This window comes from Arsenicicoccus piscis (assembly GCF_022568835.1).
Taxonomy (GTDB): domain Bacteria; phylum Actinomycetota; class Actinomycetes; order Actinomycetales; family Dermatophilaceae; genus Arsenicicoccus; species Arsenicicoccus piscis.
This window is the reverse complement of record NZ_JAKZHV010000004.1, coordinates 284913-342583: the sequence shown is the minus strand read 5'-3', so window position 1 is coordinate 342583 and position 57671 is coordinate 284913. Positions and strand designations below refer to the sequence as shown.

Here is a 57671-nt window from a genome sequence, read left to right as displayed (position 1 = left end):
AGGCGCTCGAGGGCGTCGTCATGGAGCTCGACGACCTCGCCGCGTTCCCGACGCTCGCCGGTGTCGCAGATCGGTGACGACCCCAACGTGATCTTCGACGGCGCCAACCTGGGGCCCCGCACCAAGGGCATGGAGCGCGGCGACCTGCTCTCCGCCAACGGCGCGATCTTCACCGGCCAGGGCAAGGCGCTCAACGACCACGCCGCCGACGACATCCGCATCGGCGTCACCGGCAACCCGGCCAACACCAACGCGCTGATCGCGATGTCGAACGCCCCCGACATCCCCAAGGAGCGCTTCTCGGCGCTGACCCGCCTGGACCACAACCGCGCGATCTCCCAGCTCGCCGCCAAGCTGCAGGTGCCGGTCACCGAGATCACCAAGATGACGATCTGGGGCAACCACTCGGCCACGCAGTACCCCGACCTGTTCCACGCCGAGGTCTCCGGCAAGAACGCCGCCGAGGCCGTGGGCGACCAGGACTGGCTCGAGAACACCTTCATCCCGACCGTCGCCAAGCGTGGCGCCGCGATCATCGAGGCGCGCGGCTCGTCCTCCGCAGCGTCGGCCGCCTCCGCGACCATCGACGCCGCCCGCGACTGGCTGAACGGCTCCGCCAAGGACGACTGGGTGTCGATGGCGGTCGTGTCCGACGGGTCCTACGGCGTGCCGGAGGGGCTCATCTCCTCCTTCCCCGTCACCACCAAGAACGGCGACTGGGAGATCGTCCAGGGCCTCGACATCGACGACTTCTCGCGCGGCAAGATCGACGCGTCCGTCGCCGAGCTCGCCGAGGAGCGCGACGCCGTCAAGGAGCTCGGGCTGATCTCCTAGCCTCACCGGTTTGACTGCACGAAGACCGGCCGGGTGCACCGCACCCGGCCGGTCTTCGCGTGTCCTGGGCGGGGCCCCGTCAGCGGACCTGGGTGACCTCGAACTGCATGCGCGGGTGGGCGATGGCCTCCTGCGACTGCACGAGCTGCAGCTCGCGGCGGCCGGAGCGCACGGTGGTCTCGATCAGGTCGAACACGCTGGAGGCCGTGCGACCGAGCGCGAGCGCCGGGTCGGAGGTCTGCAGCAGGTGGGCGGTGAACAGCGCAGCGGTGACGTCGCCGGAGCCGTTGCACTTGATCGGCAGCCGCGGGGTCTGCACGATCCAGGCGCCGGCGGGCGTGACGGCGAGCATCTCGAGGGTGTCGGCGGGAGCGTCCGGTCGCTCGACGCTCGTGACGAGGACGGTCTGCGGCCCCATGGCCTGGGCGCGCTCGACGGCGTCCAGGGTGTCCTCGAGCGTGCGGGGCTCGGTGCCGGTGAGGTAGCCCAGCTCGAACTGGTTGGGCGTGATGAGGTCGGCCGCCGGGACGACCTGCTCGCGCAGCAGCACCGGGATCTGCGGGGCGACGAAACACCCGCTCTTGGCGTTGCCCATGACCGGGTCGCACGCGTAGATCGCGGCCGGGTTGGCGGCCTTGACCTCGGCGACGGCCGCGAGGATGACCTCGGCGATGTCCGCCCCACCCTGGTAGCCCGAGAGCACCGCGTCGATCTCGGCGAACGCGTCGCGCTCCCCCACGCCGGTGATGACCTCGCGCACGTCCGCGGCGGGGATCAGCGGCCCGCGCCAGGCGCCGTAGCCCGTGTGGTTGGAGAAGTTCACGGTCGGGACGGGCCAGACCTCGACGCCGATCCGCTGGAGCGGGAAGACGGAGGCGCTGTTGCCGACGTGCCCGTAGGCGACGTGGGACTGGATCGACAAGATGGTGGTCACGCCACGATGGTGCCCCCTCGCGCGGGTGCCGCTCAACCGGGTCTCAGCGCCGTCGCCGCTTGCGGACCGCGACGAGCACGGTCTACGCCTGCGGGATCTTGAGCAGGAAGGTGGCCACGAGCACCGCCGTCCCCGCGCCGACGTAGAGCACGAGGTCCAGCCAGCGCGGCCGGATCACGAGGCCGGCAGCGGCCTCGCGCGGGAGCACGGTGCGCAGGGCACCGGCGAGCAGCAGCGCAGCGGCGAAGACGTAGCCGCCCGAGCGCAGTTGCCCGGTCAGCATCGTCACCAGGGCGATCGCGAGACCGGCACCGAGGACCCACCAGGCCCCGAGCCGGGTCTGCGCGATCGACGGGTGCTGCATCTACGCTCTCCTGGTCGGGTCAGTCGGCGGCCTGGAGGGAGCGCTCGGCCGCCTCGACGATGTTGGTGAGCAGCAGGGCGCGGGTCATCGGACCGACCCCACCGGGGTTGGGGGTCATCGCGCCGGCGACCTCCCACACGCCGGGGTCGATGTCGCCGGCGACGACCGACTTGCCGTCCGGGCCGGCGACGCGGGACACGCCCACGTCGAAGACTGCCGCTCCGGGCTTGACCATGTCGGGCTTGAGGATGCCCGGCACGCCGGCCGCGGCGACGACGATGTCGGCCCGTCGGGTGTGCTCCGCCAGGTCACGAGTCCCGGTGTGGCACAACGTGACCGTGGAGTTCTCCGAGCGACGGGTGAGGATCAGGCCGAGCGGGCGGCCGACCGTGAGGCCGCGCCCGATGACGACCACCTCGGCGCCGTTGAGCGGGATGTCGTAGCGCCGGCACAGCTCGATGATGCCCATCGGCGTGCACGGCAGCGGCGCGGGGATGCCGAGGACGAGCCGGCCGAGGTTGACCGGCGTGAGGCCGTCGACGTCTTTGTCCGGGTCGACCCGCGCGAGGATCGCGTTGTCGTCGAGACCGGTCGGCTGCTGCACGAGGAAGCCGGTGCAGTCGGGGTCGGCGTTCAGCTCGTCGACGACGGCCTCGACCTCGGCCTGGGTCGCCGTGGCGGGCAGGGTGCGCTGGATGCTCGCGATGCCGATCTCCTGGCAGTCGCGGTGCTTGGCCCGGACGTACCACGAGCTGGCGGGGTCGTCGCCGACCAGGACGGTCCCGAGACCGGGCACGACGCCTCGGTCGGCGAGCGCGGCGACGCGGTCCTTGAGCTCGGCCTTGATGGTGGCGAGCGTGGCCTTGCCGTCCATGAGGGTTGCGGTCACGGTGATCATCCTCCCACGGTGGGTGACTGGGGTGCGGGTGCCGCGGCCCGGCTGGTCCGGGACGCGGCGATTCCTGCGCCGACGGCGGCCACGAGGGTGATCGCGACGCCGAGGAGCAGCTGGGGTCCCACGTGGGACCGGGTGGTGGCGGAGGCCAGGTCGAGCACGAGACCCATGACGATCTGGCCGGCGATGGTGAGCAGGGCGGTCAGCAGCACGCCGAGGTGGTGGACGACGACCGCGCCGACGGCGACGAAGACGATGCCGAGAACGCCGCCCGCGTAGGCCCACCACGGGGCGTCGAGGCTGCGCGGCGCGTGCAGGCCACCCTGCAGGCGCAGCACGAGCGCCCAGCCGAGCAGGGCGAGCGAGCCCCAGGTGAAGTTGATCCACGACGTCGCCGTGACGTGCCCGCTCGCCCGGTTGACCCGGCCGTTGAGGGCGCCGCTCACGGCGATGGCGGCGCCACCGGCGACCGCGCAGAGCACCGCGCCGACGGGCACCGAGCCGGTCGTGCCACCCCGGGCGGTGGCGGCCACCACGACTCCGATCACGGTGGCCACCGCGCTGAGCACGCGCCCGAGCGTGACGGGGGCGACCCCGCCCGGGCCGAGGCCGACACGGTCTACGAGCAGGGCCGTGACGGTCTGACCACCCACGACACCGATGGTGAACAGCGTGACGCCGGCCAGCGGCACCGCGAAGGCCTGCGCACCGACGAAGAGCGCGCCGCCGAGGCCGCCGAGGAACTGCCACCAGCGCAGCCGGTTGGCGCGGTAGGCCGCGCGGGCCTCGCGCAACCCGCGCCGCGGCCCGGGCAGCAGCAGCCCGAGGGTGAGGATCAGCCAGCCGGAGCCGAAGCTCCACAGGGCTGCGTCCACCGCTGCGTCGAAGACCTGGCCGAGCTGGCCGTTGGCCTTCGCCTGCAGCGAGCTGAGGGCTCCCGCGCCGAGCGCCGCCGCCACGCTGAGCGAGACGACGGCCGACGGCTCGTGGCGGCCCGGCTCGGTGGGCAGGCGTGCCGGCTCAGTGGGCAAAGTGGCGGGTGCCGGTGAAGTAGAGCGTGACCCCGGCCCGCTGGCACGCCTCGATCGTCTCGGCGTCGCGCAGCGAGCCACCGGGCGCCACGATCGCGCGGACGCCCGCGTCGAGCAGGATCTGCGGGCCGTCGGCGAACGGGAAGAAGGCGTCCGAGGACGCGACCGCGCCCCGCGCCCGCTCGGCTCCGGCGCGCGACACGGCGAGCCGGCACGAGTCGACCCGGTTGACCTGCCCCATGCCGATGCCGACCGAGGCCGCGTCCTTGGCGAGCAGGATGGCGTTGGACTTGGTGGCCCGCACCGCCTTCCACGCGAAGTCCAGGTCGCGCAGGGTCGCGTCGTCGGCGGGCTCGCCGGCGACCAGGGTCCAGTGCAGCGGCGCGTCGCCGTGGCCGGCGGTCGGCTTGTCCGACTCGGTCGGCTCGATCACCGCGTCGATCTGGTCGCGCTGCTGCACGAGCAGCCCCCCGCTGATCGGCCGGAACTCGATCGCGTCGGCCTGCGCCACCGCCTCCTCGGGGAGACGCAGCAGCCGAATGTTCTTCTTGCCCTTGAGGATCTCGAGCGCCTCCGGCTCGAAGTCCGGAGCCACGACGACCTCGGTGAAGATGTCCTTCACCGCGTCCGCCATCGCCACGGTGACGGGCCGGTTGGTGGCGATCACGCCGCCGAACGCCGACAGGGAGTCGCAGGCGTGCGCGCGGGCGTGGACGGCCGCGATGTCCTCGTCGGCCGAACCGACAGCGATGCCACAAGGATTCGCGTGCTTGATGATGGCGACCGTGGGCTGGTCGCCGTGATCGTGCGCCGCCCGGACCGCCGCGTCGGTGTCGACGTAGTTGTTGTAGGACATCTCCTTGCCGTGCAGCTGCTCGGCGCTCGCGACGCCCGGGCGCCAGTGTCGGTAGAGCGCGGCCTGCTGGTGCGGGTTCTCGCCGTAGCGCAGGGTGGCCGCCTTGGTCCACGTCGCACCCGTCCAGGCCGGGAACCCGGTGCCCTCGGAGGTGTCGACGTAGGCGTTGCCCATCCAGGAGGCCACGGCCACGTCGTAGCTTGCGGTGTGCACGAAAGCCTTGGCGGCCAACGCCTTTCGCTGCTCGAGGGTGAACCCACCCGCCTGCACGGCCGCCAGCGTCTCGGCGTAGTCCGCCGGCGAGGTGACCACCGCGACGCTCGGGTGGTTCTTGGCCGCGGCGCGCACCATCGACGGGCCCCCGATGTCGATCTGCTCGATGCACTCGTCGGGGCTGGCCCCCGACGCGACGGTCTCGGTGAAGGGGTAGAGGTTGACCACGACCAGCTCGAACGGCGCGACCTCGAGCTCCTCCAGCTGGGCCAGGTGGTCCGGCTTGCGGGTGTCCGCGAGGATCCCCGCGTGCACCCGCGGGTGCAGCGTCTTGACCCGGCCCTCGAGGCACTCGGGGAAGCCGGTGAGGTCCTCCACGCGGGTCACCGGCAGACCCAGCCCCGCGATCAGGGAGGCGGACCCGCCGGTCGACACGAGCACTACACCGTCCGCGGCGAGGCCGCGCACGAGGTCCTCGAGCCCGGTCTTGTCGTAGACCGACACGAGCGCCCGGCGCACCGGGCGGCGGCCGTCGGTGGTCTGGTTGCGCTGGTCGGAGGCGTGCGAGGGGGAAGGATTCGTCGTCATGGGCACTCCTGCGGCTTGGTCTGTCCAGATGCGGGCACCCAGGCGGGCGATGCCCACGAACGTCACTCCCTGGTGGTTGACCCACCTGCGCCAGTCGTGTGCCCCCACTCTACCCGGCGGCCGTTGACGCGGAAGCCGTCCGCGGCGAGGCGGCCCACGACGTCGACCAGCATCGCGCGCTCCTGGACCTTGATCCGCTCGTGCAGGGACTCCTCGGTGTCGTCCGGCCGGACATCCACCGTGCGCTGGGCGATGATCGGCCCGGTGTCGACCCCCGCATCGACCAGGTGGCAGGTCGTGCCGGTGACGCTGACGCCGTAGGCGAGCGCGTCCCGCACCCCGTGGGCGCCGGGGAAGCTGGGCAGCAGAGCCGGGTGGGTGTTGATGACGGGCACCGTGCCTAGCACGGCCGGGCCGAGGATCTTCATGAACCCGGCGCTCACGACGAATCGCGGCTTGTGGCGGGCGATCTCGGCCGCCAGGGCGCGATCCCAGGCCGCCCGGTCGGGATGGTCGCCCACCCTCGCCACGAACGTGTCGACCCCGGCGCGGGCCGCCCGCTCCTCGCCCAGCGTGCCTGGCCGGTCCGCCCCCACCGCGGCCACCCGCACGCCGTAACCGGGGTCGGCACTCGCGTCGAGCAGCGCCTGCAGCAGCGTGCCGGACCCGGACACGAGGACGACCACGTCGACGGGCTGAGGTGCGTTCACGCCGACCACCCTAGTGGTCACGGCCTGTGGACGATCGCCGCTGCCACCGTGCAGACCCCAGGGGTCGGTGGCAGGCGTGAGACGCTTAAGTTGGCGTGACACGCGCAGGGTCGGGAGGGCGGCGCCTCACGGGTTCCTGCGCATCTCCCGGGTTCGTGCGCACGATCGTTGAGCAGGTCGTGGTGCAGGACCGCCCGGGCTGCTACTCGCCGAACAGGCCGAGCAGGCCGCTGCCGGCGCCGTCGCCGAGCTGCTTGCGGCAGTCAGCCTCGGCGACGCGGGTGTTGGCGCCCTTGAGGCACTCCTCGACCTGGGACCACTGGCCGGTGAAGACGGTCTGGATGCCGGTCACCACGATCAGCCAGGCCGCCAGCATGACCCCGAGTCCCGTCCACGCCGCCGAGAAGGACTGCTTGGTCCGGATCTGGGCGGTCATCGCCCGGATCCCGAAGAAGATCGCTGCGAGCCCGGCCACCACGGCCAGCGCCCGCCACGGCAGCGGCAGGTAGGTCAGCACCAGCCCTACGAGCACCAGCAAGGCGCAGCGCGAGGAGTCGCGCGCCCCGGCGGGCGGCGTGGGCACGGGCTTGTCAGGCATCAGGACGGCCCCTCGTGGTGGGCGGGTACCCCATCATCGCGCATCCGGCCGACCCCTCCGGTCCATGACCGCCCGGCGCAGGCTCAGCGGTGGTAGCGCCGCCAGGACCAGGCCAGGGTGAGGGCGGCGCCGAGAGCGAGCTCGGCCGCCAGGGCGGGGGCGGCCAGCAGGACCGGGCCGATGTCGGAGAGCGAGCGGGTGCCGAGGCTGCCGGCGCTGAGCAGCAGCAGGGCCGCGGCGACGAGCGATGTGGCGAGCCAGGCCGAGCCGACCGCAATCGCCTTGGTGGCGAGGCTCGTGAGCGCGGAGAGCCGGCGCAGGGCGAGCACACCGAGGACGACGCCGGCTGCGACCGGGAGCAGCCCGACGAGCATGACGAACGGGCTCATCGTGGCGGTGTCGGGCAGAGCACCGAACGCCGGGATCATCGGCAGCGGCGGGGTCGACACGTGCGTCCAGGTGAGCGACGACCCCTCCCCCAGGCTGAATCCGGGACCGGCGAGCCAGGACAGTCCCCACAGCGCCGCGGTCGGCAGGTAGGCCAGCTCGACCAGCCCCAGCACGCTGCCACCGACGACGCCGGGGGCCAGGTCCTGGGTGAGCTCCACGACCCGCGGCGCGTGCCACACCAGGGACGCCACGACCGGCAGCGCGCCGAGCGCGATCAGCGCCGGGCCGAGGCGCAGTCCGAGCCCGAGCCCCCGGCGCACCGCGAGCGGCACCAGGGCGTGCACCTGCTCGTGCCAGGCCGGCGCAAAGGTCGCGCGGGAGAGGTGCGTGCGCAGCCCCACCCCGAGTCCGACGAGCGCTACCCCGAGCGTGCCGACGAGGGCGGAGACAGGGTCTACGGACACCGGCATCGCGGCGGTCGCGAGCCAACTGAGGAGCGAGAAGCCGAGGTAGCCCCCCACGAACCCGCCGAGGAGACCGAGCGTCCCGGCGCGGACCCCTCCGAGCAGGTCCAGCCGGGGACTGCGGTCGGCGTCCAGGTCGGTGTCCAGCCAGCGGGTGGCGAGCACCGCCGCGAGCACGGCCAGCAGGGTGAAGCCGACGGGGAGCAGGCCGACCTCGACGGCGCCCGCGCGGATCGTCGCGCCGTGACCGACCAACCACCCGACGGTGGCGGCACCGACCGTGCCCAGCCAGGACACGTCACCGGGGGTGGCTACCCAGGCGACCAGGGCGAGCAGTGCGACCAGGAGCCAGGAGACGGCCGCCGCGGACGCGCCCACGACGACGGCACGCCCGATCGCCGCCAGTCCGAGGACGCGCGGTGGCGTCCGGTGCGCGGTGGTCGAGTGGTCGTGGGGTCGGTCCAAGATCGTCATGACGAGTCCATGGTCGCCGACCCGGGTCGCCGGGCCGGGGACCAACGCGCCGCCGCCCCTCGCTTTTCGGCGAGGGGCGGCGGCGGATGTGGCGGCCGGGAGGGCCGGCAGCGCTCAGGTCAGAGCTTCTCGATGATCTCGCGCATGAGGGCGGCGGTCTCCGAGGGGGTCTTGCCGACCTTGACGCCGGCGGCCTCGAGGGCCTCCTTCTTGGCGGCAGCGGTGCCGGACGAGCCGGACACGATGGCGCCGGCGTGGCCCATCGTCTTGCCCTCGGGGGCGGTGAAGCCGGCGACGTAGCCGACGACCGGCTTGGTCACGTGCTCCTTGATGTAGGCCGCGGCCCGCTCCTCGGCGTCGCCACCGATCTCGCCGATCATCACGATCGCCTTGGTGTCGGGGTCGGCCTCGAAGGCCTCGAGGCAGTCGATGTGCGTGGTGCCGATGACGGGGTCGCCACCGATGCCGACGGCCGTGGTGAAGCCGAAGTCACGCAGCTCATACATCATCTGGTAGGTCAGCGTGCCCGACTTGGACACCAGGCCGATCGGGCCGGGGCCGGCGATGTCGGCGGGGATGATGCCGGCGTTGGACTGGTCCGGGCTGATGATGCCGGGGCAGTTCGGGCCGATGATGCGGCTCGTGCCCTTGTCCTTGGCATAGTTGTAGAACTCCGCGGAGTCCTTGACCGCGATGCCCTCGGTGATGACCACGATGAGCGGCATGCCCGCGTCGATGGCCTCGACGACGGCGCTCTTGGCGAAGGCCGGCGGCACGAAGACGACGGACACGTTGGCGCCCGTCTCCTTCATGGCCTCGGCCACGGTGCCGTAGACCGGGACCTGCTTGCCGTCAGGGAAGTCGACGGTCGTGCCCGCCTTGCGCGGGTTGACGCCACCGACGATGTCGGTGCCGGAGGCGAGCATGCGCGTGGTGTGCTTCATGCCCTCCGAGCCGGTCATGCCCTGGACGATGACCTTGGAGTCGGCGTTGAGGAAGATCGCCATGGTGTGTTGAGTCCTCTTTCCTTTTCGATCTGTCCTGAACGCTTACTTGGCAGCCAGCTCGGCGGCCTTGCGGGCCGCGCCGTCCATGGTCTCCTCGACCGTGACGAGGGGGTGGGCGAAGTCGGCGAGGATCTGGCGGCCCTCCACGACGTTGTTGCCGTCCAGCCGCACGACGAGGGGCTTGGACGCGGCGTCACCGAGCGACTTGAGCGCGCCGACGATGCCGTTGGCGACCGCGTCGCACGCGGTGATGCCACCGAAGACGTTCACGAAGACGGCCTTGACCTGCTCGTCGCCGAGGATGACGTCCAGGCCGTTGGCCATGACCTCGGCCGAGGCGCCACCACCGATGTCGAGGAAGTTCGCCGGCTTGGCCTTGCCGCCGGTGAAGTCCTCGCCGGCGTAGGCGACCACGTCGAGGGTGCTCATGACCAGACCCGCGCCGTTGCCGATGATGCCGACGTTGCCGTCGAGCTTGACGTAGTTGAGGTCCATCGCCTTGGCCTTGGCCTCCAGCGGGTCCTCGGCACGCTCGTCGACCAGCGCGGCGTGGTCGGCCTGACGGAAGGAGGCGTTGTCGTCGAGGGTGACCTTGCCGTCGAGCGCGACCACGGAGCCGTCCTTGGTCTTGACCAGCGGGTTGACCTCGACCAACGTCGCGTCCTCCTCGCGGTAGACGTCCCACAGCTTCTTCAGGACCTCGGCCACCTTGGGGGCGGTGTCGGCGTCGAACCCGGCGGCCGCGACGATCTCGTCGGCCTTGGCCTGGTCGATGCCGACGTTGGGGTCGACCGCGATGCGGGCGAGGGCCTCCGGACGCTCTACGGCGAGCTGCTCGATCTCCATGCCGCCCTCCTTGGAGCACATGGCGAGGTAGGTGCGGTTGGCGCGGTCGAGCAGGATGGAGAAGTAGTACTCCTCGTCGATCTGGGCGCCCTGGGCGATCATCACGCGGTGGACCGTGTGGCCCTTGATGTCCATGCCCAGGATCTGGCCCGCCAGCTGCTCGGCCTCCTCGGCGGACTTGGCGACCTTGACACCGCCCGCCTTGCCGCGGCCACCGGTCTTGACCTGGGCCTTGACGACGGTCACGCCGCCGCTGTTCTTGCCGACCGCCTCAGCGGCCGCACGGGCCTCCTGCGGGGTCTCGGCGACCTGACCGGCCAGCACCGGGACACCGTGCTTCTCGAACATGTCTCGGGCCTGGTACTCAAAAAGGTCCACGCTTGGATCCGTCCTCGTCGTCGGGAGTGAGAGTGCCTCTGTCAACCGGCCACCCAGCGGGCGGCCGTCCCTCGGAGGATATCGTCACCGGGCGCGGCGACGGCACGCGAGTGTGACCCGTTGAACAGACCCGGTCGCCGACCGGACCTACCGATGCGACCACCGGCGCGACCTACCGATGCGACCACCGGCGCGCCACAGCGGGCAGGAGCGTCAGTGCGCCTCGACGTTGGCGTTGACCCACTCGACGATCTCGGTGGTCGTGGCGCCGGGGGTGAACACCTTGGCCACGCCGAGCGCCTGCAGCTGGGGGATGTCGTCGTCAGGGATGATACCGCCGCCGAACACCGTGATGTCGCTCGCATCCTTGGCCTTGAGCAGCTCCATCACCTTGGCGAAGAGCGTCATGTGGGCACCGGAGAGCACGGACAGGCCCACGCCGTCGGCGTCCTCCTGGATCGCCGCCTCGACGATCTGCTCCGGGGTCTGGTGCAACCCGGTGTAGACCACCTCCATGCCCGCGTCGCGCAGGGCCCGGGCCACCACCTTGGCACCGCGGTCATGCCCGTCCAGGCCGGGCTTGGCCACCACAATTCGCAACCGTGACTCGCTCATGGCGTCACGATAGCGTCCGCGCGCTCGGCCGGCGCGGGCGGGGTCGTCCCCCGCGCTGCAAGTGATTTCAGGCACAAGCACCCTTGCGTCACGAAATGATCACTCGTTATTCTGAAAAGAGCCCCCACCCCGACCCTGATGAGGTATGACACGTGCGCCACCTGCCCCTGACCGGTCGTGCGCACCGCCCCCTCGACGCAGGGTCGTCGTCCTCCGTCACGCCAGGCCGGCACCGCACGCCCGTCCAGCACGCCCGGTTGCGCGCCGCCACCCGCCCGATGCTGACGCTCTCCCTGGCCGCCGCCATCAGCGGCTCGGCCGTGTCCGTGCAGCAGCTCGCACCGGAGCAGACCCCCGTGGCACGCGCCGCCGTGCAGGGCACGAGCACCAACGACCACTCTGCTCCCGAGGTCGGTGACGGCAACGGCTACTCCCGCGCCGACGCAACTGAAGCCACCTCCGTGGAGTCGGTGGCGTTCGACCTGCGCGACGGGTCTACCGGTCTCGCCAGCTCGCGCAGCGGCGGCCGCACCCCGACCTGGACCAGCTGGTCGGACCTCGCCGCGCGCCAGGTGGCCCGAGAGCAGCAGGCCGCCGCCGCACAGGCCGCAGCCGCCGCGCAGGCCAAGGCCGCCCAAGCCGCCCGCGCCAAGGCGCTCGCCGAGGCGCCGCTGTGGGTCCTGCCGGTCGGCGGCTACCGCCTGACCTCGGCCTTCGCACCACGCTGGGGCGGCTTCCACCACGGCCAGGACTTCGCGGTCCCGGTCGGGACGGCCGTCCACGCCGTGCACAACGGCACCGTGCTCACCACCGGGTGGAACGGGGTCTACGGCAACTGCATCGACCTCAAGCTGGACGACGGCCAGCTCGTGCGCTACGGCCACCTGTCGGCGTTCGAGGTCAAGGCCGGCCAGCGCGTCACCAAGGCGCAGGAGATCGCCAAGTCCGGCGACACCGGCCGCTCGACCGGCCCGCACGTGCACTTCGAGGTGCACCCGCACGGCGACCCGAAGCTCACCGACGCCATCGACCCCATGCCGGTGCTGCGTGCCAAGGGCGCCAAGCCCTGACCTGACCTGGCTGGCGTGCGGCCTTGTGGACGCTGACCTGGCTGGGCCTCGCCGACCGCCACGCCCGCATCACGGTGGCCATGACCGAGCGCCGACCGCTCGACGCGCCGCACCCCGTACCGTTCGGGCTGATTCATGGCCGAAACCAGGCGATTTGAACGTTCTACCCGGCGTGAATCAGTCCGAAGCGCACGGGCACGAGCCCCGTGCGAGCCGAGCGGGGGGCGTGGGGCCCGGCCCGAAGGGCCGTGGCGGGCCTGGCGGGAGGCGCGAGCTGGCGAGTGCCGGATGGTAGGCCCGTAGGGCCGGGCCCCACGCACCCCGCGGACCCGACCACGACCGACCGCACGAGAGCCCACCAGCGCGAACCGACCGCAAAGACAAAACAGCCGAACGGCATACGGGGTCAGAGCTTTTCGAGGGGGGCGTAGCGCAGCAGCAGGCGCTTGACCGGACCGTCGCCGAAGTCGACGTGGGCCATCGCGCGGTCGCCGTCGCCCTCGACGCGCACGACCGAGCCCAGCCCGAAGGTGTCGTGGCTGACCCGGTCTCCGGCCTTGAGCGAGATGATCGGGCGGTTGCCGGAGGTGCGCTGCGGCATCCGACCGGCGAGCCGGGCGACGGCCGGGGTGGAGGACGGACGGGTGCGCGTCGTCTCGGAGCGCGCCCAGTCGACCAGCTCGTCGGGGATCTCGGCGAGGAAGCGCGACGGCGGGTTGTAGGACGGGGCACCCCAGGCTGCGCGTGCCGCCGCCCGGGACAGGTAGAGCCGCTCGCGGGCGCGGGTGATGCCGACGTAGGCCAGCCGCCGCTCCTCCTCCAGCTCCTTGTCGTCGGCGAGCGCCCGCATGTGCGGGAAGCAGCCGTCCTCGAGGCCGGTGAGAAAGACGACGGGGAACTCCAGGCCCTTGGCCGTGTGCAACGTCATCAAGGTGACGACGCCGCTGCCCTGGCCCTGCTCGTCCTCGTCGGGGATGTCGTCCGCGTCGGCCACCAGGGACACCTGCTCGAGGAAGTCCTCGAGGGCGCCCTCGGGGTAGTTCTCGTCGAACTCCCTTGCGACAGAGAGCAGCTCGTTGAGGTTCTCGATGCGGGTCTCGTCCTGCGGGTCGTGGCTGGCGCGCAGCTCGTCGAGGTAGCCGCTGCGCGCGAGGATCGCCTCGAGCAGGTCGCCGACGCCCCCACCGCCGGAGCGCACCTCGCCGAGGCCCTCGAGCAGGTGGGTGAACGACCGGATCGCGGTGACCGACCGGGTCGCGATGCCCGGGGCGTCCTCGGGCATCGCGAGGGCGGCGACGAAGCTGATCCGCTCGCGCTCGGCGAGGGCGGCGATGCACGCCTCGGCGCGGTCGCCGATGCCCCGCTTGGGGACGTTGAGGATGCGGCGCAGGTTGACGGTGTCCTCGGGGTTGGAGACCACCCGCAGGTAGGCGAGCGCGTCCTTGACCTCGCGCCGCTCGTAGAACCGGGTGCCGCCGACGACCTTGTAGGGGATGCCGACCCGGACGAACACCTCCTCGATCGGCCGGGACTGCGCGTTGGTGCGGTAGAACACGGCGACGTCGCCGGGGCGCACCTGGTGCTCGTCGCCCAGCTCGTCGACGGTCTGGGCGATGAAGGACGCCTCGTCGTGCTCGTTGTCGGCGACGTAGCCGATGATCGGGTCGCCGTCGCCCGACTCGGTCCACAGGTTCTTGGGGCGCCGGTCGGGGTTGCGCGCGATGACGGCGTTGGCTGCCTGCAGGATCGTCTGGGTGGAGCGGTAGTTCTGCTCCAGCACGATGGTGCGGGCCTGCGGGTAGTCCTCCTCGAACTCGACGATGTTGCGGATCGTCGCCCCACGGAACGCGTAGATCGACTGGTCGGCGTCGCCCACCACGACCAGCTCGGCGGCCGGCAGGTCGTCGGTCGCCGAGCTCGCGGGACCGCCGGTGAGCTCCTTGACCAGCTGGTACTGCGCGTGGTTCGTGTCTTGGTACTCGTCGACCATGATGTGCCGGAACCGCCGGTGGTAGTGCTCGGCGATGGCCGGGAAGGCCTGCAGCATGGACACCGTGGTCATGATCAGGTCGTCGAAGTCCATCGCGTTGGCCTGGCGCAGCCGCTGCTGGTAGAGCCGGTAGGCGTCGGCGAGCAAGCGGTCGGTCGGCGGCGACTCCTCGGTGATGCGGGCCGCGAACGTGTCGACGTCGACGAGGTCGTTCTTGAGGTTGGACACCTGGTGGGAGAACGAGCGGGGCGGGTAGCGCTTGGGGTCCAGGTCGAGGTCGCGCAGCACCATCGCCATGAGCCGCTGGGAGTCCGCCGCGTCGTAGATGGAGAACGAGCTGCGCAGCCCGACGTGGGCCGCCTCGCGGCGCAGGATCCGCACGCACGCCGAGTGGAAGGTCGACACGAGCATCGCCTTGGCCCGGGGGCCGACGAGCTGCTCGACCCGCTCGCGCATCTCGGCGGCGGCCTTGTTGGTGAAGGTGATCGCCATGATCTGCCCCGGCTGGACGCCGCGCGCGGCCAGCAGGTAGGCGATGCGGTGGGTCAGCACCCGGGTCTTGCCGGAGCCTGCGCCGGCGACGATGAGCAGGGGGTCGTGCTCGTGGGTCACGGCCTCGCGCTGCTGGGGGTTGAGCCCGGCGAGGATCTGCTCGGGGCTGCCGCTGCCGCCCCAGCCGGGGCCGGTCGCGGGTCGGTCCGCGGCTGGCGTCCCCGGTGGCGGCACAGCACCTGGGCTCGCGACCGGCCCGGCCGGGTCGGCGAGGGCCCACGTGGGGACCCCCGAGGCGTCGACGTCGGCGGACGGGCTCGGTGCGGCGAGGTGGTCGAAGAGGGAGTCCATGTCGGGTCCAAGCCTAAGGCTGATCGCTGACAGACCCCTCCCGCCGGGGGCGCCCACCTGGCGCGCCGGCAGCATGAGCAGCCCGGCACCGACGAGCAGGACACAGGAGAAGGCCAGGGCGTTCGAGCGCCTGGTCCACTCCTGCGACCCCGGCTCCAGGGCCGCGGCGAGCGAGGCGAGGTCCTTCTCGGCGACAGTCACGGCCGGGTCGTCGAGCAGGTAGCGGACCACGAGCGGGCAGGCGTAGCGGTCACCCGCCGGCACGGTCGCCCACTCCCCGCGGCGGTCGGCATCGCTCCCTGGCTGCCCGGTGGCGTCGGCGGCGCGTCGATCGCTCACCACGTCGGTGAACCGGAGCACGACCTGCCCGCCGACGCCCGTCGCGGTGCGGTAGTGCACCCGCACCGTCTCCTGGTCGCCTTGGCCGCTGCGCGGCATGATCTTGGTCTCGCAGCGATCGGCCGTCGCGAGCGCCGCGCGCGGGGACGTCAGCGCCTGGGCGTCGCGCCAGTCGACATAGAGCATCCCGGTCCACAGCCAGGCGAGCGCGGCGACGATCGTCGCGGCGATGGACGCGACGATCGCTGCTGAGGTCAGGTCGAGGCGGCGACGGGAGGGACGCACCCTACCGTCGCCGGACGAGATCGGTTCGAGCGAGACCGCCCGGGCCAGGGTTCCTCCAGGTAGCGCGGTTACGGTCGATCCGTGCGCTCGCGATCGGGTAGACCCCCCGCCGGCTCGCCGCTGCCCCGCCTGCTGTCCGTGATCGCCGTCACCTCGGCGCTCGTGGCGGGGTGCAGCGGTGCCTCCAGCCCCGGCGACACGGGCTCCAGCCCCGCCGGCTCTACGCCATCCGCCCCGGCCGCGAGCCCCACGACCACACCGGCGGCCAGCCCGACGACCGGAGCGACCGAGACCCAGACCGCCTCCCCCGCCGCGACACCGACGACCTCACCGACAGCGGCAGCCACCACCGCGCCCGCCCCCACGCCGACCGGACCCCCGGTGCTGACCACGTCGGCCTTCACCGTCAACGCGCTGGAGGCCTACGACGAGCCGTGGGCGGCAACCTTCCTCGGCAGCACGGGCTACCTCGCCGTGACGGAGCGACCCGGCCGGCTGCTGCTGCGCGCGCCGGACGGGCAGCGGATCACCGTCTCCGGCGTCCCCGAGGTGGCGGCGGCGGGCCAGGGCGGGCTCGGCGATGTCATCACGGCTCCGGGCTACGACGGCACGAGCAACCGCACGATCTACCTCAGCTGGGCCGAGCGCGGGGACGGTGGCACCGGGGCCGCGGTGGGACGGGCCACGCTCGCCATCGCCGCCGACGGGGGCTCGGCGCGGCTGCAGGATCTGCGCGTCATCTGGCGACAGACCCCGAAGACCAGCGGGTCCGGGCACTACGGGCACCGGCTCGCGTTCGACCCCTCCGGCGAGCACCTGTTCGTCACTTCGGGCGAGCGGCAGAAGATGGACCCCGCCCAGGACCTCGGCACCACGCTCGGCAAGATCGTGCGGCTCACCCCCGACGGCCAGGCGGCCCCGGGCAACCCGTTCGCGAACCGTGGCGGGGTCGCGGCGCAGATCTGGAGCTACGGTCACCGCAACCCGCTCGGCATCGCGTTCGACGAGCAGGGACGCCTGTGGAGCTCGGAGATGGGGCCCCGAGGGGGCGACGAGCTCAACCTGATCACGCGGGGCAGCAACTACGGCTGGCCGCGCGCCTCCGACGGCAGCCACTACGACGGCCGGGACATCCCCGACCACCGCTCCGGCGACGGGTTCGTGGCCCCGACGGCCTTCTGGACGCCGAGCATCTCGCCGGCCGGGCTGATGATCTACACCGGCTCGACGTTCCTCTGGCGCGGCGACGCCTTCCTGCCCGCGCTCTCCGGCCGCGGCCTCGCCCGCGTCGCGCTGGACGGCACGACGGTCACCGCGCGTGACTTCTGGGACCTCGAGGCCCGCATCCGGGACGTGGTGCAGGGCCCGGACGGTCTGATCTACCTGCTGGAGGACGGTCCGAACGGCCGGCTCCTGCAGCTCGCGCCGCGCTGAGCGGGGCCGGCGGGGTCGGCGACGACCCGAACCCGCCCTGAGCGACCGCGTCCTCCCGGGAGATTCCGTCGGTACGCTGAGTCGCATGCCGACCGATCAGACCACTCCCCCTGCTTCGTCCGACGTCACGCCCCAGACGGCGCGCGCCCTGGTCGTGCCCCGGCACGGCGGCTCCGACGCGCTGTCCGTGACCGACCGTGAGATCCCGGCGCCCGGCCCGGGCGAGGTGCGGGTGCAGGTAGCCGCGAGCGGCGTCAACTTCATCGACGTCTACCAGCGCGAAGGGGTCTACCCGATCCCCACGCCGTTCACGCTCGGCGTCGAGATGGCCGGCACCGTCGAGGCGGTCGGCGAGGGCGTCGACGACGTCCAGGTCGGCGACCGGGTGGCCCAGGCGATGAACCTCGGCAGCCACGCCGAGCTCGCCGTCTTCGCTGCGGACCGGCTCGTGCCCGTCCCCGACGACGTAGACCTCGAGGTGGCTGCCGCGGCCATGCTCCAGGGCTGCACGGCCCACTTCCTCGTCACCGACACCTTCCCCGTCGGTCCCGACACGACCGCGCTGGTGCACGCGGCGGCCGGCGGGGTCGGCCAGCTGCTGGTCCAACTGATCAAGGCCCAGGGCGGCACCGTCGTCGCCACGGCCGGCTCCCCCGACAAGCTCGAGACCGCCCGCTCCCGCGGTGCGGACCACCTGATCGACTACTCGACGACCGACGACCTTGCTGCAGCCGTGCGCGAGGCGACCGGCGGGCGCGGGGTCGACGTGGTCTACGACGGGGTGGGTCAGGCAACCTTCGACGCGTCGCTGGCGTCGCTGCGGCCCCGGGGCATGCTGGTCCTCTTCGGCGCGGCGAGCGGTGCGGTGCCGCCGGTCGACCCGCAGCGGCTCAACGCGGCCGGCTCGGTCTTCCTCACCCGCCCGAGCCTCGCGCACTACGTCAGCACGACCGAGGAGCTGCGCGACCGGGCCGCCGCCGTGTTCGCCGCCATCGGTGCGGGGCAGCTGGACATCGCCGTGTCGCACCGCTACCCGCTCAGCGACGCCAAGGCCGCCTACGACGCGCTCGAGGGGCGGGGGACGACCGGCAAGGTCGTCCTGCTGCCATGAGCCTGGTGCTGTCGGCCGCGACGCCGACGCTCGCGCTGCTGCCGCAGAGCCTGGACTCATTCCTGCAGTCCATCCCGCCGGTGCTCGTCTACCTGCTGGCCGGGCTGGTCGTCGGGGTCGAGTCGATCGGTGTGCCCGTGCCGGGTGAGATCACCCTGGTCACGGCCGCGCTGCTGTCGGCGCACCACGAGCTGGACGTGTCGCCGTTCTGGGTCGCGTTCTCCGGCGCCGTGGGCGCCATCGTCGGCGACTCGATCGGTTACGGCGTGGGCCACCACTACGGACGACGCCTGCTGGTCGTGCTGGCTCGGCGCTTCCCGAAGCACTTCTCGCCCGAGATCATCGCCTTCGCCGAGCACGTCTTCCACCGCTACGGGATGTTCGCGGTGTTCTTCGGCCGGTTCGTGGCGCTGCTGCGCATCTTCGCCGGGCCCATCTCGGGGGTGCTGCGGATGCCCTACCACCGGTTCCTTCCGGCGAACGCGCTCGGCGGGATCACCTGGTCGTTCGGCATGGCCTACCTGGTGTTCTACCTCGGCAAGGCGGCCGAGGCGGCGATGAAGGACGTCGCGTGGATCGGGCTGGGGATCTTCGCGGCGGTCGCGCTCATCGGCTCGACGTCGCTGCGTCACCGGATCGACGCGATGGTCCGCGCGCACGCCGCCGCCCACCCCGAGCGGGTCAAGGAGGCGGCGGCGCAGCTGGGCTGAGCGTGGTGCTGCTCGGTTCGGTGCGGTTGGTGGGGCTGGTCAGTGCCGGTCGGTGCCGGTGTCGGGGCCGGTCGGTGCCGATCAGTGCGGCAGGGCGTACGCCACGACGACGTTGACGAGCGCGAGCACGCCGGCGGCGTAGAGCAGGGCGGCGCTCTGCTCGTCGCGCTTGCCCTTGGCGGCGGACACCTCGACGAGACCGACGACGACGAGCATGATGATCAGCTTGACGCCGATGAACATCCCGCCGACCTTCTGGTCGCCGGTCGCCATGGAGCCGGCAGCTGCCAGGGCGAGACCGCTGAGCAGCTGCAGCCGGGCACCCCAGACGAGCACGGGGAGCGCCTTCTTCACCGGGAGGCTCTGCAGGAAGCCGAAGAGCAGCAGCGCGAGGGTGACGTAGTGGACCATGACAAGGGCAACGATCATGAGGTCAGTCTAGGAGAGCACCACCCCCGCCAACGCACCCGCGAGCAGTGCCGGGCCGAACGCCAGCCGGGTGCTGCGGCCGGCCCGTCGGCGCAGCAGCAGCACGGCCGCGACCAGGCCGCCGACGACGAACGCGAGGTAGAACCCCACGCCCGCCTCGGTCCACCCGAGCCGGCCGAGGGCGATGCCGAGCAGGCCCGCGAGCTTGACGTCGCCGAGCCCCACTCCCCCGCCCGGGGCCACCAGCGCGAGCGTCAGGAAGGCCGCGAGCGCCACGGTCCCGACGAGGACGGCGCGCCCGAGCGCCGCCCACTGACCCGACACCAGGCACTCGGCGGCGAGCGCCGCGAGGAGCATGGGGTAGGCGGGCAGCTGGATCGCGTCGGGCAGTCGGTGGACGTCGAGGTCGACGCCCGCGAGCGCGACCGCCACCGGCACCGCGAGGGTGTAGACCGTGCCCAGCCCGGGCCCGTGCGCGGGGGTCACGGCCGCCCACATCACCACGGCCGCCAGGACCGTGACCGGCACGACCCACCCGGTCGGCCGACGCACCCGCCCGACCTCGTCGGCCCGGCGGTAGCCCAGCGCGTCCAGCCAGCGGCGCACGCCGACCCCTGCGGGCAGGGCGAGCAGCGCCACGAGGAGGCTGGGGGCGAGGACACGATCCATCCGCCCAGCCTGCCCGGTCCGGCGCACCCGCGTCGGCGGTTGTCCACAGGCCCCGAGCGAGCGGCGACGGGCACGCGCTACGCGCGCCGACCCCGCGGCCTACCGGAGCGGGACGGTCTACAGCAGGTGGCGGTTCATCGCCCAGGCGGTGAGCTCGTGCCGCGAGGAGAGCTGGAGCTTGCGCAGCACCGACGAGACGTGCGTCTCGACCGTCTTGACGGAGATGAACAGCTCCTTGGCGACCTCCTTGTACTGGTAGCCGCGCGCGATGAGCCGCATGACCTCCCGCTCGCGCGCCGAGAGCCGGTCGAGCTCGGAGTCGACCTCGGCGATCTCGCCGGCCGCGGCGCCGAACGCGTCGAGCACGAAGCCGGCGAGCCGCGGCGAGAACACCGCGTCCCCGTCCGCCACCCGGTGGATGGCCGTGACCAGGTCCTCGCCCACGATGGTCTTGGTGACGTAGCCCCGGGCGCCGGCGCGGATCACCGAGATGACGTCCTCGGCGGCGTCCGAGACCGACAGCGCGAGGAAGCGCACGGGCGCGCCCGACTCGGTGGTCGTGCCGGCGCAGCCGAGGATCACGTCGGTGCCACCGCGGCCGTTGCCGCCGGGCAGGTGCACGTCGAGCAGCACCACGTCCGGGCGCTCGCGGCGGATCACCTCGACCGCGGTGTCGACATCGCCGGCCTCGCCGACGACCGGCAGCGAGTCGTCCAGCTCGGTCCGGACGCCGGCGCGGAACATGCGGTGGTCGTCCACCAGCACCAGCCGGATCGGGCCGTGGGTCGTGGCACGTGGCTCAGGCATCGTGCGCCTCCTTCAGGGGCAGGGTCTGCTGGTTCACAGGCTGGTTCAGCGACTGGTTCACAGGCCGGTGCACAGGCAGGGTCAGGGCGACCTCGGTGCCGTCGCTGAGCCGGCGGATGCGGGCGGTGCCGCCGTGGCGCTCGATGCGCTCGACGATCGAGCCGCGGACGCCGAGCCGGTCGGCGGGCACCGCGTCGAGGTCGAAGCCGTCGCCATGGTCACGCACGAACGCCTCGATGCCGCTCGCCCCGCACTCGACGTAGGCGGAGACCGGCGGACGCGCGTGCCGGACGGCGTTGGACATGGCCTCGGTGAGCGCGCGCACCAGCGCCTGGGTGTCCGGGTCGAGCGGGTGGTCGCCGGTGACGACGACCTCGACGGGCACGCCGTAGCGGTCCTCCAGGTCGTCCGCCGCGGCCTTCGCGGCGGCGGCCAGGGTCGTCTCCGCCGACTGACCGCCGCCGTAGAGCCAGGCCCGCAGCTCGCGCTCCTGGGCCCGGGCCAGCCGCTGCACCTGGGCGGGGTCGTCGGCCTTGCGCTGGATCAGGGCGAGCGTCTGCAGCACCGAGTCGTGCAGGTGCGCTGCGATGTCGGCGCGCTCGGTGGCCCGGATGGCCTGGGCCTGCTCGCGCTTGACCTTCTCCCACAGCCGCAGACCCCACGGCGTGAGGATGACGACCGCGCCGGTGAGCACGGCGAGGGCCGACAGGGCGGCGTCCCCCATCCCGGCCCAGCCCCGCTCCTGGGTGGCGAGCAGCAGCACCCCGATGATGGTGAGGACCAGGCCGACGCCGACGCGCAGCACGCCCCGGCGGCCCGAGAAGGAGGACTCGTTCAGCCAGCTCGACCGCTCGGCGCGGTCCAGCTGGGACCAGCCGATCACGGCACCGACGACGATCACCCCGAGCGGCAGGACCAGGCCGAGCCGCAGGTTGACGCCATGCCGCTCGAGCAGCAGCGCCGCCCCGAGCACGACCAGCGCCAGCCCCCCGAGGACGTTGCCGAAGGCCTCGTCACGCCCGCTCGTGCGCAGCGCGCGGATCGCCCGGTCCAGCCGCGGCAGGCTCGTCGGAGCGGGCCTGGGCGCGTCCGCGTGCTCGCCGTCGAGCGCCTGCGGAGTCAGGGCCCAGATCACCAGGTAGGCCAGCAGACCGAGGCCGTTGAGCAGGATGGTCCCCAGGACGAACGTGGCGCGGACCACGCGGACGTCGAACCCGAGGTGGTGGGCGAGGCCCGCGCAGACGCCGGCGATCCAGCCGTCCTCGACCGAGCGCCGGAGCCGCGGACGCGGCTGGGGCGACTCCTTGGAAGCGTTCTCGTAGGCCGGCACGCTCCCATCTTGGCCCATCCGCGCGGCTCGGGAGCGCGCTCTCGGCCCTGCTCGGGGTAGAGCCGGGGTCGGCTCAGGGGCGTCCCTCATGACCCTCGGTCGTCCCCGGGCAGCAGGATGAAGCCATGAGCCAGCCCACCTCCGCCCCCACCCCGGGGCCTCGCCCACCGCTCGAGCCGTTCGACCGCTTCCTCGCCGCGATGCGAGCAACCGGCATTCGTCGTCGCCTGTCCGACCGCTGGGTCGCCGGCGTCTGCGGCGGTCTCGCCGACAAGCTGGGCGTAGACCCCATCGTCGTCCGCCTCGCGTGGATCGTGCTGCTGCTGATGGGTGGGTTCGGCTTCGCGGCCTACTTCGTGCTGTTCGCCATCCTGGCGGACACCGAGGGCCAGATCCCGCTCGAGAAGGCCGTGCGCCACGGCGACGCCAGCTCGGTCGTGCTGCTCATCTTCGCCGGCCTCTGCCTGGTCTCCTCGATCAGCGACCTGGGCGGCGCGGGTGGCTGGGGCGGCGGCCTGCGCATCGGCGACGTCAACGTCGGCGGCATCCTGACCGTCGTCGCCCTGGTGGCGCTCGGGTTCTACGCCGTGCAGCGCAGCCGGTCCGGTGGTGGGGGTGCCGGCGATGCGGGTGGACCTGTCTCCGGTGCACCTGTCGCCGGCGAAACCGCCTCTCCCGCAGCACCTCCCACCCGTGGCGCCACCGCCTCGCGCGTCCTGGCGGCCCGGCGGGACGGGCTCGCCCCCCTCAGCTCGACCACGACCACCAGTGAGGAGCACACCATGGCCACACCGACCACATCCGCCACACCGGCCACACAGTCCGCACCCACCGTCCCCCTCGACGTCGCCTCCGAGGGTGCGCCGCCCGCCGCACCCCCCACCCCGCCGTGGTCGCAGAGCCGACCGCCGCAGCCCCCGCCGCCACCGCGACCGCGCCGTCCCCGGCCCGGGGCGTTCAACCTGGTGACGATCGGACTCGCGGCCATCGCCTTCGGCGCCACCTGGGCGGCGTACAGCCAGTGGACCCTGCCCGGTCACGCGTGGCCCATGTCCTTGGCGGCAGCGCTCGCCGTGCTCGGCATCGGCTGCCTCGCCCTCGGTGGCGTCGGGCGCCGGGTCGGGATGGCCGGAGTGGCAACGGTTTTCGTCGGGCTGCTGGCCCTCGGCGCGATCAGCAACGGTCCCGGGCACATGTCAGGGCGCTGGGGTGACCAGACCTGGGCACCCACCTCGGTCACGAACGGCCAGAGCTTCGACCATGGTGTCGGCGACGCCACCCTCGACCTGACCAAGCTCCCGGCGAGCTCCCTGACGGGACAGCGCATCTCGACCTCGCTGAACCTCGGTCAGCTGACCGTCAAGATCCCGAAGGGTGGCGACATCCAGGTCACCGGCGACGTGTCGCGCGGCGAGCTCAGCATCAACGACGACGCCAGCGGCAACAACACCCAGACCGTCGGCAGCGGCAGCACCGCGCTGCTTGTCGACGCCCACGTCGGCACCGGCCAGCTCAACATCGAGGAGGTCCAGCGATGAGCACGTCCAGCTCGCAGCCCACCAACCCGTCCAGCTCCCAGCCCACCAACCCGTCCGGCTACCAGGCGCCCTACCCGTCCGGCTACCAGCCCGGTGAGCAGTCGCCCTACCGCGCCGGCGAGCAGCCGGTCTACGACCATCGGGACGCGCCGCCCGGGCCCAACGTCCCGGCACTGGTCATCGGGAGTCTCGCGGTCCTGGTGGCGGTCGCCGTCGCCCTCGCCCAATGGGGTTGGTACACCGTGGATCTCGAGGCCTCCGGGCCCTGGATCATCGTCGGCGCGGGTGTCGTCCTGCTCGCCGCCGGCATCTTCAGTCTCGTGCGCGGAGGCAACCAGCGGTAGCGCTACCTCGGCCCGCGGCGCGCGAGGTCGCCGCTGTGTCGGGCGAGACTAGGGGGAGGTCGGTGCGCCCAGCACCGGCCTCCCCACCCGTGCGACACCCGAGGAGCGACGACCCGTGGACACGACTGCAGCACCCTGGGAAGGGCGGATCTGGGCCGGCGACTGGACGACCGGCTCCGGCGAGTCCAGCCCGGTGATCGAGAAGGCCACCGGTGACACGCTCGGCGAGGTCGGCGCGGCCACCAAGGCCGACCTCGACCGGTCCGTGACGCAGGCACGCGAGGCGCAACGGCGCTGGGCCGCCGAGCCCTACCCGGCCCGAGCAGCGGTGCTGCTCAAGGCTGCTCAGCTCCTCCAGGCCGAGCCGCAGCGCCTGCAGGACTGGCTGGTGCGCGAGGCCGGGTCGGGCCAGGGCAAGGCCGCCTTCGAGGTCGGGCTCGTGGTCTCCGAGCTGCAGGAGGCCGCGGCCACCGCGGCCGCACCGTTCGGCGAGGTCCTGCGCTCGGCGAAGCCGCGGCTGTCGTTCGCCCGCTACGTCCCCTACGGCGTGGTGGGTGTTATCTCGCCGTTCAACTTCCCGGCGATCCTGTCGATGCGCTCGGTCGCACCGGCTCTCGCCCTCGGCAACGCCGTCGTGCTCAAGCCCGACCCGCGCACCAGCGTCGCCGGCGGGATGGCGCTCGCCGAGCTGCTCGCCGAGGCGGGGCTGCCCGAGGGGCTGCTGCACGTCCTACCAGGTGGGGCGGAGCTCGGGGAGGCGCTCGTCGCGCACCCGCACGTGCCGTGCCTGTCCTTCACTGGGTCCACCGCCGCCGGCCGCCGGATCGGTGCGACCGCGGCGGAGCTGCTCAAGCAGGTCCACCTGGAGCTCGGCGGCAACAACGCGCTGCTGGTGCTGCCCGATGCCGATGTCGAGGCGGCGGCCTCGGCCGGCGCGTGGGGATCGTTCCTGCACCAGGGGCAGATCTGCATGACCGCGGGGCGCCACCTGGTGCCCGCGTCCCTCGCGGACGCCTATGTCGCGGCCTTGGCCCAGAAGGCCGACCGGCTGACCGTCGGCGACCCGACGGACGAGACCAACGCGCTCGGCCCGATCATCGACGAGCGGCAGCGCGACCGGGTCCACGGCATCGTCACCAAGGCCGTCGACGCAGGAGCCGAGCTGCGCGCCGGCGGCACCTACGACGGCCTGTTCTACCGACCGACCGTGCTGTCGGGGGTGGGCCAGGACAGCGTGGCGTTCACCGAGGAGATCTTCGGGCCGGTGGCGCCCATCACGGTCTACGAGACGGTGGACGAGGCGATCGACCTGATCAACGCGAGCGAGTACGGGCTGTCCGTCGGGGTGCTCACCGGCGACGCGATGGCGGCTTACGAGCTCGCCGACCGGATCGAGACCGGCATGCTGCACATCAACGACCAGACCGTCGACGACGAGGCCGTCATCCCGTTCGGCGGGATCAAGGCCTCCGGCAGCGGCGGCCACTTCGGCGGCGCGAAGGCCAACCTGGAGACCTTCTGCCACCTGCAGTGGGTCAGCATGCAGAGCCGGATCGCGACCTACCCGTTCTGAGCCGGTGACGGGGTCGGGCGCGCTCGCTCGGCCCCGTCTGCGCGCCCGAACCCGACCGGGGCGGGCTACAGCGCCTCGACGAGCGCCGCGAAGCTCTGCACCACCGGGACCGCGCCGGCGCGGGCGGCGTCCAGGGGCACCCAGGCGGCCGAGGCGGTGGTGCCGCCGACGTCGTGCACGACCGGGTCCGTGGGGTGCTCGCAGCCAGCCTCGTAGATCACCCGGATCGCCTGGAAGTCCTCCACGTGGCCGCCGGGTGCCCGGCCGATCCAGTGCGCGGCGCCGACGCCCCGCAGCCGCCGGACCTGCACCCGCTGCCCGGTCTCCTCCCAGACCTCGCGGCGCACGCCGTCCTCGGGTGCCTCGCCCGGGTCGAGACCGCCGCCGGGCAGGTTCCACCAGCCGGGGGCGCTCGTGCGGTCGGACAGCTCGGTCAGCAGCACCCCGCGGTCGCTCACGACCAGGGCGTAGGCCGCAACCCGGCGATACCGCACCGCCCCGGCGACGTCCTGCGCGGTCAACCCCTCGTCGAGCCGCGGCTCGGGCTGCGCCAGCGGCACCGGCGTCACCGGCTGCGCCGCCACCAGGTAGTCCAGCCGCAGGCTCCCGGCGTCGGTGCGGGTGGCGGCGACCGGCCCCTCCGGCGACCACCCGCGCGCCAGCAGCAGGGCGGCGGGGTCCGCTCCGTGCGGGAGCTCGGCCTCGACGACGACACCGCCGGACTCACCGGCGGCCGGGGCAACCACGCCGCGGACCTGCACCTCGGCCGACATCAGCTCTCCTTCGCAGCTCGGTCGTACTCCCGCATCGCGGCTTCGGTGAGCGCCGAGATCGTTTGCGAGACAGGGGTGTTGCGGTTGTGCTGCCGGATCCGGTCGCGCGCCGCATGGTCGGCGACCAGCTCGGCCAGCCTGGTGGCGAGCTCCCCGTCGGACCCCTCGAGATGCCCCGACTCCCCCGGCACCACGAAGTCACGCAGCCCCGTGCCCTCCCGTCCGAGGACCGGCAGACCGCACGACCGCGCCTCGAGCGCGGCGATGCCGAACGCCTCCATCTCGACCGACGACACGAAAAGGTCTGCGTTGCTGTAGATCTCGGGCAAACGTTCTCGAGCCACTCTGCCGCACAGGCGGACTCGGTCTGTGAGGCCGTGCCTGGCGACCGCGTGCTCGACCGCCGACCGCTCCCGCCCCTCGCCGTAGACCTCGACCTCCGCCGCCTGCCCGGGCGGCAGCTGCTCGAGCGCCTGGGCCACGATCTCGACGAACGCGACGGGCCGCTTGCGACCTGCCAGCCGGGTCGCCGTGACCACCCGCACGGGTCGCTCGGGGTGTGCGGCCAGCTCGCCGGCACCGGGCCGTGGGTCGGGGTCGACGGGTCGCCACAGGGCGGTGTCCACGGCGTTGGGCAGCAGCGCCACCGGGGCGCCACCGGCGAGCCGCCCGACGGGGACGGCGGCTGCGCTGGAGACGGCCGAGAGGGCTACGCCGGCCTTGGCCCAGCGACCCACCCGACCGGAGACGCTCAGCGCCCGGGCAGCCGCCGGGCCGACGAGCGAATGGAAGGTCGCCGCCACCGGCACACCCACGGCCAGCGCCGAGCGCACGGCATCGACGGCGAACGGGCTCACCACGCCGAGCTGGGCGTGCACGACGTCCACGTCGGCGAGCAGCGCCCGGACCGACCGCGTCGCCAACGGGTTGACCGGGAGCCGACCCACCGGCGGTGGCAGCCGCACGACGAGCACCGCCCCGTCGTCCGTGCCTCGCACCGTGCCGCGCTCCGCACCGGCCTCCGTAGCACCTGGCGCGCCAGCAGCCTCGCCAGCCTCGCCAGCGCCATCCGCGCGGGTGGCGGTCACCACGACCACCTCGTGCCCTCGGGCGGCGAGCGCACCGGCGAGGGAGTGCACCGCGACCTCGATCCCGCCGAGGCGCGGCAGGTAGCAGTCCGAGACCAGGGCGACCTTCACAGGGCACAGCCTGCCATGCGCAAAGATGGAGGCGATGTCGACACTTCTCGCCTTCCACGCCCACCCCGACGACGAGGCCCTGCTCACCTCGGGCACCATGGCCCGGGCCGCCGCCGAAGGCCACCGGGTCGTGCTCGTCGTCGCGACCGACGGCGACCTCGGCCTCACCGGCGCGGAGTTCGCCGGCGCCGAGGGTGAGCTCGGCCGCCGCCGGCTCGCCGAGCTGCAGGCCAGCGCCGACGCCCTCGGGGTCGCGCGCGTCGAGTACCTCGGCTACGCCGACTCCGGCATGGGCCCCGAGCTCTACCCCGACCCGCCGGGTCGCCAGCGGTTCGTCCGAGCGCCGGTCGACGAGGCCGCCGAGCGGCTCGCCGCGATCCTGCGCGAGGAGCAGGCCGACGTGCTGCTCACCTACGACGCCAACGGGGGCTACGGGCACCGCGACCACGTGCGGGTGCACGAGGTCGGCGCTCGGGCCGCCGAGCTCGCCGGCACCGCGCGCGTCCTGCAGGCCACGGTCCCGCGCGACACGATCTGTCGAGCACTGGACCTCGTCGCCAAGGTCTACCGGTTCCCGGCCGATTTCGACCGGGATTCGTTCGATCGCGCCTACTCCGCGAGATCGCAGATCACGCACCGCATCTCGGTGATCCGCCACATCACGGCCAAGCGCGCCTCGATGCGCGCCCACGCCTCCCAGGCCGCCGCACCCGGGGACGCCGACCGCACGCTCGCCGCCTTCCTGCGGATCCCGCGGCCGCTCTACGACGTGGTCTTCGGGCGCGAGTGGTTCGTCGATCCCGCTGCGGCGCCGGGCAGCCCGGTGCGACGGTCGATCTTCGACGAGCCGACGTGACCGAGTCGACACCGCGCCGCTGGTCCACCGGCTCGGTGCTGCGCGCGGTCGTCGGGATCGCCCTGGCCGTGGCGCTGCTCGTGTGGGGCCTGCCGATCGCGGCCCAGACCACCTGGGGCGCGGTGTGGGACACCCTGTCTCGCGTAGGGCTAGGCCGCGCAACGCTTTTCGCACTGATCGCGGTGGTGGCCCTGTGGAGCTACACGTTCACGATGACCGGGTCGCTGCCGGGGCTGAGGCACCGAGATGCGTTGGCCACCAACCTGGCCGGCTCGGCCGCCGGCAACCTGCTGCCCGGCGGTGGGGCGGTCGGAGCGGCGGCGACCTACGCGATGTATCGCTCCTTCGGCTTCGACGCCCGCCAGATCTCCACCTCGCTGGTCGTGACGGGGATCTGGAACGTCGTCGGGCGAATGTTGTTGCCCATCATCGGGATCGGCGCGGTCCTGGGCTCCGGTGAGCACCTGCCGGACGGGGTGCTGGCCGGTGCCGCGTCCGGCGTCGCGGTGGGTCTGCTGCTCGTCGTGGTGGTCGTCGGGACGTTGGCGTCCGAGCGCTTCGGGCAGGCCGTCGCCCACGCGCTGGACCGGTCCGTCGGCGCGCTGCTGCGCCGCCTGCGCCACGACCCCGACCTCTCGCTGACGGGGGCCGTGCACACCGTGCGCGTCCAGATCGGTGACGTCGTGCGGCAGCGCTGGCTCACCATGTCGCTCGGTCTCGCCGGCTTCTTCGCGGTGCAGCTCGTCCTCTTCTGCGTCTGCCTGCGCACGACCGGGGTAGACCTCCCCCTCGGTCCGCTGTTCGCGGCCTTCGCGCTGGGCCGGTTGCTCACCTCGGTCGGCATCACGCCCGGCGGGGTCGGCGTGACCGAGACCGGCACGGCCGCAGCGCTGGTCGCATTCGGTGCGACCCCGGCGCCGGCAGCGGCAGGCGTGGTGCTGTTCTCGATCTACACCCACGTGATGGAGATCCCGCTCGGGGCACTGGCCGCCGCGTGGTGGGCGACGTCGACCGGGCGGGCACCTGGACGGCGGCGCCCGAGTCCATCATCGAGATGACCTTGTCGGTGTTGTGCCAGTCGACGATCAGCCACCGCCCGGTCGCCCGGGACAGCACGAACGACGACTGCCGCTCGGTCGTGCAGGTCAGGGTCCGCCCACCCAGCACGAAGTGGTAGTCCACCGTCGTCGGGAAGCTGATGCGCACCTGGTCGCCGTGCCCGGCCACGGTGGCGACCCGGGCCGACCCGAGGGACCGGTCGGTCACGAAGCTCTTGGCCCGCGGCCGCATGCCCATGCCGTACTCCGCCGGCACGTTGGCGCTCACGATCGGGAAGAGCCGACCGCGCGCGCCGGACGCGCCGGCGTTGTAGCTCGCCACCAGCCGATGCAGCTTGGCCTCGGCCGCGGGCGTCATCACGCTCGTCCACGGCGCGAGGTCGTCGGGCGAGATCGCCACGGCGTCCGCGACGTGGCTGCCGGCCATGCCCTCGTCCCACGTCAGCCTCGTGAGCAACTGCACGGCGAGCCGTGCCTGATAGGCCCCGTAGACCGCGATGCTGGGGCCGTTGACCTGGTTGGTGGCGGAGTCGGTCTCGAGGACGTCGTCGGTCGGCGCGTCGGACGCGGCCTGACGTGGCATCAACCTTCCCAGCGACAGCGGAGCGTGACTACTACGCGCTGTCGCCGCCCACTCTAATCACTCACAGTGACGGTTGGTGCACTTTCGTCGCATTTCGCACCCCGGCCGTCGCCGCGCAGCGGGCCGACGCTGCGGCGCGCCACACCGACACCGCGGCGGGCCACCCCGAGACGCCCACGCGAGGACCGCTTGGCCGCGGCCAGGAGTCGAGCGACCTGGCGGGTGCGGGCCTGGTCGGCGAGGCTGTCGTCGATGGGCTCGGGCTCGAACGCCCGACCCGTGGCACGTTCTACGGCGAAGCGCAGCAGTCCGTCCGCGAGGGCGGGGTTGGCGGGCAGCACCGGGCCGTGCAGGTAGGTGCCGTAGACCCGGTTGGTCACCGCGCCCTCGGTGCCGTCGTTGCCGTTGTTGCCGAGGCCCGCGCGCACCCGCCCGAACGGCTGCTGCCCCGGGCCGAGAATCGTCGATCCCGAGTGGTTCTCGTAGCCGACGACGTCACCGAACTCGGTGGTGAGGGCGACGCCGCCGATCATCCGCTTGTCGTTGCCCTGCGTGGTGACATCGAGGATGCCGAGGCCCGGCAGCCGCTGGCCCTCGACGGTGAGGAAGGCGTTGCCGAAGAGCTGGTACATCCCGCAGATCATCAGCATCGGCACCCCGTCGGCGGCGAGCTCCTTGAGTCGGTCGCCGATCACGGCGAGGTCGTCCTCCACGCGCGCCTGCCCCGAGTCCTGACCACCGCCACCGAGCACCAGGTGCGGGTCGTCGGGGAAGCGGTCGCCAGGGCCGTGGTTGACGAGGTCGACCTCGTAACCGTGCCAGCGCAGCCGTGACACCAGGGCACGCGTGTTGCCGAGGTCGCCGTAGATGCTCATCTCGCGCGGATACAGGTGGACCACCCGCACCGTGCCCTTGCCCCTGCCCTGTCCGGCCCCGTGTCCCGTGCCCAACTCCGTGCTGATCCCCGTGCCCGTGCTCACGCCGTCGCCTCCTCGCCGAAGTCCGGCAGGTCGTAGCGGGCGGCGAGGACGCGCCGCAGCCGCATCATCGCCGTGTAGGTGCAGAAGATCCGCTTGGGCTCGGCCCAGTGGTCGGCGAGGAAGGTGTCCAGCGCCTGCTCGAGGTCCGGCACCACCGCGTCCGTCACCACGTCGTCGTAGCGCAGCCGCAGCGCCATGTCGTAGGCCCGGACTCCCGAGGTGAGGGCTACTCCGCGCTCGCGTAGCGACTCGAAGCTCACGTCGTAGAGCCAGGACACGTCCTGCCCGTCCGCGTAGTTGTCGTTGATCGCGATCATCGTGGCCACCGGCGTGCTGCCGTAGGTGCCGAGGGCCACGGTGAAGCCGGCGGGGTTCTTGACGAGCACCAGCTCGAGCGGCTGACCCTCCACGTCGATGACCTCACCGCGACCGAACGGCGGCGTGACCCGGGCCAGCGCGGCGGTCGCGAGCGCCGGCCGGAAGGCCTCTCCGAGGAGCATCCGCGCCATCGACGTCGCGGCCGTCGCGTTGATCATGGCCGCCAGACCGCGCTGCTGGAGCGTCACCGGTCCGACGTCCTCGCCGTCGGCGAAGGTGACCAGGAACTCGCGGTCGTCGAGCGGCTTCAGCAGCCCGTCGCTCGGGCCGGCGGCGGGCAGCTCCTGCTCGTCGCTGAACCGGACGTCGGCCTCCTGCAGCTCGGGCAGCCGGTCCGCGATCGAGGGGTCGACGCCGAACCAGCGCACGGTCGCGCCCGGCTGGACGTGCGTCTGGATCCGGGACACGAACGAGTCGTCGCGGTTGAGCACGACGCCGGTAGAGGTCTGCTCGGCGAGGCTGGTGAGCAGCCTTGCGGTGTGGTCGATCTCGGCGAACCGGTCGAGCTGGTCGCGGGCCACGTTGAGCAGCAACGAGTGCGTGGGTGGCACGACCTTGGCGAAACGCAGCGCGTGCGCCTCGTCGAGCTCGAGGATCGCGAGGTCGGCGGTCAGCCGTCCGTTCGGCCCGATCTCGGCGAGCATCGCGGAGATCACCCCGCGAGTGAAGTTGGACCCGGTCGGGTTCGTGAAGACCGCCTTGCCGTGCTCGCGCACGATCGCGACCAGCATCTTGGTCGTGGTGGTCTTGCCGTTGGTCCCGCTGACCACGACCACCCCGTCCGGCAGCCGGCCGATCGTCGCGGCCAGCAGCTGCGGGTCGACCTTCTCGGCGACCAGCCCGGGGAGAGCCGAGCCACCGCCGCGCAGCCGTGAGGCCGCGCGCACGACCTTGCCTGCCGCGATCGCGGCCTGGGTCCGAAGCACGAGCGACAGCCTAGTCACTGGCCGCGACGATGCCCGGCTCCGGCCCGCGGGTGGGCAGGTCGATGCTGGCGGCCCGCCACGGCTCGCCCTCTGGGCGGAGGAAACCGATCACCTGCACGGCAGCCCGGCCGCGCCACGAGTCGACCCACGTGCGCCACTCGGCGGTCAGCAACGGCACCTGCAGAACCATGAGCGATCACTCTCGAGTCGCGCCGGTGGCGATGATCTCGTCGTCCAACGCGTGGGGGATGCTGTCGTAGACCGAGTTCCGGGTGCCGGAGTCAACACGATCCCCGATCGGCGGCCCGTCGGGCTCGCGCACCACCGGACGCCACGAGTGGACGTCGATGTCATCGCCCGTCCAAACCCCCGAGACCTCGATGAGATCGATCGACGCCTCGGGAAGGCCCAGATGTCGCCCGCCGTCATCAAGATGGACTGCACCACGCGTCAACGCTCCCCCAGCCTGGACGTGATGCCGGACCACACGCCACGGAACGCCGTGATTCAGCCAGGCCTCGGCAGCATCGTCTGGATAAGTGACCCCGCGGGCCGTGACGTGCACCCCGCGCGGCAGTCGGCCATAGACGGAGTCTGAATCCACCGCTCTACCCTATGGGGACGTTGGCGGCTTCGGTCTTGGCGTTGGTGGCGCGGGTCGTGGACGAGCTCACGCCGATCCCCAGTGCATCGGGACCAACGAGGGGACAACGTAGATCCCACAGCCGCCGCCATGGCCAGGGCACAGCCTGGCCACAGCGCCGGGCCGAACCCTCGACATCATGAGTGCCACGACCCAGCTCGCCGCTCCTGCCACGGTGCCCGGCGACACCACCCGCCCCCCGTCCACCAGCGCCACGCCGCCGGAGCGCCGCGCGTCCACCGACCCGCGCTGGGCGCGTCCCGCGCTGATCGCGCTGCTGGTGGTGAGCGCCGTGCTCTACCTGTGGGACCTCTCCGCCAGTGGCTACGGCAACGACTTCTACGCCGCCGCGGTGAAGTCGGGCACCGAGTCGTGGAAGGCCCTGCTCTTCGGGTCGATCGACTCCGCCAACGCCATCACGGTCGACAAGCCGCCGGCCGCGCTGTGGGTGATGGCGCTCTCGGGACGGATCTTCGGCTTCTCGAGCTGGTCGATGCTCGTGCCGCAGGCGCTGATGGGGGTCGGGACGGTCGCACTGGTCCACGCCGCCGTGAAGCGCTGGGCCGGGCCGGTCTACGGGCTGCTGGCGGGGCTGCTCGTGCTGGTCACGCCGGTGGCGGCGCTGATGTTCCGGTTCAACAACCCGGACGCGCTGCTCACCGTGTCGATGGCCGCCGCGGGCTACTGCGTCGTCCGCGCCATCGACAGCGGCCGGCGCCCGGTGCGCTGGCTGGTCGGTGCCGGCCTGCTGATCGGCCTCGCCTTCCTCGCCAAGCTCATGCAGGGCCTGCTGGTGCTGCCGGCGTTCGCCCTGGTCTACCTCGTCGTGGCGCCACACACCCTGTGGACGCGGGTGCGGCACCTGTTGGTCGCGCTGGCAGCGTTCGTGGTGGGTGGCGGCTGGTTCGTCGCGCTGGTGTCGCTGTGGCCCGCGGACTCGCGGCCCTACATCGGCGGGTCCACGAACAATTCGCTGTGGGAGCTCGCGCTCGGCTACAACGGCCTCGGCCGGATCTTCGGCGGCGAGGGCAACGGTGGCGGCGCGGGCAGCTCGGCCGGTGGCGGTGGTGGCGGCAGCATGTTCGGCGGCGCCACCGGCATCACCCGCATGTTCGGTAGCGCGTTCGGCACCGAGATCTCCTGGCTGCTCCCCAGCGCGCTGATCCTGCTGGTCGCGGGGCTGGTCGCGATCGGTCGCGCACCGCGCACCGACCGCGTGCGCGGCGGGCTGATCCTCTGGGGCACCTGGACCGTGGTGACCGCGCTGGTCTTCTCCTTCATGGAGGGCACCATCCACCCCTACTACGCGATCGCCCTCGCCCCCGGCATCGCCGGCACGATCGCCTTCGGTGCGGCGGCGCTCGTCGCCCGACGCCAGTCCGTGGTCTGGCGCCTGGTGCTCGGCGTGGCCGTGATCGCGGCCGCCGTCTGGAGCCTGGTCCTGCTGCGCACGTACGCCTCCGGCTGGGCGCCGTGGCTCGGCTGGACCGGTCTGGTCCTGGCCATCGCCGGCGCGTGCACCTACGTGGCGCTGCTCGCCGACGGGTTCTCGGTGAGGCTGCAGCGCCTCGGCGTCGTCGCCCTGGTGGTCGCGATGCTGGGCGGCCTGCTCGGCACCACCGGCTGGACGCTCGCCACCGTGGGCCAGGCCCACACCGGCTCGACCCCCTCGGCCGGCCCCGCCGGCGTCAGCACCGACCGCGGCTTTGGTGCCATGGGTGCTGCTCCGGGGGCTGCGGGCGCAGCCGGGGCTGGTGGCGGGACCGCGCCGGGGGCCGCCACCTCGGGCAGCGCGCCGAGCGGCTCGACCGCGCCGACCCAGGGCGGCTCGACCCAGGGCGGCTCGACCCAGGGCGGCTCGACCCAGACCGGCTCGACCCAGACCGGTCCGCAGGGCGGGCCGGGCGGTGGCGACTCGACCTCGAGCAACACGGCACTGATTGCGCTGCTCGACGGCGCCGGCACCCGCTGGTCGGCGGCGACCATCGGGTCGCAGACGGCCGCGCCGCTCATCTTGTCGACCAGCACCGCGGTGATGTCGATCGGTGGCTTCAACGGCTCGGACGACAGCCCGACGCTGGCGCAGTTCCAGCAGTACGTCGACCAGGGGTTGATCCACTACTTCATCGCCGGTGGCGGCATGGGGGGTGGCAGAGGCGGCGGGAGCGAGGGCGGTTCGTCGCAGATCACCAGCTGGGTGGAGTCCCACTTCACCGCGACCACCGTCGGTGGCACCACGGTCTACGACCTGACGGCGCCGACCACCTCCAGCACGACCGGGTCTACGGCGAGCGGGTCGAGCACGACCTCCTGACCCCCGGCACGCTCCGAGCGCCCCTCCCCTCGATCCCTGCGACCCAGTGCGATCGGGCGGGAGGGGCGCTCGCGTGCCACGGTCCACCACGACTCGTCACGGTTTGGACACGTGCGGTTATCCGAACACGGCCGTTCACGAGGCAGACTGCCTGGCATCGGCCTCACACGTGAAGGGACTTCCCCCGCCATGTCCGCAACGCCCGCTCAGTCCTCATCTGCACCATCTGCACCATCAGCGGCCCAGCCGCCCTCGCTCGAGCCGCCCGCGCACCCGACCGTCCGTCGGCGCTCCCTCGCCATCGCCGTCGCGAGCGTCCTCGTCGGCACCGGCGCCCTGCCCTTCGCGCTTAGCGGCACCGCCCAGGCGGTCGACCAGACCAGCCCCGTCGTCCTGTCCGAGGTCTTCGGTGGGGGCGGCAACACCGGCGCGCCCTACCGCAACGACTTCATCGAGCTCTACAACAGCTCCGACCAGCCCGTAGACCTCTCCAGCTGGTCCGTGCAGTACGCCAGCACCAGCGGCACCACGTGGCAGCGCACCCCGCTGACCGGCAGCATCGCGCCGCGCAGCACCTACGTCATCCAGCAGGCCGCCGGGGCCAACACGGCCGCCGCGCCGCTGCCCAAGGTCGACGCCACGGGCACCATCGCGATGTCCGGGACGGGGGCGAAGGTCGCCCTGGTCAACAACCAGACCGCGCTGACCTGCGGGGCGTCCTGCGCGTCGGTCCCGGGTGTGGTCGACCTGGTCGGCTGGGGTGGCGCCACCGACTCGGTGGGCGCCCCGGCTGCGGCGACCACCAACACCACGTCGCTCGCCCGGCGCCTCCCGACGGCGCCGACCGGCTGGGACAACGCCACGGACTACCAGACCGGTGCGCCGACGCCCGGCACGGTGACCGTCGGCACCGGCACCCCCACGCCTACCCCCAGCACCCCGACACCCACCCCGACCGCCGGCTCGACGACGATCCAGGACATCCAGGGCCCCGGCTTCGTCTCGCCGCTCAAGGGCGAGACGGTGTCCGGCGTGGCCGGCATCGTGACGGGGCTGCGCACCACCGGCACCACGAAGGGCTTCTGGATCCAGCAGCCCACCAAGGATCCCGCGAAGGCCAACGCCTCGACCGCGGTGTTCGTCTACACCGCGAGCGCCCCCATCACGGCCAATGTCGGCGACTCGGTGCTGGTGAGCGGCACGGTGAGCGACTACTACCCGCTGTCGTCGGGAGAGACGGTCGCCACGACGTCGAACCTGTCGATGACCGAGATCACCAAGCCGGTCGTCAACGTCCTCTCCAGCGGCAACCCGGTGCCCGCGGCGCTCGTGCTCGGCCCGCAGAACATCCCCTCGACCTACGCGGCCACCCCGCCGGCGGGCACGAAGAACATCGAGGCCATCACCTCGGTGGACCCCACCCGCTCGGCGCAGGAGTTCTATGAGTCCCACGAGGGCGAGCTCGTGCGGGTCGACGACGCGCGCGTGGTCGGGCCGGGTAAGACTCAGTACGGCGAGATCTACGTGACCGCGAAGCCGGACGAGCTGCGCACCCCGCGCGGCGGGACCTACCTCAAGAGCTACGCGGAGACGCCCACCGGGCGCCTGCTGGTGATGCCGACGGACGGCAAGGTGCCGCCGGCCAACGTCGGGGACGTGCTCTCCGGCACCACCAGCGGTCCGCTGGACTGGTCGACCTACGGCGGCTACACCATCGCCGCGACCACGCTCGGCGCGCGCGTCGACAACGGTCTGCAGCACACCGTCGTGGACCCGGCCGCGGCCGACCAGCTGACGGTGGCGACCTACAACGTCGAGAACCTCGCGCCCTCCGACCCGGCCACGAAGTACGCCGCCCTCGCCCAGGGCATCGTCACCAACCTGCGCTCCCCCGACGTCGTCACCGTCGAGGAGATCCAGGACGACACCGGTGCCACCAACGACGGCACCGTGAGCTCGCGGGCGACCGAGGCCAAGCTGCTCGCGGCCATCGCCGCCGCCGGCGGACCGGCCTACAAGTTCGCGGTCATCGACCCCGTCGACGGCCAGGACGGTGGCCAGCCCGGCGGCAACATCCGCGTCGGCCTGATGTACAACCCAGCGCGGGTCACGTTCGTGGCCAAGCCCGGCGGGAACGCCACGACCGCGGTCACGGTGTCCGCCGACACCACGCCCGGTCTCGAGGGCACCCCGACCCTCTCGACCTCCCCCGGTCGCGTAGACCCCACCAACCCGGCGTGGACGTCCTCGCGCAAGCCGCTGGCCGGCGAGTTCGTCTTCCGCGGGGCCAAGGTGATCGTCGTGGCCAACCACTTCGCGTCCAAGGGTGGCGACCAGTCGGCCGACGGCCGCTTCCAGCCCCCGACCCGCGCGTCGGAGGTCCAGCGCATGGAGCAGGCCACCGCGCTGCGCGCGTTCGTCGAGCAGGTCAAGGCCGTCGACCCGCAGGCCAACGTGGTGCTCGGCGGTGACTTCAACGACTACCAGTTCTCCCCGTCGATGACGACGCTCACCCGCGACGGCGCGCTGCTCACCGACCTGATGAACACCCTCCCGGAGAACCAGCGCTACTCCTACGTGTTCAACGGGATCAGCCAGACGCTCGACCACATGATGACGTCGACCAACCTCACCGCCGCCGGGCGGGCGAGCTACCAGGTCGCGCACATCAACGCCGAGTTCGCGGTGCAGAACTCCGACCACGACCCGCAGGTCGCCCGGATCCGGCCGCTGCTGCACCTCTACGCCCCCGGCAGCGCCACGCCCGCGCAGACCACGCGCAAGCCCGGTCAGCAGCTGGTGATCAACCTGGCCGGCTGGAAGCCCGGTGACACCATCACGGTGCGCCTGGACGACGCGGTCGTGGCCACCACCACCATCGCCGCCGACGGCACCGGCGTGGCCAAGTTCCGCATCCCGACCGGCGCCGCTCTCGGCACCCACCAGGTGTCGGTCTCCGGCGTCCAGACGCTGCCCGTCCGCAGCACGGTGGTCGTCCGGCGGTAAGCGGGCCCGGGGCTTGGCCGCCTCGCCGCGCAAGACAGTGGCAGTCTGCACGTCAGATGTGACGTGCAGACTGCCACTGTCGTTGGGGAGGGACCCGGCGATCTACGGGAGGTACTTCTCGGCCGCGCGGGAGGTGATGGCGATCGAGAGGGCGAGCAGGCCGAGCAGGAGGGCCGCGCAGAAGGTCATGCCGACGCCGGCCCAGGACAGGCTGACGTCGACACCGCCGGAGACGAACAGCACGAACGCCATCAGGGAGCCGCTGGCCGTCGCGAGGACGCTCATCGTCAGGCCGAGGTTGCCGAGCACCGTCTCGTGCAGGGACGGGAAGCGCTCGAGGACCGAGCCGCGCTCGAGCCGGTCCGAGCCGAGGCCCTGGTTGCGGCGTCCCGGCCGCCCGTAGACCAGGCCCGCTGCGGCCATGCCGATGGCGCTCCACACCAGGCAGACCGCCACGGCGGCGAGGGTGTCACCCGGGCGGTGCGCACCGAGGACGACCAGGCCGAGGGCCACCCAGCTGGTGCCCAAGGACAGGATCGCGAGGGTCCAGAAGCGGGCGACGACCGGGGCGACCATCGCCAGGCCCATCGCCACCGACACCGCGGCGGTGGTGTGGCCGCTCGGCGTGATGTTGTCGGTCCCGAAGCCGTAGTCCGGCCGGACGATCAGGTAGTACTTGAGCACGTGGGTGGTCAGGTTGGCGCCCACGATGGTGACCACGGCCCCCACCGCGAGGTCGAGCCGGCGCCGGGCCAGGCCGATCAGCGCGGCGACGGCAGCCATCACGGCGAGTGTCTGCTCGCGGATCAGCCAGGTCACGAGCCACGTCGGGTAGAACGACCACGAGTGCGTCTGGATCGACCGCTGCGCCTGGAAGTCGGCGCGCTGACCGAACGGCGTCCAGACGAAGAACGCCACGAAGACGACCAGCAGCACCGCCCCGAACACGGCTACGGCGAGGCACCAGCGGCGCAGGTGGCCCCGCAGCGGAGGCTGGGGGTCCTTCGCCTTGGTGGGGTTGGCCGGGGTCTTGGTGGCGGTTGTTGTGCTGGCGGTGCTGGTCGCCGTACCGGTGCTGGAGGTGGCGGCGGTCGCGGCGCCTGTGGCGCCGGTCGCGGACTGCGCCGCCGACTCACCGGCAGAGGTGGACCATGAGGGATCGGGGGTCTGGTCGCGGGGACCTGCGGTGCTGGACATCGTGTCTCAGGATGCCAGGCTTCCGGCCGTCCGAGCGGGCAAACAGCCGTCCTCCTCGGGAGTTCGCCCAGAGTTCTCGGGGTGCGGCTCGTGGGCCGGCGCGTCGCCGGCACTGCCGGGGCACCCCGGCGGCGGCGCACGACCAGCGCTGTCCTAGGGTGAGGATCATGACGTCGCTCCCGCCGCCCCCCAACGTCCTCGTCGTCGGGGCCGGGGTCAGCGGGCTCACCGCGGCACGGCGCCTCGCCGCGGCCGGTGCGGTCGTGACCGTGGTCGACGCCGGTGACCGGGTCGGCGGCCAGATCCGCACCGTAGACCTCGCCGACCGCCGCCTCGAGGTCGGCGCCGAGGCCGTGCACCTCGCCTCCCCCGCCGTCCGCGCCCTCCTGGCCGAGCTCGGTCTGGCGGACGACGCCGTCGCGTCCGGCCCGGGCGCCACCTGGCTGGTCACCCGCCGAGGCCTGCGCCGACTGCCCGCGGGCGTCGGCCCGTCGGGTCCCACCCAGCTCGGCCCGGTCGTGCGCTCGGGGATCCTCGGCCCGCTCGGCCTCGCCCGCGCCGCGCTCGAGCCGTCCATCGCTCGCCGCCGGGTGCTCGGCCCCGACGAGGACGTCGACGTGCGTCAGTTCGTGGCCGGGCGGTTCGGCAGCCAGGTCGCCGACCGCTTCGTCGACCCGATGCTGGGCGGCCTGCACAGCGGCGACATCAACCGCCTGTCGCTGCAGAGCGCCGCCCCTCGCCTGCTCGAGGTCGCGCGCTCCGGCCGGTCGCTCACCCTGTCCCGTAGCGCCCGCCGCTCCGGCCCGTCCGTCGCCCCGGCCGCCTTCGTCACCTGGCGGGAAGGCCTCGAGCGGCTCCCGCTGGCCCTCGCCACAGGGCTGGACGTGCGGCTGCGGACCCGGGCACACGGTCTACAGGGGGTGCCGGGGGGTTATCAGGTGACCCTGCAGACGGCGGCTTCCGGAGAGGCCGGGGAGGGTGAGGAGCAGGTCGAGCGCTTCGACGCGGTCGTGCTCGCGTGCCCCGCGACCGCGGCCGCAGACCTGGTAGCCCCGCTGGTCGCCGACGCGGACCGCGCGGCTCTGGCAGGGCAACGGTTCGCGAGCGTGGCGACCGTCCTGCTCGCCTTCCCCCGATCGGTCGTCGACATGCGACCGGCGTTGCGCGGCACCGGGATCATGCTGTCGTCGACCAGCGGGCGGCTGTTGAAGTCGGCGACCTTCGTCTCGACGAAGTGGCCCCACCAGCGCCACTCCGACCTGTACTTCGCTCGCTTGTCGGCCGGTCGCGCTGGCCAGGACGCGGCGCTCGACGCCCTCGACGACGACACACTTGCCGGGATGCTGCTCGCTGACCTGGCCGACCTGACGGGCGTGACCACGCGTCCGGTCGAGCGGCTGGTGACCCGCTGGCCGCACACGATGCCGCAGCTCGAGGTCGGCCACGCCGGTCGCCTGGCACGGGTGCGCGCCGCGCTCGACGGGGCCGGGTCGAACCTGGGGGCTCATCCGATCTTGCTGGCCGGTTCGTCCTACGACGGCGTCGGGCTGGCTGCGGCACTGGCCTCCGGGGAGGCCGCAGCGGCGTCCTTGCTCGGCGAGCGACTCACCACTTCCCCCACCTCTGCGAGCCACCGATGACCACGAATTCCGTTGCCCCAGCAGCCAGCCCAGCACGCTCGGCCGGCCCAGCCCAGTCGGCACAGTCTGGTCGTCCGACGCAGTCAGGTCGACCGGCGCGGCGTAGCCAGCCGATCCGCCAGCTGCGTCACGACGTGGACGAGCAGCCGTTCATGGTCATCTGGGAGACCACCCGGGCCTGCCAGCTGGCCTGTCGACACTGCCGCGCCGACTCGATCCACCACCGCAACCCGGGCGAGCTCGACACCGACGAGGCCAAGCGGCTGCTCGACGAGCTGGCGTCGTTCGCGCACCCGCGACCCATCGTGGTGCTCACCGGCGGCGACCCGTTCGAGCGTCCCGACCTCGCCGAGCTCACGGCCTACGGCACGTCGCTCGGGCTGCACCTCGCGCTGTCCCCGTCGGCGACGCCCAACGTCACGCGCGAGCGACTCGACGAGATGCGCGCAGCGGGAGCGACGGCCATGTCACTGTCCCTGGACGGCGCCCGCCCCGAGACGCACGACGCCTTCCGCGGCTTCGCCGGCACCTACGACCGCACCCTCGCGTCGGCCGCGCTGATCAACGAGGTCGGCTTCCGCCTTCAGGTCAACACGACCGTGACGCGAGCGACCGTGCACGAGCTCCCCGAGCTCTACACCCAGCTGCTCGACCTGCACGCCCACCTGTGGAGTCTGTTCTTTCTGGTGCCGACCGGACGCGGCCAGCAGCTGCAGGCGCTCGACCCCGACGAGGTCGAGGACGTCTTCCACTGGATGGTCGACATCGGCACGCATCTGGCGGTGAAAACCACTGAGGCGCAACACTTCCGACGCGTCTGTGTGCAGCGTGCGCAGGCTGCCGAGCTGGGGCTCGGGGTCGAGTCGTTCAGGACCGGACCGCTCTACGACGAGCTGACCGCCCGCACCCGCGAGCTGGTCGAGGGCCGCACCCTCCCCCAGCGTCCGGCGCGACCGCCCATCGACACCAACGCCGGTCGCGGCTTCGCGTTCGTGGATCACCTCGGATTCGTCTACCCCTCCGGCTTCCTCCCGCAGCGCGCGGGCAACGTGCGCGATGACAGCTTCGTCCAGCTCTACCGCGAGGCACCGATCATGCGCGCGCTGCGCCGCCCCGACGAGTTCAGCGGCAAGTGCGGTGTGTGCGAGTTCAACCGCGTCTGCGGCGGATCCCGTTCGCACGCCTACGCCGTCACCGGTGACCCGCTCGCCTCCGACCCCACCTGCGGCTACCTCCCACCGCGGTGGGTGGCGGCACAGGCGGAGGTCGTGGGCTGAGGCTGGGCCGCGGCTCCAGCCGTAGCCACCACGCTGGACGAGCGTCACCGGCCGCCGATCGACCTCAGCGTCTCGATGGCCGATGCCGTGTGCCCAGAGTAGGCCGGGTCGAGAGAGATGGAGTCACGACTCGGTGCCGACCCACGAGCCCACCGCCGAGACGGCAGTTCGTCACCACCCCACCGTCGAGATGGCACTTCGGCACTGACATGGCCGGTATACCAGCCGTCTCGGTGGCCAACTGCCGTGTCGACGGTCGCGGCGTGCCCAAGCGCCATCTCGGTCGCCAACCGCCGTGTCGACGCCAGACGCGGCAGGCCAGGGCAGGCGACGGGCCGGTCAGCCTGAGCGGCCAGGCGTGGCGCGGCGCCACGGCAGCAGCACCAGCAGCACCCACACGACGACGTGGCCGAAGGACACCACGAGGTAGGGCGCCGAGCGCAGGAACCAGGACGAGGGTGGTTGCGCGGCCAGCACATCCATCTGTAGCACGTTGATGGCCGTCAGGGTGCTGGCCGCGAGCGCGAGCCACACCACACGACGGTCGAGGCGGCAGAGGGCGGCCAGCACGACGAGCAGCACCAGCGCCGGGAACACGTAGCGCTCGTGAGCGCGGGTCAGCACCAGGAACGACGCGTAGACCCCGGTCGTCGCCGCCCAGCAGGCGGGCACGACGGAGCCCCGCAGCGCACCGCCGAGACCACTCGACCCACCGCGACCCTCGACCATGCGGTCCTCGACCATGCGACCCGGCCCGGCGCCTCGCCCCCACCCACGGACGCCGAGAAGCGTCACGACCACAGCGATGCCGAGCAGCACCCAGCCGGTCACGAACGGCCAGCCGGTGTCGCGCGGCGGGTCCCAGGGCTGACCGGCGAGGAGCATCCAGACGTTGTCGGCACCCATCGTGGTGAACGGCCACAGGGCGGCGGCGTGGCCTGCTCGTCCGACCAGGGTCCACGGCTGTCCGAACGAGAGCAGCCCGGGTGCGACGCCCACGCGGAAGGGCAGGCAGAGCGCGAGCGTCGTTGCCGCAGAGGCGAGCACGGCCAAGACCCCACCAACGGCCAGGCGCCGCAACGAGATCGAAGCCATAAGGGGCCACAGCCACACGCCGACACCGAGCAGGACCGCCCACAGCAGAGGCGGTTTCATCAGCACGGCCCAGGTGAGCAGCACCGCGGCGGCAGGAGCGGCCCACACGCGACGGCCGAGCCACACGCAGCACAGCCCGCCGAGCAGCAGCACGGCCGACACCGAGTCCCACTGTCCCCAGCGGGCGCTCGTGTAGATCAGTGCCGGCGACCAGGCCATCAGCACCGCACCTCCACGCGCAGCCTGGACGGCGGCCACCCCGTCACCGGCACCCACCAGTCGTCGAGCGAGCACCCACACCAGCGCCACCAGGACGGCGTCGGCGGCGATGGGAACGAGCTTGAGCGCGACGGCATAGGCGTACGAAGAGCTGGGCGAAAGGTCTACGGCAGCAAAGGTTCTCGCGAGGACACCGTGCCAGACCAGGTCGCCGGGCAAGTGGTCGGCGGACGGCTCGCGGGCGTAGAGCTCGGCCCACGGGCGGGTGGCGAGCGTCTGCCCCCAGGCGCGGAAGGTGCGGGTGTCGAAGCCGTAGCCGGGCGTGAGGGCGAGCAGCAGCCGCAGCGCGAAGGCGAGCCCGACCAGGGTCCGCCACCGTGCCAGCAGGGCTACTCCCACTCGATGGTGCCCGGCGGCTTGCTCGTCACGTCGAGGACGACGCGGTTGACCTCGCGCACCTCGTTGGTGATGCGCCCCGAGATCGTGGCGAGGACGTCGTAGGGGACGCGCGACCAGTCGGCGGTCATGGCGTCCTCGGAGGACACCGGCCGCAGCACGATCGGGTGGCCGTAGGTGCGGCCGTCACCCTGCACGCCCACCGAGCGCACGTCGGCGAGCAGCACCACCGGACACTGCCAGATGTCGCGGTCGAGGCCGGCGGCGGTGAGCTCCTCACGGGCGATGGCGTCGGCGCGGCGCAGGATGTCGAGCCGGTCGGCGGTCACCTCGCCGATGATCCGGATACCGAGGCCAGGGCCGGGGAACGGCTGGCGCCACACGATCGCCTCGGGGACGTCGAGCTCGAGGCCGACCTGGCGCACCTCGTCCTTGAACAGGCTGCGCAGCGGCTCGACGAGCTGGAACTGCAGGTCGTCCGGCAGGCCGCCGACGTTGTGGTGGCTCTTGATGTTGGCCGCGCCCTCGCCGCCACCGGACTCGACGACGTCGGGGTAGAGCGTGCCCTGCACGAGCCAGCGCACCGGGTGCTCGTCGTCGCCGCGGTCCTCCACGACGTCCCGCGCGGCCTGCTCGAACGCGCGGATGAACTCGCGACCGATGATCTTGCGCTTGGTCTCGGGGTCGGTGACACCGGCGAGCGCGGAGAGGAACTGCTCGCGCGCGTCGTAGACGATCAGGTCGACGCCGGTCGCGTCCACGAAGTCGCTCTCGACCTGCTCGCGCTCGCCCGCGCGCAGCAGCCCGTGGTCTACGTGGACGCAGGTCAGCTGGTCACCGACGGCGCGCTGCACGATCGCGGCGGCCACGGCGGAGTCGACCCCGCCGGAGAGGGCGCACAGCACGCGGTCGGAGCCGACCTGCGCGCGCACCTGCTCGACGAGCTCCTCGGCGACGTTGCCCGCGGTCCACTCCGACTCCAGGCTCGCGCCCTTGCGCAGGAAGTTCTCGAGCACCCGCTGACCGAAGGTCGAGTGCATCACCTCGGGGTGCCACTGCACGCCGTAGAGCCGACGGTCGTCGTCCTCGAAGGCCGCCACGGGCGCCCCGGGGGTCGAGGCGGTGACCCGCATCCCGTCCGGCGCCTCGGTCACGGAGTCGCCGTGCGACATCCACACCGACTGGCTCTCGGGCTGCCCGTTGAACAGCGTCGACCCGGTGTCGGTGACGTCGGCCTGGGTCGAGCCGTACTCCCCCAGCCCGGTGTGCGCCACCGTCCCGCCGAGCGCCTGGACCATCGCCTGGAACCCGTAGCACATGCCGAAGACCGGCACCCCGGCCTCGAGGAGCGCCTTGTCGAGCGCCGGCGCGCCGTCGGCGTAGACCGAGCTGGGCCCCCCGGACAGGATGATGGCGGCAGGGTCCTTGGCCAGCATCTTCTCGGCCGACCAGGTGTGCGGCACGACCTCGGAGAAGACCTTGGCCTCGCGGACGCGGCGCGCGATGAGCTGGGCGTACTGCGCGCCGAAGTCGACGACGAGCACGGGGCGGGACTGGAGCGACTCACTCACGAGCGTCACCCTATCGGCCGGTGGCCGCGGTCGCGCTCGCCTCGCTGGCCGCCAGCCCGGCCTCGACCTCACGGGCCACCCGCCGCTCGGCGATCCACGGCAGCAGCGGGACGAAGCCCGTGAGCGCGAGCAGGCCGATCCGCACGAGCGACCACTTGCAGCGGTTGCCGAGGTTGAAGATCGAGATGAAGTAGACGAAGTAGATCAGCCCGTGGATCGGGCTCCACAGCTCGGAGAAGCGGGGGCTGTCGAGCCCGTAGTGCCAGTACATCGCGAGGGCGAGGATGACCAGCGCGAGACCGGCGAGGAACGCCATGACCTTGAAGAACCGCAGCGCCGAGCGGACGGCCGGCGGGTTCGGGTAGGTCGTGGGGCTAGGCATGGGACGGGGCTCCTTGGTCGGTGGTGCTCTGGTCTGCTGCGGCTGGGTGCTCGCTCGGGTCGCCCGGCGCATCCCGGTCCTCGTCGTCCGGGTCGCCCGGCTCGTCCCGGGCCTCGTCGTCGGGGTCCTCGTCCGGCCCCGCACGGGCCGCGAGCGAGTCGTGGTAGTCGTCGCGGACGGTCTTCCACCAGATGTAGACCGCGAACGCCGCGAACACCCACCACTGCAGCGCGTAGGCGAAGTTGCGCCAGGACAGCTGGTCAGGCATCGCCGGCGGCGGGACGCGCTTGGCCGCGGGTGTGATGGTGGCCGTGAGGTCGGGGCTCTCCCCGGTCGCGAACACGAACGCGTTGTAGAGCTCGGCGCCGGTCCACACGTTGACCAGCTGGCCGAGGTCGACGGACGCGAGCTGGCCGGGCGGAGGCGGCGTGGCGAGGTCTACCGGAGAGTCGCCGGGGGCGAGCGTGCCGGAGACCGTGGTGCGCGTCGCGGGCACCGCCGTGGCCTGGGCCGGGTCGGTGACGAAGCCACGCAGGACCGCGATCCAGGCGCCCGACGAGTCGACCTGGAAGGGGGTGATGACCCAGTAGCCGCGCGTGCCGTCGAGCACCCGGGGCGTGACGAGCACCTGCCCGGAGGCGACGTAGTGGCCGGTCAGCGTGACCTTGCGGTTGGACAGCACGCCCTGGAACTCGGTGTGCGGCTCCAGCACCTGGTCGATCGGCGCCGCCGGCTGCGACTGCGCCTGGGCCAGCGCGTCCTTGGCGCCCTGGTCACGGGCCACGTCGAGCTGCCACAGGCCGAGGACGGCGAAGGCCACCACGACGCCGATGACCAGCCCGAGGAAGGCCAGCCACCGGGGCTTGAGCATGGTGCGCAGCACCGCCCCAGCCTAGTCCCCCGCCTTCGGTGCCGAAGAACCGGTGGTGCCGGGTGCGGCCGGGCCCGACGGCGCCGCTGGCGACCCGGCGGGCGCCGGTGTGCCGTCGGTGCGCTCATCGAGGATGGCGATGCTGCCGGAGTAGGCCGCGACCCACACCGCGCCGCGGGTGGGCTCGTAGGTCACCCCGATCGGTTGGGCGTCGGTGCGCACGGTCTGCTGCACGGCCAGGTCGGCGGTCGCGAGCTTGGTCAGCGTGCGCGCCCCGTAGCTGACGACGTAGAGCGCCCGGCCGTCCGCCGAGCGCACCATCGAGCGCGGCTGGTCGGCCACCCGGGCGGTCGCGAGCGTCGCCCCGCTGCCCGCGTCGAGCTTGACCACCGTGTCGGAGTCGTTGTCGCTCACGAACAGAGCCTTGCCGTCGGCACTGAGCACCAGCGCTCGCGGACCCTTGCCGGGCTTGGCGAACGGCTTCGCGGTCCGGGCGGCGAGGTCTACGCGGTAGATCTGCTCGCCACCCATCTCGGCGACGTACGCGCTGGCGCCGTCCGGGGCGACCGCGATGCCGCGCGGGTGGGCGCCGATGGGGACGGTCGCGGTCTGCTTGGCGCTGGCCGTGTCGACGATGGACAACGTGCCCGAGCACCAGTTGGTGGCGAGCAGCGTCTTGGCGCCCGGGGTGAGTGCGACGACCTTCGGGACGGCGCCGACGTTGATGACCTGGTCGACCTTCGCGGTGGCGACGTCGACGCGGTAGACGTAGGAGCTGTCCACCGGCGTCTTGCTCGTGCAGTCGTCAAAACCGTTGTGCGAGAACCCGGCTCCGTACATCGAGTAGTTCGACACGTAGGCCTTGCGGCCGTCGGGCGTGAACACCGCCTCGACCGGCGCACCCTTGGTCTGCCCCGGGTGACCCGGCACACCGAAGCGGGCCAGGTCGACGCTGTCGGGGATGGTCGCGAGCAGCCGGCCGTCGGGTGCATAGGTCGTGACCGTGTGGCGATACATCATGTTCTGCGCGTAGACCGTGCCGTCGGGGCTCGCGACTACCGACTTCGGCGTGATGTTGCCACGGATCGTCGTGCGGGCGACGAGGTGAGTCGTCGAGACGTCGACGGCCTTGGCACCCGAGCCCGCTGGTGCTCCTGACGCTGCTGCTCCGCCGGCTGCGCCCGGCGAGGCGGGTGCGGCTGCCCCGCCGGTCGAGGGGCCCGGCTTGCCGGACGCCAGCGCGACCACCGCCTGGCAGCCCTTGACCAGGCCGAGGACGAGCAGCACCAGCACGACCAGCGCCACCGTCGCGGCCACCCGCCGCCGGCGCACGTAGACCGGGTCCTGCTTCACGACCATCTTCATCGACCGACCTCCTCGCTGCTGCGCCCACGCTAGGGGCAGGTCACGGCAAGGTCACGGCGCCCCGCCGCAGCGGGTCGGCAGGGTTACGGAGCGGGGCGATTCGGGCGTTCCGGTACCGCCGGCACGCGTCAGCGCAGGCCACCCCACTTGGCCGCCTTGAGGGCGCCGGCCAGGAAGCCGGTCCAGCGCTCCTGGTCCACGCCCTCGGGGCCGGCGAGGGTGAGCCCGCGCTGGACGGTGACGTTCTGCTCCTCGGTGTACTTGCGCAGCCCCTCGGCGCCGTGCCGACGCCCGAGGCCGGACTGGCCCATGCCGCCCATCGGCGCACCCGTCACGGACCAGGACGCGGCGTACCCGTCGTTGATGTTCACGGTGCCGGCCTTGACCCGAGCCGCCAGGTGGCGCGCCCGACGCACGTCACGGGACCAGATCGAGGCGTTCAGGCCGTAGTCGGAGTCGTTCATCACGGCCAGCGCACCCGCGTCGCCGCGGACCCGGTAGACCCCCACCACCGGCCCGAACGTCTCCTCGCGGTAGGCGAGCATCGGCTCGGCCAACCCCTCCAGCACGGTGGGCTCGTGGACGAGCGGGCCGATCTCCGGGCGGCGGTGACCGCCGGCGAGGAGCCGCGCACCGTGCGCGAGAGCGTCGGCGACGTGTCGCTCTACGGTGTCGAGCTGGGCGGCGCTCGCGAGGAACCCATGTCGGCCCCGTAGGCGAGCTCGGTGGACAGCCGCATCGCCGCGACCTGGGCGAGGAAGCGCTCGAGGAAGGCGTCCGCGATGGTCTCGTCGAGGACCAAGCGCTCCATCGACACGCACAGCTGGCCGGCCGACGCGAACGACGCGACCACCGCGCCGCGGGCGGCCCGGTCGAGGTCGGCGTCCGCCGCGACGTAGAGCGCGTTCTTGCCACCGAGCTCCAGCGAGCAGCCGACCAGGCGCCGGCCGCAGGTCTCGGCCACGTGCCGCCCGGTCGCGGTCGAGCCCGTGAAGCAGACGTAGTCGGCCGTCTCGACCACGGCCTGGCCCACCGTGGGACCGTCGCCGAGGACCACCCGCAGGACCCCGTCCGGCAGGCCGGCCTCGCGCAGCAGGGCGACGGCGCGCAGGGCCGTGAGTGCCGACCTGTTGTCCGGGCGGAGCACGACGGCGTTGCCCGCGAGCAGCGCCGGGATCGCGTCGGTGAGGGACATGGAGAGGGGGTAGTTCCACGGCGCGACGACGCCGACGACGCCCTTGGGCAGGCGCGACGTGCGGCTGACGGTGAGCACGGGGAAGGCGCCGTGGCGGGTGTAGCCGACGAGGTACTCGCGCAGCCGGCGGGCGTAGTGCCGGCTCACCAGCGCCGTGTCCGCCACCTCCTCGAAGGCGTTGGCGCGCGTCTTGCCGGACTCCAGCTGGATCAGGTCGAGCAGCTCCTCCTGGTGGTCGAGCACCAGGTCGTGGAAGCGCAGCGCGATCGCCGACCGCTCGTGCAGCGGCGTGCGCGCCCACCTGCGCTGGGCCGGGCGGGCCGCCGCGAAGGCCGCCGCCACGTCGGCCGGCGTCGACTGCGGGACGGTCGCCAGCGTCTCGCCAGTGAGCGGGGTGGTCAGCTCGAAGCGCTCGGCCTGCGGGCTCGCGACCACCGCCGCCTCCCAGCTCGGTAGACCCGTCAGCAGGGTCCGCACCCGCGGGAGGAGCACCGTCGGTCCGGTCTGGGTCTGCTGCGCATCGGTGACCGTCATGGCACCAGGGTGCCGCACGTGACTGGGTGCGGGCCGATGACCGGGCCGCGCGTGGCCACTCTCACAGGGGGTCCGCCCGCGTGGCAGGCTAGGCCCGTGAGCAGGATCTACGGGAGCACGGCAGTCCTCGCGCTGACCTATCTCGCGCTCTACTGCGTCGGCAACACCGATGGCCGGCGCTGGCTCTACCTCATCGTGACGCTGGCGACGTGGGTGGTGTTCGCTGTCGTGGCGCGGCGATTCTGGCTCGCGCGTCGGGACGGTGCTGTCGAGGGAGGTGCTGTCGAGGGAGATGGTCGCCTCGCCACGCGCCCGGTCCTGCTGGTCGCCCTGCTGGCGGCGGCGATCCAGCTGCCCGGCATGTTCTTCGCGCCGGTGTCGAGCACCGACCTCAACCGGTACGTCTGGGACGGGCGGGTGCAGCTCTCCGGAGTGGACCCGTATCGCTACGTGCCGTTCGACGACCGGCTCGCCCACCTGCGCGACCCGATCCTGTTCCCCGGCCTGCGACCCGACCAGAGCAGCGGCTACACGACCGAGCCGCTGCCCACCGATCGGGCGGCCCTGCTGGAGGTCGCCAAGAACTACCCCGAGCAGACGGTGCTGTCGCGCCCGCGGTTCCCCACGCCATATCCGCCGGTGGCCGAGGCCTACTACACGGCCGTCTCGGCGGTCACTCCCTGGTCGTGGGGCGTCAAGGGATTCCAGCTGGCGGGAGCGGCACTCGCCGTGGCCACCGCAGCCCTGGTGTCGCTCTACCTCAGGGCTCGGGGACGAGATCCGTTGCTGGCATTGCTCTTTGCGTGGTGCCCGACCGTCGTGCTTGAGGCCGGGAACGGCGGCCACGTAGACATCCTGGTCGCCTTCTTCATCGTCCTCGCCGTCCTCGCGGCGCAGGCCAGGCGAGGGCCGCTGCTCGTCGGCCTGCTGGTGGGGCTGGCCGCCGGGGTGAAGCTGACGCCGTTCGTGATGCTGCCGGGCTTCGTCAGCTGGAAACGGTTGCCCGCCAGCGCTGTTCGCATCGCCACCGCCATCGGCACGGTGGTGCTGAGCTATCTGCCGCACTTCCTCGCGGTGGGGACGCTGGTGCTCGGCTCGATCGGTGGCTACGTCGTCGAGGAGAACGGCGAGAATCGCGCCTCCCTGCTGCAGCTCGGCGTGGGCCTCTCCGCCGCCAACCTGCTCGCCGTGGTGATCACCCTCGGCGTGGCGTGCTGGGCGGTCTTCCGACGCCGCACCCTCAGCTTCGACGACCCGGCGCTGCCCGCCCTGGTGCTCCTCGGGACGCTGCTCTTCACGACCACCCCTGTGCTGGCGTGGTATTCACTCCCCCTGCTCGCCCTCGCCACAATGACCCTGCGCCTCGAGTGGTTCGCCCTCGGCGTGGCCGGCGTGCTGGCCTACGGCGGCCACTCGTACTTCCCGATGACCCCCGTCGGCTACGCCGCAGCCCTGCTCGTGGTCGTGCTGGTGTGGCGGCGACGCTCGCTGGCTGCCCAGGCAGCAGCCGCGGCGCAGCCCTGACAGCCTCTGACCGCGCCGCGCCTCCCCGACACGGCAGCTGGTCACCAATCCCACGCCGACACGGCACTTCGCCACCGAAACGGCTGGTAGAGCAGCCATCTCAGTCGCCAACAGCCATCTCGGCCGGCCTGACGCCGACCGACCCGGCTACCTCGCTACCCAGCAGACCCGTCGTCCAGCAGCTGCTCGGCGGCGGCGAGGACGACGGCCGCGGTGAGCACCTCCATCGCCGCCTCGAGCTCGTCCATGGTGGGGACGGTGGGGGCGATGCGGATGTTCTCGTCGTTCGGGTCCTCACCGCGGGGGAAGGTCGCACCCGCGGGGGTGAGGGCGACACCGGCCTCCTTGGCGAGGGCTACGACGCGCTTGGCGGTGCCGGGGACGACGTCCAGGGAGACGAAGTACCCACCGTTGGGGTCGGTCCAGCGGGCGATGCCGAGGTCGCCGAGCCCCTTCTCGAGGTGGCGCAGCACGGCGTCGAACTTCGGCTCGAGGATGTCCCGGTGCTTGGCCATGTGCGCGAGCACGCCCTCGGTGTCCTTGAAGAACGCGATGTGCCGCTGGTGGTTCAGCTTGTCCGGGCCAATCGAGCGCATGCCGTCGTGCTTGAGGAACCACTCGACGTTGGCGGGCGAGGAGCCGAAGAACGCGACACCGGCGCCGGCCAGCGACACCTTCGAGGTCGACGCGAACACGAACGCCCGGTCGGGGTGGCCCGCCTCGGCGCACGCCACCAGGATGTCGGCGAGCTCGTCCTCGACGGAGCGCAGGTGGTGGATGGCATAGGCGTTGTCCCAGTAGATCCGGAAGTCCTCCGCCGCGGTCGGCATCGCGGCGAGGCGCTGCACCACCTCGTCGCTGTAGGTCAGACCGGTGGGGTTGGAGTACTTCGGGACGCACCAGATGCCCTTGATGCTCGGGTCGTCCTTGACCAGGGACTCGACGACGTCCATGTCCGGGCCGAGCTCACCCATCGGCACGGTGACGAGCTCGATGCCGAGGTCGAGGCTGGCCGTGAAGTGGCGGTCGTAGCCCGGGCTCGGGGCCAGGAACTTGACGGTCTGCCCCTGCCACGACGGTGCACCGGAGGGGGCGTGGAAGAACGAGGTGACCAGGCACTGGTGCATCAGCGACAGGCTGGAGTTGTCGCGGGCGACCAGCTGCTCGACCGGGATCTGCAGCAGCGGCGAGAACATCTCGCGCAGCGCGAGCAGCCCCTTGGGTGCCCCGCCGTAGTTGCGCAGGTCACCGGCGTCCGGGCTGGTGTGCTCCCCGACCCCGGGCAGCGCCAACATCGTCTCGGAGAGGTCGAGCTGCTCGACGCACGGCTTGCCACGAGTCAGGTCGAGCTTGCGCCCCTTGGCCTTGAGCTCCTCGTAGCTCGCGCGCGCCGGCTCCACGGCCTGGCGCAGGGTGTCGGTGTCCGGCGTCGTTCCGGTCACGGCGATGGCCTCCCTCGGGTGGGTCTGTTGGGGTTGTCGGTTGTGTTGGCGGTGCCTACGCAGTCGTGGCGCAGTCGTGGCGTGGTCGTGGTCGTGGCGCGGCCCTGACGCACTGGGCGCTCCCCCGCACGCGCGACCCACGGTAGTGGACGGTCAGCGGGGCAGGTAGGGCGAGACCACGACCTCGACCCGCTGGAACTCCTTGAGGTCCAGGTAGCCGGTCGTCGCCATCGCCCGGCGCAGCGCACCGACGAGGTTGGTCGTGCCGTCGGCCTGGCGGCCCGGCCCGAAGAGCACCTCCTGCAGCGACGCCACGGCGCCCACCTCGACCCGCTCGCCGCGCGGCAGCTGCGAGTGGTGCGCCTCGGGGCCCCAGTGGAAGCCGCGCCCGGGCGCCTCGGTGGCCCGGGCCAGGGCGGCACCGAGCATCACGGCGTCGGCACCGCAGGCGATCGCCTTGACGACGTCGCCGCTGCGGCCCATCCCGCCGTCGGCGATGACGTGCACGTAGCGCCCGCCGGACTCGTCGAGGTAGTCGCGTCGCGCGGCCGCCACGTCAGCGACCGCGGTCGCCATCGGCGCGTGGATCCCGAGCGTGTCGCGGGTGGTGTGGGCGGCCCCACCCCGAAGCCGACGAGGACGCCGGCCGCGCCGGTGCGCATCAGGTGCTGCGCCGCCTGATAGGTCGCCGCACCGCCGACGATCACCGGGATGTCCAGCTCGTAGATGAAGCGCTTGAGGTTGAGCGGCTCGACCCGCCCGCTCACGTGCTCGGCGGAGACGGTGGTGCCGCGGATGACGAACAGGTCGCACCCGGCGTCGACCACGGTCTTCCAGTGCTCCTGGGTGCGCTGCGGTGTGAGCGCGCCGGCGACCGTGACGCCCGCGTCGCGAATCTGCTTGAGCCGCTCGGTGATCAGCTCGGCCTTGATCGGCTCCGCGTAGATCTCCTGCATGCGTCGCGTCGCGACGGCGCCGTCCAACGTGGCGATCTCGGCGAGCAGCGGCGCCGGGTCGTCGTAGCGGGTCCACAGCCCCTCAAGGTCGAGCACCCCGAGGCCGCCGAGCCGGCCGAGCGCGATCGCCAGCTCGGGCGACATGACCGAGTCCATCGGCGCCGCCATGATCGGCAGGTCGAAGTGGTAGGCGTCGATCTGCCAGGACGTCGACACCTCCTCCGGGTCGCGGGTGCGCCGCGACGGCACCACCGCGATGTCGTCCAAGGAGTAGGCCCGACGGCCCCGCTTGCCTGCGCCGATCTCGATCTCGCTCACCCGGACACTCTACTGGCCGAGGTCGGCGAGGCCCGGGCCCGTTCGACGGCCGGGCGCGACCGCGCACCCGCTGATGCACATGACTCTTTGCAAAGAAATCTTTGTCGTTCTAGGGTGGGCCGGTGGCCATCCCCCGCGATCCCGAGGTTGCCCAGCCCGACCCACCGCCGCGCGCCGGCACGAGCCCCGAGCAGCTCAAGGCGCTGGCTCATCCGGTGCGGCTGCGGATGCTCGGCCTGCTGCGCCTCGACGGCCCACAGACGGCCACCACGCTGGCCCGTGCGTTGGGGCTCAACACGGGCGCGACGAGCTACCACCTGCGTCAGCTGCACGCGCACGGCTTCGTCGAGGATGCCCCCGAGCTGGGCGGGGGCCGTGATCGCTACTGGCGGGCCGCCCAGCCCAGCACCTGGGTCGAGCCCGCCGAGCTCGAGCCCGACGTCGAGAGCGGCTTCCTGCGGGCGGTCCACTCGACGCATGCCTGGCAGCGCGACGCCGCCCTGCAGGAGCACGCCGACCTCCCCCACACGTGGCGGGCAGCCAGCACGGTGAGCGACTGGACGATCCGGCTGCGCCCGGATCGCGCGCGCCAGCTGGTCGAGCAGGTCGAGGAGCTGATCTCGGGGTTCGCCGACGACCCCGACGAGAGCGAGGACAGCGAGCAGTACATGATCCAGCTCTACGGGTTCCCGCGCCCCGGCGTGCTCGGGCACCGCGACGAGCCGCCGCTGGACCGGCCGGGGCACCCATGATCACTCGCCTCGTCCTGCCGTGGGCGACGGCCGACGTGGTGTCCGTGGTCGGCACCCGGCTGCTCGCCCTGGCGATCCCGTGGTTCGTCCTGACCAGCACCGGGAGCGCCGCCCAGACCGGCGCCGTGGCCTTCGCCGAGATGGCGCCGATGGTGCTGGCCAAGGCATTGGGCGGCCCGCTCATCGACCGGATCGGCGCTGCGCGGGTCGCCGTCGCGGCCGATCTGGTCTCGGTGCCGCTGGTCCTCGCGATCCCGCTGCTGCACGCGGCGGGGCTGCTGAGCATGCCCCTCCTGATCGCGATCGTGGCGGTGCTCGGCACCGCGCGTGGCCCCGGCGACGCGGCGAAGCAGGCCCTGGTGCCCGAGGTCTCCGGTCGCTCCGGGTGGTCGCTGGAGCGGATCTCGGGGATCGCAGGCACCAGCGAACGTCTCGCGTCCACCGTGGGCCTGGCGGCCGGCGGCGTGCTCATCGCCGCGGTCGGGGCGATCGCGACGATCTGGGTCACCGCCGTCGCGCTGCTCGGCTGCGCGGCGTTGATCGGCCTGTTGGTGCGCCCCGCTCTGCGCCCCGTCGAGGCCGACCGGTCGGTGGCATCGCCTCCGGCAGTGTCCACCCTGGAGAGCGACGAATCACCAAGCACCCCAACCGGATACGTCAACCAGCTGCGCGAGGGCTGGCGGTTCGTCATGACCGACCCGGTGATCCTGGCGATCACGATCATGGTCGCGCTGACCAACCTGCTCGACCAGGCGTGGGTGATCGTGCTGGTGCCGAGCTGGGCGCTGCGCCACGACCTCGACGCCAGTGCGGTGGGGTGGACCTTCGCGGTGATGACCGGCGGCGCGGTCGTGGGCTCGGCCCTCGCGTCACTGCTCGCCGAGCGCCTCCCGCGGCGACCGGTCTACCTCATCGCGTTCCTGCTGGCGGGGGCACCGCGCTATGCCGCACCCGCGCTCGACCTGCCGCTGCTGGGGGTGCTCGCGGTAGTGCTGGTGTCCGGCTTCGCGAGCGGCTTCATCAACCCGATCCTGTCCGCGGTGCTGTTCGAGCGGATCCCGACGCAGCTCGTCGGCCGCGTGTCGGCGCTGACGACGGCGATCTGCTGGTCACTCATGCCGTTCGGCGGGCTGCTGGCCGCGGCGCTCATGACCCCGCTCGGAGTGAGCGGCGCGCTGTGGGCGTGCGGCGCGCTCTACCTCGTCGTGACGGTGGCACCGGCGCTGCTGCCCGCGTGGCGCGAGCTGGACGATCGACGAATTCCCTCAGCGCCGTGAGTAGTTCGGCGCCTCGGCGATGTTGGCGACGTCGTGGGGGTGCGACTCCTTGAGCCCCGCCGACGTGATGCGCACGAACTGACCCTTGGCCTGCAGGTCGGGGATGGTGCGCGCGCCGACGTAGAACATCGACTGGTGCAGCCCTCCGACGAGCTGGTGCGTGACGGCTGCGAGCGGACCGCGGTAGAGCACCTGGCCCTCGATACCCTCCGGCACGATCTTGTCGTCGGAGCTGACGTCGGCCTGGAAGTAGCGGTCCTTGGAGTAGGACGTCTTGCCGCGCGAGCTCATCGCGCCGAGCGAACCCATGCCGCGGTACTGCTTGTACTGCTTGCCGGCGATGAAGACCGTCTCGCCCGGCGACTCCTCGCACCCGGCCAGCAGCGAGCCGACCATGACGCTCGAGGCACCGGCGACCAGGGCCTTGGCGATGTCGCCGGAGTACTGCAGGCCACCGTCGGCGATCACCGGCACACCCGCTGGGGTCGCCGCCTGGGCCGCCTCGTAAACCGCGGTGATCTGCGGGACGCCGACGCCGGCGACGATGCGGGTGGTGCAGATGGAGCCCGGTCCGACACCGACCTTGACGGCATCCACCCCGGCGTCGACGAGGGCCCGAGCACCCGCGCGCGTCGCGACGTTGCCGCCGATGATCTGCACGTGCCGGGTGGCCGGGTCGGAGCGCAGCCGCTCGATCATCTCGAGCAGCAGCCGGGCGTGCCCGTGGGCGGTGTCGACGACGAGCACGTCGACACCAGCCTCGATGAGCGTCGTGGCGCGCTGCCACGCCTCGCCGAAGTAGCCCACCGCGGCGCCCACCATCAACCGACCGTGGTCGTCCTTGGAGGCCATCGGGAACTGCTCGGACTTCACGAAGTCCTTCACCGTGATCAGACCGCGCAGGTGCCCCGCGTCGTCCACGATCGGCAGCCGCTCACGCTTGTGCTGGCGCAGGATCGCGGTGGCGTCGGCGTGCGAGATGTCCTCGGGCGCGGTGACGAGCGGCATCGGCGTCATCACGTCGCGCACCAGCGTGGTGGCCCACTCGGCGACGGGCGTGAAGCGCAGGTCGCGGTTGGTGCACATACCGAGCAGGACGCCCTGCGGGTCGACGACGGGGAGCCCGGAGATGCGGTACTCACCGCACAGCTGGTCCAGCTCCTCCAGCGTCGCGTCCGGTCCGATGGTGACCGGGTTGGAGATGCGCCCGGTCTGGGTGCGCTTGACGAGGTCGACCTGGTAGGCCTGGTCCTCGATCGAGAGGTTCCGGTGCAG

48 protein-coding genes, 3 pseudogenes and 1 riboswitch (2 of these 52 cut by a window edge) are annotated in these 57671 nt (G+C 72.4%); of the genes and pseudogenes, 18 read left to right on the top strand and 33 right to left on the bottom strand.

Annotated features, from left to right (window positions below):
* Positions 1-834: pseudogene (locus MM440_RS10360) on the top strand (malate dehydrogenase) (its annotated part extends 3 nt beyond the left edge of the window); the annotation flags it as partial.
* Positions 835-913: 79 nt separating this feature from the next.
* Here the strand turns inward: MM440_RS10360 and pdxY are convergent.
* From pdxY to MM440_RS10305, 11 genes are all read right to left on the bottom strand, one after another.
* On the bottom strand, positions 914-1768 hold the full coding sequence (gene pdxY, locus MM440_RS10355; RefSeq protein WP_241444215.1) for a pyridoxal kinase PdxY: 855 nt from the start codon (positions 1766-1768) through the stop codon (positions 914-916).
* Positions 1769-1850: 82 nt separating this feature from the next.
* Positions 1851-2132 (bottom strand): DUF3017 domain-containing protein, encoded by a 282-nt coding sequence (locus MM440_RS10350; RefSeq protein WP_241444214.1) that lies wholly within the window; start codon positions 2130-2132, stop codon positions 1851-1853.
* Positions 2133-2151: 19 nt separating this feature from the next.
* Complete coding sequence (locus MM440_RS10345) at positions 2152-3021, bottom strand: bifunctional methylenetetrahydrofolate dehydrogenase/methenyltetrahydrofolate cyclohydrolase (protein ID WP_241444213.1); 870 nt, start codon at positions 3019-3021, stop codon at positions 2152-2154.
* Between the two features lie 5 nt (positions 3022-3026).
* Positions 3027-4058: a DMT family transporter gene (locus MM440_RS10340; protein ID WP_241444212.1), complete on the bottom strand. Its 1032-nt coding sequence runs from the start codon at positions 4056-4058 to the stop codon at positions 3027-3029.
* On the bottom strand, positions 4048-5715 hold the full coding sequence (gene purH / locus MM440_RS10335) for a bifunctional phosphoribosylaminoimidazolecarboxamide formyltransferase/IMP cyclohydrolase (protein ID WP_241444211.1): 1668 nt from the start codon (positions 5713-5715) through the stop codon (positions 4048-4050). The genes MM440_RS10340 and purH overlap by 11 nt, the downstream gene beginning before the upstream one ends.
* 29 nt (positions 5716-5744) lie before the next feature.
* Positions 5745-5822, bottom strand: a riboswitch (ZMP/ZTP riboswitch).
* Positions 5778-6425 (bottom strand): phosphoribosylglycinamide formyltransferase, encoded by a 648-nt coding sequence (gene purN, locus MM440_RS10330; protein ID WP_420914154.1) that lies wholly within the window; start codon positions 6423-6425, stop codon positions 5778-5780. It overlaps the preceding riboswitch by 45 nt.
* 202 nt (positions 6426-6627) lie before the next feature.
* On the bottom strand, positions 6628-7023 hold the full coding sequence (locus MM440_RS10325) for a hypothetical protein (protein ID WP_241444210.1): 396 nt from the start codon (positions 7021-7023) through the stop codon (positions 6628-6630).
* An 83-nt stretch (positions 7024-7106) separates the two neighbouring features.
* On the bottom strand, positions 7107-8351 hold the full coding sequence (locus tag MM440_RS10320; RefSeq protein WP_241444209.1) for a cell division protein PerM: 1245 nt from the start codon (positions 8349-8351) through the stop codon (positions 7107-7109).
* Positions 8352-8470: 119 nt separating this feature from the next.
* A complete protein-coding gene (sucD, locus tag MM440_RS10315; protein WP_241444208.1) occupies positions 8471-9358 on the bottom strand; it encodes a succinate--CoA ligase subunit alpha in 888 nt (295 codons plus the stop codon).
* A 42-nt stretch (positions 9359-9400) separates the two neighbouring features.
* Complete coding sequence (sucC, locus tag MM440_RS10310) at positions 9401-10582, bottom strand: ADP-forming succinate--CoA ligase subunit beta (protein WP_241444207.1); 1182 nt, start codon at positions 10580-10582, stop codon at positions 9401-9403.
* A 213-nt stretch (positions 10583-10795) separates the two neighbouring features.
* Positions 10796-11197 (bottom strand): coenzyme B12-dependent isobutyryl CoA mutase small subunit, encoded by a 402-nt coding sequence (locus MM440_RS10305; RefSeq protein WP_241444206.1) that lies wholly within the window; start codon positions 11195-11197, stop codon positions 10796-10798.
* Between the two features lie 152 nt (positions 11198-11349).
* Between MM440_RS10305 and MM440_RS10300 the strand changes: the two genes are divergently transcribed.
* Both MM440_RS10300 and MM440_RS17010 read left to right on the top strand, forming a co-directional pair.
* Positions 11350-12267, top strand: a complete 918-nt coding sequence (locus MM440_RS10300) for a M23 family metallopeptidase (RefSeq protein WP_241444205.1) — start codon at positions 11350-11352, stop codon at positions 12265-12267.
* 23 nt (positions 12268-12290) lie between these two features.
* Positions 12291-12425, top strand: a complete 135-nt coding sequence (locus MM440_RS17010; protein WP_277626531.1) for a hypothetical protein — start codon at positions 12291-12293, stop codon at positions 12423-12425.
* Between the two features lie 248 nt (positions 12426-12673).
* Here MM440_RS17010 and pcrA read toward each other — a convergent pair whose 3' ends face one another.
* Both pcrA and MM440_RS10290 read right to left on the bottom strand, forming a co-directional pair.
* Positions 12674-15100 (bottom strand): DNA helicase PcrA, encoded by a 2427-nt coding sequence (gene pcrA, locus MM440_RS10295; RefSeq protein WP_241444235.1) that lies wholly within the window; start codon positions 15098-15100, stop codon positions 12674-12676.
* Between the two features lie 692 nt (positions 15101-15792).
* Positions 15793-16116, bottom strand: coding sequence for a hypothetical protein (locus MM440_RS10290; RefSeq protein ID WP_241444204.1), 324 nt, complete (start codon positions 16114-16116; stop codon positions 15793-15795).
* On the opposite strand from MM440_RS10290, the gene MM440_RS10285 reads away from it, so the two are divergent.
* The 3 genes from MM440_RS10285 (at position 16106) to MM440_RS10275 (ending at position 18979) form a co-directional block, all read left to right on the top strand.
* Positions 16106-17158, top strand: a complete 1053-nt coding sequence (locus tag MM440_RS10285) for a PQQ-dependent sugar dehydrogenase (RefSeq protein ID WP_241444203.1) — start codon at positions 16106-16108, stop codon at positions 17156-17158. The two genes, MM440_RS10290 and MM440_RS10285, sit on opposite strands and share 11 nt — an antisense overlap.
* A gap of 85 nt (positions 17159-17243) precedes the next feature.
* Positions 17244-18269 (top strand): quinone oxidoreductase family protein, encoded by a 1026-nt coding sequence (locus tag MM440_RS10280; protein ID WP_241444202.1) that lies wholly within the window; start codon positions 17244-17246, stop codon positions 18267-18269.
* Positions 18266-18979, top strand: a complete 714-nt coding sequence (locus tag MM440_RS10275; protein WP_241444201.1) for a DedA family protein — start codon at positions 18266-18268, stop codon at positions 18977-18979. The genes MM440_RS10280 and MM440_RS10275 overlap by 4 nt, the downstream gene beginning before the upstream one ends.
* A gap of 81 nt (positions 18980-19060) precedes the next feature.
* On the opposite strand, the gene MM440_RS10270 is transcribed toward MM440_RS10275, so the two are convergent.
* The 4 genes from MM440_RS10270 to MM440_RS10255 all read right to left on the bottom strand — a co-directional run bounded on the left by MM440_RS10270 (position 19061) and on the right by MM440_RS10255 (position 22214).
* Positions 19061-19408 carry a hypothetical protein gene (locus MM440_RS10270; RefSeq protein ID WP_241444200.1) on the bottom strand — a complete coding sequence of 116 codons (348 nt, stop codon included), beginning with the start codon at positions 19406-19408 and terminating at the stop codon, positions 19061-19063.
* 9 nt (positions 19409-19417) lie between these two features.
* Positions 19418-20077 (bottom strand): prepilin peptidase, encoded by a 660-nt coding sequence (locus MM440_RS10265; protein ID WP_241444199.1) that lies wholly within the window; start codon positions 20075-20077, stop codon positions 19418-19420.
* A gap of 117 nt (positions 20078-20194) precedes the next feature.
* Positions 20195-20884: a LuxR C-terminal-related transcriptional regulator gene (locus MM440_RS10260; protein WP_241444198.1), complete on the bottom strand. Its 690-nt coding sequence runs from the start codon at positions 20882-20884 to the stop codon at positions 20195-20197.
* Positions 20877-22214: an ATP-binding protein gene (locus MM440_RS10255; RefSeq protein ID WP_241444197.1), complete on the bottom strand. Its 1338-nt coding sequence runs from the start codon at positions 22212-22214 to the stop codon at positions 20877-20879. Before MM440_RS10255 ends, MM440_RS10260 begins: the two co-directional genes overlap by 8 nt.
* A gap of 125 nt (positions 22215-22339) precedes the next feature.
* On the opposite strand from MM440_RS10255, the gene MM440_RS10250 reads away from it, so the two are divergent.
* From MM440_RS10250 to MM440_RS10240, 3 genes are all read left to right on the top strand, one after another.
* Positions 22340-23752, top strand: coding sequence for a PspC domain-containing protein (locus MM440_RS10250; RefSeq protein ID WP_241444196.1), 1413 nt, complete (start codon positions 22340-22342; stop codon positions 23750-23752).
* Entirely contained in the window at positions 23749-24096 is a 348-nt protein-coding gene (locus tag MM440_RS10245; RefSeq protein ID WP_241444195.1) for a hypothetical protein, read from the top strand. The genes MM440_RS10250 and MM440_RS10245 overlap by 4 nt, the downstream gene beginning before the upstream one ends.
* 115 nt (positions 24097-24211) lie before the next feature.
* Positions 24212-25669: a benzaldehyde dehydrogenase gene (locus MM440_RS10240; protein ID WP_241444194.1), complete on the top strand. Its 1458-nt coding sequence runs from the start codon at positions 24212-24214 to the stop codon at positions 25667-25669.
* A 65-nt stretch (positions 25670-25734) separates the two neighbouring features.
* Here MM440_RS10240 and MM440_RS10235 read toward each other — a convergent pair whose 3' ends face one another.
* Both MM440_RS10235 and MM440_RS10230 read right to left on the bottom strand, forming a co-directional pair.
* Entirely contained in the window at positions 25735-26442 is a 708-nt protein-coding gene (locus MM440_RS10235; protein WP_241444193.1) for an NUDIX hydrolase, read from the bottom strand.
* Complete coding sequence (locus tag MM440_RS10230; RefSeq protein ID WP_241444192.1) at positions 26442-27641, bottom strand: glycosyltransferase; 1200 nt, start codon at positions 27639-27641, stop codon at positions 26442-26444. Before MM440_RS10230 ends, MM440_RS10235 begins: the two co-directional genes overlap by 1 nt.
* Positions 27642-27675: 34 nt before the next feature.
* Between MM440_RS10230 and MM440_RS10225 the strand changes: the two genes are divergently transcribed.
* Positions 27676-28497, top strand: coding sequence for a PIG-L deacetylase family protein (locus tag MM440_RS10225; RefSeq protein WP_420914151.1), 822 nt, complete (start codon positions 27676-27678; stop codon positions 28495-28497).
* Complete coding sequence (locus MM440_RS10220) at positions 28494-29555, top strand: lysylphosphatidylglycerol synthase domain-containing protein (protein ID WP_241444190.1); 1062 nt, start codon at positions 28494-28496, stop codon at positions 29553-29555. The genes MM440_RS10225 and MM440_RS10220 overlap by 4 nt, the downstream gene beginning before the upstream one ends.
* Positions 29556-30191: 636 nt before the next feature.
* Here MM440_RS10220 and MM440_RS10215 read toward each other — a convergent pair.
* From MM440_RS10215 to MM440_RS10200, 4 genes are read right to left on the bottom strand one after another with little or no spacing between them, the layout of a single operon-like run.
* A complete protein-coding gene (locus MM440_RS10215) occupies positions 30192-31118 on the bottom strand; it encodes a type 1 glutamine amidotransferase (RefSeq protein WP_241444189.1) in 927 nt (308 codons plus the stop codon).
* Positions 31115-32422, bottom strand: coding sequence for a Mur ligase family protein (locus MM440_RS10210; protein WP_241444188.1), 1308 nt, complete (start codon positions 32420-32422; stop codon positions 31115-31117). Before MM440_RS10210 ends, MM440_RS10215 begins: the two co-directional genes overlap by 4 nt.
* A gap of 10 nt (positions 32423-32432) precedes the next feature.
* Positions 32433-32612 carry a hypothetical protein gene (locus MM440_RS10205; RefSeq protein ID WP_241444187.1) on the bottom strand — a complete coding sequence of 60 codons (180 nt, stop codon included), beginning with the start codon at positions 32610-32612 and terminating at the stop codon, positions 32433-32435.
* 6 nt (positions 32613-32618) lie between these two features.
* Positions 32619-33026 (bottom strand): hypothetical protein, encoded by a 408-nt coding sequence (locus tag MM440_RS10200; RefSeq protein WP_241444186.1) that lies wholly within the window; start codon positions 33024-33026, stop codon positions 32619-32621.
* 178 nt (positions 33027-33204) lie between these two features.
* Between MM440_RS10200 and MM440_RS10195 the strand changes: the two genes are divergently transcribed.
* Both MM440_RS10195 and MM440_RS10190 read left to right on the top strand, forming a co-directional pair.
* Positions 33205-35379 carry a glycosyltransferase family 39 protein gene (locus tag MM440_RS10195; protein WP_241444185.1) on the top strand — a complete coding sequence of 725 codons (2175 nt, stop codon included), beginning with the start codon at positions 33205-33207 and terminating at the stop codon, positions 35377-35379.
* Between the two features lie 189 nt (positions 35380-35568).
* On the top strand, positions 35569-38385 hold the full coding sequence (locus MM440_RS10190) for a lamin tail domain-containing protein (protein WP_241444184.1): 2817 nt from the start codon (positions 35569-35571) through the stop codon (positions 38383-38385).
* A gap of 102 nt (positions 38386-38487) precedes the next feature.
* Here MM440_RS10190 and MM440_RS10185 read toward each other — a convergent pair whose 3' ends face one another.
* On the bottom strand, positions 38488-39582 hold the full coding sequence (locus MM440_RS10185) for a phosphatase PAP2 family protein (protein ID WP_241444183.1): 1095 nt from the start codon (positions 39580-39582) through the stop codon (positions 38488-38490).
* Between the two features lie 167 nt (positions 39583-39749).
* Here MM440_RS10185 and hemG point away from each other — a divergent pair, with 167 nt between their 5' ends.
* Positions 39750-41222 carry a protoporphyrinogen oxidase gene (gene hemG / locus MM440_RS10180; protein WP_241444182.1) on the top strand — a complete coding sequence of 491 codons (1473 nt, stop codon included), beginning with the start codon at positions 39750-39752 and terminating at the stop codon, positions 41220-41222.
* 134 nt (positions 41223-41356) lie between these two features.
* A complete protein-coding gene (locus MM440_RS10175; protein WP_241444181.1) occupies positions 41357-42499 on the top strand; it encodes a TIGR04053 family radical SAM/SPASM domain-containing protein in 1143 nt (380 codons plus the stop codon).
* A gap of 339 nt (positions 42500-42838) precedes the next feature.
* Here the strand turns inward: MM440_RS10175 and MM440_RS10170 are convergent, their stop codons facing one another.
* From MM440_RS10170 to MM440_RS10145, 6 genes and pseudogenes are all read right to left on the bottom strand, one after another.
* Entirely contained in the window at positions 42839-44212 is a 1374-nt protein-coding gene (locus MM440_RS10170; RefSeq protein ID WP_241444180.1) for a hypothetical protein, read from the bottom strand.
* Complete coding sequence (guaA, locus tag MM440_RS10165) at positions 44203-45780, bottom strand: glutamine-hydrolyzing GMP synthase (RefSeq protein WP_241444179.1); 1578 nt, start codon at positions 45778-45780, stop codon at positions 44203-44205. The genes MM440_RS10170 and guaA overlap by 10 nt, the downstream gene beginning before the upstream one ends.
* A gap of 10 nt (positions 45781-45790) precedes the next feature.
* On the bottom strand, positions 45791-46162 hold the full coding sequence (locus MM440_RS10160; RefSeq protein WP_241444178.1) for a DUF3817 domain-containing protein: 372 nt from the start codon (positions 46160-46162) through the stop codon (positions 45791-45793).
* Complete coding sequence (locus MM440_RS10155; protein WP_241444177.1) at positions 46155-47045, bottom strand: SURF1 family protein; 891 nt, start codon at positions 47043-47045, stop codon at positions 46155-46157. Before MM440_RS10155 ends, MM440_RS10160 begins: the two co-directional genes overlap by 8 nt.
* Positions 47046-47054: 9 nt before the next feature.
* Positions 47055-48398, bottom strand: coding sequence for a YncE family protein (locus MM440_RS10150; RefSeq protein ID WP_241444176.1), 1344 nt, complete (start codon positions 48396-48398; stop codon positions 47055-47057).
* 128 nt (positions 48399-48526) lie between these two features.
* Positions 48527-50127, bottom strand: a pseudogene (locus tag MM440_RS10145) (succinic semialdehyde dehydrogenase).
* A 96-nt stretch (positions 50128-50223) separates the two neighbouring features.
* Between MM440_RS10145 and MM440_RS10140 the strand changes: the two are divergent.
* Entirely contained in the window at positions 50224-51651 is a 1428-nt protein-coding gene (locus MM440_RS10140; RefSeq protein ID WP_241444175.1) for a glycosyltransferase 87 family protein, read from the top strand.
* A 155-nt stretch (positions 51652-51806) separates the two neighbouring features.
* On the opposite strand, the gene MM440_RS10135 is transcribed toward MM440_RS10140, so the two are convergent.
* Both MM440_RS10135 and MM440_RS10130 read right to left on the bottom strand, forming a co-directional pair.
* The gene (locus tag MM440_RS10135; protein WP_241444174.1) at positions 51807-53093 is read right to left on the bottom strand and encodes an aspartate aminotransferase type Ic; all 1287 of its coding nucleotides are present in this window, start codon (positions 53091-53093) and stop codon (positions 51807-51809) included.
* Positions 53094-53246: 153 nt separating this feature from the next.
* Positions 53247-54367: pseudogene (locus tag MM440_RS10130) on the bottom strand (GuaB3 family IMP dehydrogenase-related protein).
* 122 nt (positions 54368-54489) lie between these two features.
* Between MM440_RS10130 and MM440_RS10125 the strand changes: the two are divergent.
* Positions 54490-55119, top strand: a complete 630-nt coding sequence (locus MM440_RS10125) for an ArsR/SmtB family transcription factor (RefSeq protein ID WP_241444173.1) — start codon at positions 54490-54492, stop codon at positions 55117-55119.
* On the top strand, positions 55116-56396 hold the full coding sequence (locus MM440_RS10120; RefSeq protein WP_241444172.1) for an MFS transporter: 1281 nt from the start codon (positions 55116-55118) through the stop codon (positions 56394-56396). The genes MM440_RS10125 and MM440_RS10120 overlap by 4 nt, the downstream gene beginning before the upstream one ends.
* Here the strand turns inward: MM440_RS10120 and guaB are convergent.
* Positions 56385-57671, bottom strand: the 3' portion of a protein-coding gene (guaB, locus tag MM440_RS10115; RefSeq protein ID WP_241444171.1) for an IMP dehydrogenase. The gene runs 234 nt beyond the window's last position; 1287 of the gene's 1521 nt are visible here — the last part of the coding sequence; its start codon lies beyond the right edge, outside the window; the stop codon is at positions 56385-56387. The genes MM440_RS10120 and guaB overlap by 12 nt on opposite strands.

Bases quoted from the DNA above. Each gene is read 5' to 3' on its own strand.
- MM440_RS10225 (WP_420914151.1), top strand. From the start codon at position 27,676: ATGTCGACACTTCTCGCCTTCCACGCCCACCCCGACGACGAGGCCCTG.
- MM440_RS10270 (WP_241444200.1), bottom strand. From the start codon at position 19,408: ATGATCGTTGCCCTTGTCATGGTCCACTACGTCACCCTCGCGCTGCTG.
- MM440_RS10160 (WP_241444178.1), bottom strand. From the start codon at position 46,162: ATGCCTAGCCCCACGACCTACCCGAACCCGCCGGCCGTCCGCTCGGCG.
- MM440_RS10305 (WP_241444206.1), bottom strand. From the start codon at position 11,197: ATGAGCGAGTCACGGTTGCGAATTGTGGTGGCCAAGCCCGGCCTGGAC.
- MM440_RS10120 (WP_241444172.1), top strand. From the start codon at position 55,116: ATGATCACTCGCCTCGTCCTGCCGTGGGCGACGGCCGACGTGGTGTCC.
- MM440_RS10265 (WP_241444199.1), bottom strand. From the start codon at position 20,077: ATGGATCGTGTCCTCGCCCCCAGCCTCCTCGTGGCGCTGCTCGCCCTG.
- MM440_RS10205 (WP_241444187.1), bottom strand. From the start codon at position 32,612: ATGGTTCTGCAGGTGCCGTTGCTGACCGCCGAGTGGCGCACGTGGGTC.
- MM440_RS10260 (WP_241444198.1), bottom strand. From the start codon at position 20,884: ATGCCTGAGCCACGTGCCACGACCCACGGCCCGATCCGGCTGGTGCTG.
- hemG (WP_241444182.1), top strand. From the start codon at position 39,750: ATGACGTCGCTCCCGCCGCCCCCCAACGTCCTCGTCGTCGGGGCCGGG.
- purH (WP_241444211.1), bottom strand. From the start codon at position 5,715: ATGACGACGAATCCTTCCCCCTCGCACGCCTCCGACCAGCGCAACCAG.
- MM440_RS10350 (WP_241444214.1), bottom strand. From the start codon at position 2,132: ATGCAGCACCCGTCGATCGCGCAGACCCGGCTCGGGGCCTGGTGGGTC.
- MM440_RS10280 (WP_241444202.1), top strand. From the start codon at position 17,244: ATGCCGACCGATCAGACCACTCCCCCTGCTTCGTCCGACGTCACGCCC.
- pcrA (WP_241444235.1), bottom strand. From the start codon at position 15,100: ATGGACTCCCTCTTCGACCACCTCGCCGCACCGAGCCCGTCCGCCGAC.
- MM440_RS10185 (WP_241444183.1), bottom strand. From the start codon at position 39,582: ATGTCCAGCACCGCAGGTCCCCGCGACCAGACCCCCGATCCCTCATGG.
- MM440_RS10150 (WP_241444176.1), bottom strand. From the start codon at position 48,398: ATGAAGATGGTCGTGAAGCAGGACCCGGTCTACGTGCGCCGGCGGCGG.
- MM440_RS10245 (WP_241444195.1), top strand. From the start codon at position 23,749: ATGAGCACGTCCAGCTCGCAGCCCACCAACCCGTCCAGCTCCCAGCCC.
- MM440_RS10195 (WP_241444185.1), top strand. From the start codon at position 33,205: ATGAGTGCCACGACCCAGCTCGCCGCTCCTGCCACGGTGCCCGGCGAC.
- MM440_RS10190 (WP_241444184.1), top strand. From the start codon at position 35,569: ATGTCCGCAACGCCCGCTCAGTCCTCATCTGCACCATCTGCACCATCA.
- MM440_RS10325 (WP_241444210.1), bottom strand. From the start codon at position 7,023: ATGCCTGACAAGCCCGTGCCCACGCCGCCCGCCGGGGCGCGCGACTCC.
- MM440_RS10250 (WP_241444196.1), top strand. From the start codon at position 22,340: ATGAGCCAGCCCACCTCCGCCCCCACCCCGGGGCCTCGCCCACCGCTC.
- MM440_RS10320 (WP_241444209.1), bottom strand. From the start codon at position 8,351: ATGACGATCTTGGACCGACCCCACGACCACTCGACCACCGCGCACCGG.
- sucD (WP_241444208.1), bottom strand. From the start codon at position 9,358: ATGGCGATCTTCCTCAACGCCGACTCCAAGGTCATCGTCCAGGGCATG.
- MM440_RS10235 (WP_241444193.1), bottom strand. From the start codon at position 26,442: ATGTCGGCCGAGGTGCAGGTCCGCGGCGTGGTTGCCCCGGCCGCCGGT.
- MM440_RS10275 (WP_241444201.1), top strand. From the start codon at position 18,266: ATGAGCCTGGTGCTGTCGGCCGCGACGCCGACGCTCGCGCTGCTGCCG.